Annotated in this window: 56 protein-coding genes and 1 tRNA gene (1 of these 57 cut by a window edge); 27 read left to right on the top strand and 30 right to left on the bottom strand. The window is 62.8% G+C overall.

The features are described 5' to 3' along the window. The 10 genes from C8D77_RS23835 to C8D77_RS23790 all read right to left on the bottom strand — a co-directional run. A protein-coding gene (locus C8D77_RS23835) for an MFS transporter (RefSeq protein WP_109668611.1) crosses the window boundary here: on the bottom strand, positions 1-221 show its start. It extends 991 nt beyond the left edge of the window; the window shows 221 of its 1,212 coding nt (coding positions 1-221); the start codon lies at positions 219-221; its stop codon lies beyond the left edge, outside the window. Next, on the bottom strand, positions 218-718 hold the full coding sequence (gene nusB, locus C8D77_RS23830) for a transcription antitermination factor NusB (RefSeq protein WP_023798402.1): 501 nt from the start codon (positions 716-718) through the stop codon (positions 218-220). Before nusB ends, C8D77_RS23835 begins: the two co-directional genes overlap by 4 nt. Then, the gene (gene ribH / locus C8D77_RS23825; protein ID WP_109668609.1) at positions 715-1,209 is read right to left on the bottom strand and encodes a 6,7-dimethyl-8-ribityllumazine synthase; all 495 of its coding nucleotides are present in this window, start codon (positions 1,207-1,209) and stop codon (positions 715-717) included. Before ribH ends, nusB begins: the two co-directional genes overlap by 4 nt. A gap of 84 nt (positions 1,210-1,293) precedes the next feature. Next, the gene (locus tag C8D77_RS37660) at positions 1,294-1,461 is read right to left on the bottom strand and encodes a hypothetical protein (protein WP_215732080.1); all 168 of its coding nucleotides are present in this window, start codon (positions 1,459-1,461) and stop codon (positions 1,294-1,296) included. Then, positions 1,461-2,078 (bottom strand): riboflavin synthase, encoded by a 618-nt coding sequence (locus C8D77_RS23820; protein WP_109668607.1) that lies wholly within the window; start codon positions 2,076-2,078, stop codon positions 1,461-1,463. The genes C8D77_RS37660 and C8D77_RS23820 overlap by 1 nt, the downstream gene beginning before the upstream one ends. Positions 2,079-2,089: 11 nt before the next feature. Continuing rightward, positions 2,090-3,205 (bottom strand): bifunctional diaminohydroxyphosphoribosylaminopyrimidine deaminase/5-amino-6-(5-phosphoribosylamino)uracil reductase RibD, encoded by a 1,116-nt coding sequence (gene ribD, locus C8D77_RS23815; protein WP_109668605.1) that lies wholly within the window; start codon positions 3,203-3,205, stop codon positions 2,090-2,092. 2 nt (positions 3,206-3,207) lie between these two features. Further along, positions 3,208-3,687, bottom strand: coding sequence for a transcriptional regulator NrdR (nrdR, locus tag C8D77_RS23810; RefSeq protein WP_023810227.1), 480 nt, complete (start codon positions 3,685-3,687; stop codon positions 3,208-3,210). Positions 3,688-4,108: 421 nt separating this feature from the next. Next, on the bottom strand, positions 4,109-4,762 hold the full coding sequence (locus C8D77_RS23800) for a hypothetical protein (protein WP_109668603.1): 654 nt from the start codon (positions 4,760-4,762) through the stop codon (positions 4,109-4,111). Positions 4,763-4,834: 72 nt separating this feature from the next. Further along, complete coding sequence (glyA, locus tag C8D77_RS23795; RefSeq protein WP_013532252.1) at positions 4,835-6,148, bottom strand: serine hydroxymethyltransferase; 1,314 nt, start codon at positions 6,146-6,148, stop codon at positions 4,835-4,837. A gap of 376 nt (positions 6,149-6,524) precedes the next feature. Further along, entirely contained in the window at positions 6,525-7,778 is a 1,254-nt protein-coding gene (locus C8D77_RS23790) for a L,D-transpeptidase family protein (RefSeq protein WP_109668601.1), read from the bottom strand. Between the two features lie 372 nt (positions 7,779-8,150). Between C8D77_RS23790 and C8D77_RS23785 the strand changes: the two genes are divergently transcribed. Continuing rightward, positions 8,151-8,684 carry a hypothetical protein gene (locus tag C8D77_RS23785; RefSeq protein ID WP_146211799.1) on the top strand — a complete coding sequence of 178 codons (534 nt, stop codon included), beginning with the start codon at positions 8,151-8,153 and terminating at the stop codon, positions 8,682-8,684. 214 nt (positions 8,685-8,898) lie between these two features. Here C8D77_RS23785 and ldtR read toward each other — a convergent pair whose 3' ends face one another. The 3 genes from ldtR to C8D77_RS23770 all read right to left on the bottom strand — a co-directional run bounded on the left by ldtR (position 8,899) and on the right by C8D77_RS23770 (position 11,115). Further along, on the bottom strand, positions 8,899-9,414 hold the full coding sequence (gene ldtR, locus C8D77_RS23780) for a transcriptional regulator LdtR (protein WP_008875359.1): 516 nt from the start codon (positions 9,412-9,414) through the stop codon (positions 8,899-8,901). Between the two features lie 238 nt (positions 9,415-9,652). Then, the gene (locus tag C8D77_RS23775) at positions 9,653-10,075 is read right to left on the bottom strand and encodes a DUF6163 family protein (RefSeq protein WP_109668597.1); all 423 of its coding nucleotides are present in this window, start codon (positions 10,073-10,075) and stop codon (positions 9,653-9,655) included. Continuing rightward, the gene (locus C8D77_RS23770; protein WP_109668595.1) at positions 10,072-11,115 is read right to left on the bottom strand and encodes an enoyl-CoA hydratase/isomerase family protein; all 1,044 of its coding nucleotides are present in this window, start codon (positions 11,113-11,115) and stop codon (positions 10,072-10,074) included. The genes C8D77_RS23775 and C8D77_RS23770 overlap by 4 nt, the downstream gene beginning before the upstream one ends. Before the next feature lie 402 nt (positions 11,116-11,517). Between C8D77_RS23770 and C8D77_RS23765 the strand changes: the two genes are divergently transcribed. The 3 genes from C8D77_RS23765 to C8D77_RS23755 all read left to right on the top strand — a co-directional run bounded on the left by C8D77_RS23765 (position 11,518) and on the right by C8D77_RS23755 (position 14,332). Beyond that, complete coding sequence (locus C8D77_RS23765) at positions 11,518-12,348, top strand: DUF2066 domain-containing protein (RefSeq protein WP_109668593.1); 831 nt, start codon at positions 11,518-11,520, stop codon at positions 12,346-12,348. Positions 12,349-12,434: 86 nt separating this feature from the next. Continuing rightward, positions 12,435-13,466: a porphobilinogen synthase gene (gene hemB, locus C8D77_RS23760; RefSeq protein ID WP_109668591.1), complete on the top strand. Its 1,032-nt coding sequence runs from the start codon at positions 12,435-12,437 to the stop codon at positions 13,464-13,466. Positions 13,467-13,684: 218 nt separating this feature from the next. After that, positions 13,685-14,332, top strand: coding sequence for a dihydrofolate reductase family protein (locus C8D77_RS23755; RefSeq protein WP_109668589.1), 648 nt, complete (start codon positions 13,685-13,687; stop codon positions 14,330-14,332). A 207-nt stretch (positions 14,333-14,539) separates the two neighbouring features. On the opposite strand, the gene ppk2 is transcribed toward C8D77_RS23755, so the two are convergent. Beyond that, positions 14,540-15,460, bottom strand: coding sequence for a polyphosphate kinase 2 (ppk2, locus tag C8D77_RS23750; RefSeq protein ID WP_109668587.1), 921 nt, complete (start codon positions 15,458-15,460; stop codon positions 14,540-14,542). Between the two features lie 280 nt (positions 15,461-15,740). Between ppk2 and C8D77_RS23745 the strand changes: the two genes are divergently transcribed. Continuing rightward, positions 15,741-16,784: an aldo/keto reductase gene (locus C8D77_RS23745; protein ID WP_109668585.1), complete on the top strand. Its 1,044-nt coding sequence runs from the start codon at positions 15,741-15,743 to the stop codon at positions 16,782-16,784. 35 nt (positions 16,785-16,819) lie between these two features. On the opposite strand, the gene C8D77_RS23740 is transcribed toward C8D77_RS23745, so the two are convergent. Next, positions 16,820-17,791, bottom strand: a complete 972-nt coding sequence (locus C8D77_RS23740; RefSeq protein ID WP_109668583.1) for a glycosyl transferase family 90 — start codon at positions 17,789-17,791, stop codon at positions 16,820-16,822. A 202-nt stretch (positions 17,792-17,993) separates the two neighbouring features. On the opposite strand from C8D77_RS23740, the gene C8D77_RS23735 reads away from it, so the two are divergent. Continuing rightward, entirely contained in the window at positions 17,994-18,146 is a 153-nt protein-coding gene (locus C8D77_RS23735; protein WP_081738829.1) for a hypothetical protein, read from the top strand. 66 nt (positions 18,147-18,212) lie between these two features. On the opposite strand, the gene C8D77_RS23730 is transcribed toward C8D77_RS23735, so the two are convergent. After that, positions 18,213-18,446 (bottom strand): DUF982 domain-containing protein, encoded by a 234-nt coding sequence (locus C8D77_RS23730; RefSeq protein ID WP_245462826.1) that lies wholly within the window; start codon positions 18,444-18,446, stop codon positions 18,213-18,215. A gap of 217 nt (positions 18,447-18,663) precedes the next feature. Beyond that, positions 18,664-19,329: a GntR family transcriptional regulator gene (locus C8D77_RS23725; RefSeq protein ID WP_109668927.1), complete on the bottom strand. Its 666-nt coding sequence runs from the start codon at positions 19,327-19,329 to the stop codon at positions 18,664-18,666. A gap of 198 nt (positions 19,330-19,527) precedes the next feature. Here C8D77_RS23725 and C8D77_RS23720 point away from each other — a divergent pair, with 198 nt between their 5' ends. Both C8D77_RS23720 and C8D77_RS23715 read left to right on the top strand, forming a co-directional pair. Then, positions 19,528-20,787, top strand: coding sequence for a multidrug efflux MFS transporter (locus C8D77_RS23720; RefSeq protein ID WP_109668579.1), 1,260 nt, complete (start codon positions 19,528-19,530; stop codon positions 20,785-20,787). A gap of 39 nt (positions 20,788-20,826) precedes the next feature. Beyond that, positions 20,827-21,201 (top strand): DUF423 domain-containing protein, encoded by a 375-nt coding sequence (locus tag C8D77_RS23715; RefSeq protein WP_109668577.1) that lies wholly within the window; start codon positions 20,827-20,829, stop codon positions 21,199-21,201. Positions 21,202-21,262: 61 nt separating this feature from the next. Here the strand turns inward: C8D77_RS23715 and C8D77_RS23710 are convergent, their stop codons facing one another. Together C8D77_RS23710 and C8D77_RS23705 are read right to left on the bottom strand one after the other, a co-directional pair. Then, on the bottom strand, positions 21,263-21,409 hold the full coding sequence (locus C8D77_RS23710) for a hypothetical protein (protein ID WP_082525713.1): 147 nt from the start codon (positions 21,407-21,409) through the stop codon (positions 21,263-21,265). Positions 21,410-21,471: 62 nt separating this feature from the next. Then, entirely contained in the window at positions 21,472-21,615 is a 144-nt protein-coding gene (locus C8D77_RS23705) for a hypothetical protein (RefSeq protein ID WP_109668575.1), read from the bottom strand. Positions 21,616-21,770: 155 nt separating this feature from the next. Here C8D77_RS23705 and C8D77_RS23700 point away from each other — a divergent pair, with 155 nt between their 5' ends. Further along, positions 21,771-22,850, top strand: a complete 1,080-nt coding sequence (locus C8D77_RS23700) for a LacI family DNA-binding transcriptional regulator (protein WP_109668573.1) — start codon at positions 21,771-21,773, stop codon at positions 22,848-22,850. A gap of 13 nt (positions 22,851-22,863) precedes the next feature. Here C8D77_RS23700 and C8D77_RS23695 read toward each other — a convergent pair whose 3' ends face one another. Beyond that, positions 22,864-24,087, bottom strand: a complete 1,224-nt coding sequence (locus C8D77_RS23695; RefSeq protein ID WP_109668571.1) for an OpgC family protein — start codon at positions 24,085-24,087, stop codon at positions 22,864-22,866. Positions 24,088-24,290: 203 nt separating this feature from the next. Here C8D77_RS23695 and C8D77_RS23690 point away from each other — a divergent pair, with 203 nt between their 5' ends. From C8D77_RS23690 to C8D77_RS23670, 5 genes are all read left to right on the top strand, one after another. Continuing rightward, positions 24,291-24,956 carry an alpha/beta hydrolase gene (locus C8D77_RS23690; RefSeq protein ID WP_109668569.1) on the top strand — a complete coding sequence of 222 codons (666 nt, stop codon included), beginning with the start codon at positions 24,291-24,293 and terminating at the stop codon, positions 24,954-24,956. 187 nt (positions 24,957-25,143) lie between these two features. Next, the gene (locus C8D77_RS23685; protein WP_109668567.1) at positions 25,144-26,223 is read left to right on the top strand and encodes a toxic anion resistance protein; all 1,080 of its coding nucleotides are present in this window, start codon (positions 25,144-25,146) and stop codon (positions 26,221-26,223) included. 11 nt (positions 26,224-26,234) lie between these two features. Further along, positions 26,235-27,806 carry a substrate-binding domain-containing protein gene (locus C8D77_RS23680; RefSeq protein ID WP_109668565.1) on the top strand — a complete coding sequence of 524 codons (1,572 nt, stop codon included), beginning with the start codon at positions 26,235-26,237 and terminating at the stop codon, positions 27,804-27,806. Between the two features lie 14 nt (positions 27,807-27,820). Further along, complete coding sequence (locus C8D77_RS23675; protein WP_109668563.1) at positions 27,821-28,438, top strand: 5-bromo-4-chloroindolyl phosphate hydrolysis family protein; 618 nt, start codon at positions 27,821-27,823, stop codon at positions 28,436-28,438. Then, complete coding sequence (locus C8D77_RS23670) at positions 28,438-29,547, top strand: substrate-binding domain-containing protein (protein ID WP_109668561.1); 1,110 nt, start codon at positions 28,438-28,440, stop codon at positions 29,545-29,547. Before C8D77_RS23675 ends, C8D77_RS23670 begins: the two co-directional genes overlap by 1 nt. A 2-nt stretch (positions 29,548-29,549) precedes the next feature. On the opposite strand, the gene sthA is transcribed toward C8D77_RS23670, so the two are convergent. Then, positions 29,550-30,938 (bottom strand): Si-specific NAD(P)(+) transhydrogenase, encoded by a 1,389-nt coding sequence (gene sthA / locus C8D77_RS23665; protein ID WP_109668559.1) that lies wholly within the window; start codon positions 30,936-30,938, stop codon positions 29,550-29,552. Between the two features lie 209 nt (positions 30,939-31,147). Between sthA and C8D77_RS23660 the strand changes: the two genes are divergently transcribed. From C8D77_RS23660 to C8D77_RS23650, 3 genes are all read left to right on the top strand, one after another. Then, positions 31,148-31,618, top strand: a complete 471-nt coding sequence (locus C8D77_RS23660) for an RDD family protein (RefSeq protein WP_109668557.1) — start codon at positions 31,148-31,150, stop codon at positions 31,616-31,618. 140 nt (positions 31,619-31,758) lie between these two features. Continuing rightward, positions 31,759-32,523 carry an arginyltransferase gene (locus C8D77_RS23655; RefSeq protein WP_109668555.1) on the top strand — a complete coding sequence of 255 codons (765 nt, stop codon included), beginning with the start codon at positions 31,759-31,761 and terminating at the stop codon, positions 32,521-32,523. A 129-nt stretch (positions 32,524-32,652) separates the two neighbouring features. Beyond that, entirely contained in the window at positions 32,653-33,549 is an 897-nt protein-coding gene (locus C8D77_RS23650; protein ID WP_109668553.1) for a DMT family transporter, read from the top strand. Between the two features lie 19 nt (positions 33,550-33,568). On the opposite strand, the gene C8D77_RS23645 is transcribed toward C8D77_RS23650, so the two are convergent. Both C8D77_RS23645 and parC read right to left on the bottom strand, forming a co-directional pair. Continuing rightward, positions 33,569-34,783, bottom strand: a complete 1,215-nt coding sequence (locus C8D77_RS23645) for an AI-2E family transporter (protein ID WP_109668551.1) — start codon at positions 34,781-34,783, stop codon at positions 33,569-33,571. Positions 34,784-35,078: 295 nt separating this feature from the next. Further along, the gene (parC, locus tag C8D77_RS23640) at positions 35,079-37,331 is read right to left on the bottom strand and encodes a DNA topoisomerase IV subunit A (RefSeq protein ID WP_109668549.1); all 2,253 of its coding nucleotides are present in this window, start codon (positions 37,329-37,331) and stop codon (positions 35,079-35,081) included. Here parC and C8D77_RS23635 point away from each other — a divergent pair. Beyond that, the gene (locus tag C8D77_RS23635; protein WP_126068768.1) at positions 37,287-37,556 is read left to right on the top strand and encodes a hypothetical protein; all 270 of its coding nucleotides are present in this window, start codon (positions 37,287-37,289) and stop codon (positions 37,554-37,556) included. The two genes, parC and C8D77_RS23635, sit on opposite strands and share 45 nt — an antisense overlap. A 102-nt stretch (positions 37,557-37,658) precedes the next feature. After that, on the top strand, positions 37,659-38,849 hold the full coding sequence (locus C8D77_RS23630) for a hypothetical protein (RefSeq protein ID WP_109668544.1): 1,191 nt from the start codon (positions 37,659-37,661) through the stop codon (positions 38,847-38,849). Positions 38,850-38,963: 114 nt separating this feature from the next. On the opposite strand, the gene aspS is transcribed toward C8D77_RS23630, so the two are convergent. Both aspS and C8D77_RS23620 read right to left on the bottom strand, forming a co-directional pair. Beyond that, complete coding sequence (gene aspS, locus C8D77_RS23625; RefSeq protein WP_164548861.1) at positions 38,964-40,754, bottom strand: aspartate--tRNA ligase; 1,791 nt, start codon at positions 40,752-40,754, stop codon at positions 38,964-38,966. A 195-nt stretch (positions 40,755-40,949) separates the two neighbouring features. Further along, positions 40,950-41,708 (bottom strand): DeoR/GlpR family DNA-binding transcription regulator, encoded by a 759-nt coding sequence (locus tag C8D77_RS23620; RefSeq protein ID WP_109668539.1) that lies wholly within the window; start codon positions 41,706-41,708, stop codon positions 40,950-40,952. Positions 41,709-41,822: 114 nt separating this feature from the next. Here C8D77_RS23620 and C8D77_RS23615 point away from each other — a divergent pair, with 114 nt between their 5' ends. The 3 genes from C8D77_RS23615 (at position 41,823) to rnd (ending at position 45,655) form a co-directional block, all read left to right on the top strand. Beyond that, positions 41,823-43,055, top strand: coding sequence for an MFS transporter (locus C8D77_RS23615; RefSeq protein ID WP_109668536.1), 1,233 nt, complete (start codon positions 41,823-41,825; stop codon positions 43,053-43,055). A gap of 128 nt (positions 43,056-43,183) precedes the next feature. Beyond that, entirely contained in the window at positions 43,184-44,428 is a 1,245-nt protein-coding gene (locus C8D77_RS23610; RefSeq protein ID WP_109668533.1) for an MFS transporter, read from the top strand. Positions 44,429-44,503: 75 nt separating this feature from the next. Next, positions 44,504-45,655, top strand: a complete 1,152-nt coding sequence (gene rnd, locus C8D77_RS23605; protein WP_109668530.1) for a ribonuclease D — start codon at positions 44,504-44,506, stop codon at positions 45,653-45,655. A 66-nt stretch (positions 45,656-45,721) separates the two neighbouring features. On the opposite strand, the gene C8D77_RS23600 is transcribed toward rnd, so the two are convergent. From C8D77_RS23600 to guaB, 3 genes are read right to left on the bottom strand one after another with little or no spacing between them, the layout of a single operon-like run. Further along, positions 45,722-46,141: an MAPEG family protein gene (locus tag C8D77_RS23600; RefSeq protein WP_109668528.1), complete on the bottom strand. Its 420-nt coding sequence runs from the start codon at positions 46,139-46,141 to the stop codon at positions 45,722-45,724. 37 nt (positions 46,142-46,178) lie between these two features. Next, positions 46,179-46,802, bottom strand: a complete 624-nt coding sequence (locus C8D77_RS23595; RefSeq protein ID WP_109668525.1) for a hypothetical protein — start codon at positions 46,800-46,802, stop codon at positions 46,179-46,181. Next, positions 46,753-48,255 (bottom strand): IMP dehydrogenase, encoded by a 1,503-nt coding sequence (gene guaB, locus C8D77_RS23590; RefSeq protein ID WP_109668522.1) that lies wholly within the window; start codon positions 48,253-48,255, stop codon positions 46,753-46,755. Before guaB ends, C8D77_RS23595 begins: the two co-directional genes overlap by 50 nt. Here guaB and C8D77_RS23585 point away from each other — a divergent pair. Then, positions 48,242-48,457: a hypothetical protein gene (locus C8D77_RS23585; RefSeq protein ID WP_127266228.1), complete on the top strand. Its 216-nt coding sequence runs from the start codon at positions 48,242-48,244 to the stop codon at positions 48,455-48,457. The genes guaB and C8D77_RS23585 overlap by 14 nt on opposite strands. Positions 48,458-48,544: 87 nt before the next feature. Beyond that, positions 48,545-49,966 (top strand): MFS transporter, encoded by a 1,422-nt coding sequence (locus C8D77_RS23580; RefSeq protein ID WP_109668518.1) that lies wholly within the window; start codon positions 48,545-48,547, stop codon positions 49,964-49,966. 6 nt (positions 49,967-49,972) lie between these two features. On the opposite strand, the gene C8D77_RS23575 is transcribed toward C8D77_RS23580, so the two are convergent. Next, a complete protein-coding gene (locus tag C8D77_RS23575; RefSeq protein WP_109668515.1) occupies positions 49,973-50,719 on the bottom strand; it encodes an RlmE family RNA methyltransferase in 747 nt (248 codons plus the stop codon). A 121-nt stretch (positions 50,720-50,840) separates the two neighbouring features. Beyond that, positions 50,841-52,250: a Ppx/GppA phosphatase family protein gene (locus C8D77_RS23570; RefSeq protein WP_484177327.1), complete on the bottom strand. Its 1,410-nt coding sequence runs from the start codon at positions 52,248-52,250 to the stop codon at positions 50,841-50,843. 323 nt (positions 52,251-52,573) lie between these two features. Here C8D77_RS23570 and C8D77_RS23565 point away from each other — a divergent pair, with 323 nt between their 5' ends. From C8D77_RS23565 to C8D77_RS23555, 3 genes are all read left to right on the top strand, one after another. After that, positions 52,574-53,506: a lysylphosphatidylglycerol synthase domain-containing protein gene (locus C8D77_RS23565; RefSeq protein WP_109668510.1), complete on the top strand. Its 933-nt coding sequence runs from the start codon at positions 52,574-52,576 to the stop codon at positions 53,504-53,506. 176 nt (positions 53,507-53,682) lie between these two features. Beyond that, positions 53,683-53,756: transfer RNA gene (locus C8D77_RS23560), tRNA-Gln, on the top strand. 807 nt (positions 53,757-54,563) lie between these two features. Then, positions 54,564-55,972: VCBS domain-containing protein (locus tag C8D77_RS23555; RefSeq protein WP_215732075.1), on the top strand; the 1,409-nt coding region annotated here is incomplete at its 3' end.

Genomic DNA, 55,972 nt, shown 5'->3' with positions numbered 1-55,972 from the left:
ATGATGGCCGCCGCGGGCAACGCGCCAAGCGCCACGCCGATGTTGAAGCCGGTGATCGGCGCCGTCGCCAGTGATTTGTCGGGGCCAAGCAGATATTGCCCGGCCAGCGCCCCCATGGAGATGGCGATGGGGGCCGCCGAGCCGATGATCGCCTGCGAGGCGGCGAGGATCAAAGCGGTGCGGCGAGCCTCCCTGCCGGCCTCGACGGCGATTGCCGTCATGATGCGTCCTTGCCGCGCCCCTCGCCACGCACCCGGCGTGACACACGGTCGAGAACGGCATTGACCAGCTTCGGCTCATCTTCCTCGTAGAAAGCCTTGGCGATGTCGACATATTCGGAGACGATAACCGCGACGGGAACATCCTCGCGTTTCATCAGCTCGTAGACGCCGGCGCGCAGAATGGCGCGCAGCGTCGAATCGAGCCGCGACAGCGGCCAGTCCTCGGTCAGCGCCTGGCGGATGATGGGATCGATGGTCTTCTGGTTCTCGACGACACCCGCCAGGATGGCGCGAAACCATTGCGCATCGGCCTCGCGGTAGAGCGCGCCGTCGACTTCCTTGCCGAGACGAAAGGCTTCGTATTCGGCGGTGATCTCGAAGACGCCGCTGCCGGCGACATCCATCTGGTAGAGCGCCTGCACGGCGGCCAGACGGGCAGCGCCGCGCTTGTTGGCGTGGCGCACTGCCGGCTGGCCGGGCGAAGCGGGTTCGCTCACGATCGCGCTCCCAATTGTTCCTTGAGGGCGATCATGGTCAGCGCCGCACGCGCGGCAAAGCCGCCCTTGTCGCCTTCCGAGCGCTTGGCGCGAGTCCAGGCCTGGGCGTCATTCTCGGTGGTCAGGATGCCGTTACCGATGCAGACCGAGTCCTGCACGCTCAGGTCCATGAGCGCGCGGCTGGATTCATTGGCGACAATGTCGAAATGATAGGTGTCGCCGCGGATGATGGTGCCGAGCGCAACAAAGCCGTCATAATGTGTGCCGCCCTCCGTCGCCCCGTCCAGCGCGAAGGTAATCACCGCGGGAATCTCGAGCGAACCTGGAACGGTGACGACGTCGTAAGTCGCGCCCGCTTCATCGAGCGCGCTTGTCGCGCCTTCGAGCAGCGTGTCGGCAAGGTCGTCGTGAAAGCGCGCTTCGACAATGAGCAGATGCGCCTTCGTCTTCGGACGAATGAAGGCTTTGCCGTGTTGGGATGTGCCAGCCATAAAAGTCTCCGGGGATCGCCGGTGACTTAGGCCGAAGCCGGGTTCATCGCAAGCGAAGATGTTGCGCGCGCCCGGTTTGCCAACCTATTCAGGTTCACTAACCTCGTTTTTGAGATGGCTGTCTAGGTTATCAACCCAGGTCTGTACGGTCTGATGATCGATCACACGACCGGCGTCCACATCGGCCAGCGCTTCGAGTGTCAGGTGCCGGAGTTCTTCTTGTTCAGCCGAGATCCGTCTATTCTTGACCATCAAAGCCCCTCTTTCGCTGCCTCCACGAGACGCGCCGCGTAGCGGGCCATGGTGTCGATCTCGATATTGACGCGGTCGCCGACCTTGCGCTCGCCCCAGGTGGTCACGGTCAGCGAATGGTGGATCAGCAGTACGTCGAAACGCGTGGCTTCGACCTTGTTGACGGTGAGCGAGGTGCCGTCGAGTGCGACCGAGCCTTTTGGCGCAATGAACTTCGCCAGCTCGCGCGGTGCTTCGAGAGTAAAACGCACCGCGTCGCCCTCATCCTTGCGCTCGACGATCTCCGCCATACCGTCGACATGACCCGAAACGATGTGGCCGCCAAGTTCGTCGCCGATCTTCAGCGCCCGCTCCAGATTGATCCGCGTACCTGATTTCCAGCCCATCGCCGTCGTCAGCCTGAGCGCTTCTTCCCAGGCCTCGACCTCGAACCAGCGCGCGTTCGAGCCGCTGTCGGGCAAGGCCGTCACCGTCAGGCAAACGCCGCCACAGGAGATCGAGGCGCCGATGGCGATGGTCTGTGGGTCATAGGCGGTGTCGATGCGCAAACCCACCCCTTCCCTGAGCGGCTTGACGGACGCGACAGTGCCGACATCGGTGACAATTCCGGTAAACATCGGTGTTGATCCTAAATGTCTCTTATCCACTCGGCGTAGCTGTCCTCGCCGAAACGCATCTCGCGCAATTTGCGAAATCCTGCCGGGATATGGTCAGCGTCGATCGGCGATGCAATGCCGCCATTGCCAATCGCCTCCGGCCCCTCGAACAGCACGATGCGGTCGACCAGCCCATCGGCCAGGAAAGCGCTCGCCACCTTGGCGCCGCCCTCGACCAGCACGCTTGCCATGCCGAGCGCGGCCAGATCCTCGAGCAGTTCCGGCAACGCGACGCCGCCTTCATGCGTCTCGGTGCCGATGAAGCGCACACCGGCGCGTTCGAGTGCTGCCCGCCGCAACGGATCGGCCTCAAGGCAAGCGGCGACATAGAGTGGCACCCGGTCAACGCCCGAAACCAGTTTCGAGGCCTCCGGCAACCTGATCTGGCGGTCGAGCACGATGCGCGCCGGCGAACGGTTCTCCAGCCCCGGCAAGCGCACCGTCAGGGCCGGATCATCCTCAAGGGCTGTGCCGATACCAACCAATATGCCGTCGGCCTCGGCCCGCATCAGGTACACTTCGCGGCGCGCAATATCGCCGGTGATCGACACCTGTCCCCCGCCTTCCCGGCCGATCTTGCCGTCGCTGGAAAGCGCAAGCTTGAGAATCACTTCGGGGCGTTTTCTCAGCGATCGAATCAAATAGCCGGCCATCTGCTCGGCGGCTTCCGCCGCCAACACCTTCTCGACCACCTCGACACCGGCGGCACGCAGGATTGCGTAGCCCTTGCCGGACACGCGCGAATCGGGATCGCTGGCGGCGCCGACGACGCGCGCGACACCGGCATTGACCAGCGCATTGGCGCAAGGCGGCGTGCGGCCATGATGGGCGCAAGGTTCGAGAGTGACGTAAGCGGTGGCGCCGCGCGCGAGCGCGCCAGCCTCGGCCAGGGCCTCGGTCTCGGCATGCGGGCGGCCGCCGACAGCGGTGACGCCGGTGCCGACGATCATCGGGCCATTGCCGTCATCCCGCACGATCAGCGTGCCGACAGACGGGTTGGTCGCGGTGCGCCCGGCATTTTTTCGCGACAGTCTGAGTGCCGCCGCCATGAAGCGGCGATCAAGGGCGGCCTGTTCGCTTGCAGTCATGCTCAGCTGGCTTCCTCTTCACCCTTGATTTCGTCCCCCTTGAGCTCGCCCAGCAATTCGTGGAAATCCTTGGCCTCGCGAAAATTGCGGTAGACCGAGGCGAAGCGCACATAGGCGACATCGTCGAGCGATTTCAGCGCTTCCATGACCAGCCGGCCGACTTCTCCTGAAGCAACCTCCGTCTCGCCGGAACTTTCGAGCTGGCGCACGATGCCGGTCACCGCTCGATCGATGCGCTCGGGATCCACATTGCGCTTGCGAACGGCGATCTCCACCGAGCGCAGCAGCTTGTCGCGGTCGAATGGCACTTTGCGTCCCGATTTCTTGACCACGACGAGGTCGCGCAACTGCACGCGTTCGAAAGTGGTGAAACGGCCGCCGCAATCGGGGCAGACGCGCCGCCTGCGGATCGCCGCGCCATCCTCGGCGGGGCGCGAATCCTTCACCTGCGTATCTTCTGACTGGCAATAGGGACAGCGCATGGAGAAGCCTTTGGTTGGCGAATCTGGTGAAGCGAAAGGCTTAGAGGTTTTTGCAACGATGGCAAAGTATCGCCAACAGCCCCTCGCCCCTCAGAGATAGCGAGGCGCAAGGAAAATTGCGAGAGCCCCAACCAACCATACGGCGATGGCGCCAAGCCAACAGGCTCCGAGGAAGGCGAGATAGGCTGGGATGGTCTTCACCCCGGCCAGGCAGGCCTCGCGAAAGCCGGCGGGATTGCCCTTGGCATCGATTGCCAGCAGAGCGATGACCGCAAAGGGTCGGCGCCAGCGGCAGTATGCCGGGCAAAATATTGCCGCGCTTCGATGCCCATACGATCAGAGCTGTGACCAGCCCGCCGACCAGGCATTTCCAGACGATCTCCATCAAACGACCCCTCGTGGTGAGATCCGTTCGATCGCCTCAGGGGGCGACGTCGGCGGTCGGAAACCCGCACGATGCGCCGAGACTGCGATAGGCCTTGGTGAAGCCGTCCATGGATATGCTTCCAACCGGCGCATCGCCGAAAGAGACGTCAAGCGCCGATGCCCGGCGCATGACGCGCAAGAGCGCCAGGCTGGTCTTGGCCTGATTGTCCACGGTCCAGCTGAGCCGGCCGTTGACCGCGCCATCGGAATGGAGCTTGGCAGTGTCGCGGCCCTTGTCGTCGCCGAAAGTGGCAGCGACGGACTTGCCGGCCGGCAGATCCTTGTTGTCAACAGCGATGGTTATGGACGGGTAGGCATCCGGCGGCAGGGCATCGCCGTTCGTGATGACGAGCGTCAGGGTACCAGGCACGCCACCGGCGCCGATAAAGGCGGTCGAGGCCGCGCAGGTCTTGCGCAGATCCTCACCGGTGTCGACCTCGTCGACCAGGGTTGACCACCTGCCAAAGGTTTCGAGCTTGGGTGCCGCTTGGGCGGGCGCCGCGGGCGCGACCTGGGCAGGGGCGGGTTGCGCGGGCGCGGCTTGAGCAGGGGCGGTCTGCGCCAAGGCGACGCCGGGGAGCGGCAAGGCCATCAAAGCGGCCAGAACGCCAACGGCGCCAAGGTCGGCGAACCGAAATAGTCGCATCATCAAGGCTCCTGCCGGTCGCCCGGCCTGCTGAGACGCTTGTCGTCGCAACAGGCGGTAAGACCTCCTATCGCCTCAGCCGAGATAGGGATAGAGCGGGAAACGATCGGTCAGCGCCACGACCTTGGCCTTGACCGCGGCTTCGACAGCGGCATTGCCCTCGTCGGAATTGGCGACCTTGAGACCATCCAGCACTTCGGCGATCAGCTTGCCGATCTCGCGGAATTCGGCCTGGCCAAAGCCGCGCGTGGTGCCGGCCGGGGTGCCGAGACGCACGCCCGAGGTGACAAAAGGCTTTTCTGGATCGAACGGGATGCCGTTCTTGTTGCAGGTGATGTTGGCGCGGCCCAGCGCTGCCTCGGCGCGCTTGCCGGTGGCGTTCTTGGGCCTGAGGTCGACCAGCATCAGATGGTTGTCGGTGCCGCCGGAGACGATGTCGAGCCCGGTTTCCTTGAGACTGGAGGCAAGCGCCTTGGCGTTGGCGGCTACGCTCTCGGCGTAGACCTTGAAGCTCGGCTTCAGCGCTTCGCCGAAAGCCACCGCCTTGGCGGCGATGACATGCATCAGTGGGCCGCCCTGCAAGCCGGGGAACACCGCCGAGTTCATCTTCTTGGCGATGTCCTCGTCATTGCACAGGATCATGCCGCCGCGCGGGCCGCGCAACGACTTGTGCGTCGTGGTGGTCACGACATGGGCGTGCGGCAGCGGTGACGGATGCACGCCGCCGGCGACCAGGCCGGCGATGTGCGCCATGTCGACCATCAGGTAGGCGCCGACCGCATCGGCGATCTCGCGAAAACGCTTCCAGTCCCAGACGCGCGAATAGGCGGTGCCGCCGGCCAGGATCAGCTTCGGCTTAGTCTCATGCGCGGTCTTCTCGATGGCGTCCATGTCGAGCAGATGGTCGTCCTGGCGCACGCCATAGGAGACGACCTTGAACCATTTGCCACTCATGTTGACCGGCGAACCGTGGGTCAGATGGCCGCCGGAATTGAGGTCGAGGCCCATGAAAGTATCGCCTGGCTGCAAGAGCGCCAGGAAGACCGCCTGGTTCATCTGGCTGCCGGAATTCGGCTGGACGTTGGCGAAGTTGCAGCCGAACAGCTTCTTTGCCCGCTCGATGGCCAGTTCCTCGGCCACGTCGACGAACTGGCAGCCGCCATAGTAACGCTTGCCCGGATAGCCCTCGGCGTATTTGTTGGTCATGATCGAGCCCTGCGCTTCAAGCACGGCGCGGGAAACAATGTTTTCCGAGGCGATCAGCTCGATCTCGTGACGCTGACGACCGAGTTCGTTGCGGATGGCGCCGAAAATCTCCGGATCGGCGTCAGCCAGCGTGGTTTCGAAGAAGGATTCGAATTTGTTCGACACTGCCGCTGCTGTTGCCATGGCCTGAAATCCTCGGGGTTCGGGGGCTGCGAAGGTTCGCCGCGCCATTAACACAGTTGTTTTCGCCCCGCCACGTTTGCCGCGCGAAATTTGCTGGCCGGATTGCGCCAGCGAAGCCAGCAGGTTGCTATTTCCTCGCCTTGCGACCTTCAGCAAGGCCTCGCGCGCCAGACGCACCAGCGCGCCGGACACGGCGACGAGGACGCGTACGGCCAGAATGAACAGCGACTTCCATGGTCCGGTTCCAGACTTTCCCGCCGACCATGCGCAAAGCCGGCCGATCTGTCCAGCCGCCCCTCCCGCGAGAAACACAGCGGCACCCGAGCAACGAAAAGGCCGCCCTGAGCGGCGGCCTTTTTATAAAAAAATCAGTCACTTAAAGCGATGACGTGATCTGCAGCTCGTTGTTGCCGTCGAGCGCGTAGACGTCGTCGCGGAACTGCACGACGCCTGGGGCCGTAGACCAGGCCGAAAGATAGAGGAAGTGGACCGGCACCGGGTTGGTAATCTGGATCGGCGTGTTTTCGCCGGTCTTGATCGCCGCCTCGAAATGCTGACGGTCCCAGCCCGGCGTGTCGCGCAGGATCCAGGTGACGAGGTCGCGCACATTCTGCACGCGCACGCAGCCCGAGGAATCGAAGCGCATCATCTTGCCAAACAGGCTCTGCTGGGGGGTATCGTGCATGTAGACGCCGTCGGGGCTCGGGAAATTGATCTTAACCGACGCCATCGCATTGCCCGCGCCCGGATCCTGGCGGAAGCGATACTTGGCGGCGTCGTCGGTCGACCAGTCGACATTGAGCGGATCGACTTCGCTGCCGTCCGGCGCGAACAGGCGGATATGGCTGTCCTTCAGATAGTCGGGATTCTTCCGCATCAGCGGAATGATGTCCTTGCGCACGATCGAGACCGGCGCATTCCAGTACGGATTGACGATGATCTCGTTGATCTTGGAATTGACGATCGGCGTCTGGCGATCGATCTTGCCGACAATCGCAGTATGGCGAAGCACGACGCGGTCGTTCTCGACCGCTTCGACCTGCGCCGCCGGAATGTCGACCAGCACGTAGCGACTGCCCAGCGTGCCGGCCTTCTCGCGCAGCCGCTGCAGATTGGTCTGCAACTGGCCAAGCCGGATTTGCGCCGAGACATTCATCGCCGCGTAGGTGTATTTGCCCATCGAGCCGTCTGCAGGCAGGCCATGACGCAACTGGAAGCGCTTGACCGCCGAGTCGACGTAGGAGTCGAAAGCTGTCGAAATGCCGGCGCTCTGCGAGAGGTCGCCAGAAACCATCAGCCGCTTGCGCAACGGCACCACATCAGGATCATCGACGCCGAGCTGCAGTTTCTTGGTCGCGGGAACCTCTACCCAACCGCCCTGCCCGGCAATGTTCTGATATTGCGCGACCGCCTGTTCGGTGAAAGCGACGGTCTGTGGGCTGAAGATCGGCAGCGTCGAGGCCACCTTGCCGCCCTCGCTGGCGCGGGCGTCGAACTGGTCGTCCCAATTGCCGCGCGCCGAGGATTTCAGGATATCGCCGATCACGTCCTGCGCATTGGCGCCGCCGGCAACCACCGCGGCTGCGAGCGCGGAGGCTCCGGAAAGGAAAAAACGGCGGCTGGTTTTCATGGACGTTCCAGACATTCTTGTAGCGTTCGATCTACTGCATTCGGTTATGGGGCGATCTTGCCCGCACTCTAGAATTGGCAATCTTAACAATTAGCCAACCATTGTCCGTATCAGCTTGGCCACAAACGCTCGAGGCACGATACGGGTTCCGGGTGAACGCACGGCCTTCACCACAGCATCACCGGCATCCTCGGTTCCATTGGAATATGGCGGCAACGTGGCCTTGCGCCCAAATCCGCCCGGCTGGCTTTCCGAAAAGAACGGTCCGTGCTTTTTTGGTATCGATCGGCGATTGCCGACCACAATTTTTGCCGATGAGCCACAAGCCCCTGATAGTACAGTGACAGCTCGCCCAACGCGAGGAACGAGGCCATGCCTGGTGCCATTGCAGTCATCGCGACATTAGCCTTGGCCGGAGGCCCGAACGGCAGCCCACCGACGCCGGAGGAGATGGTCGCCTATTTCGTGCATGGCCTCGAACAGGGTGCGATCCCCAGATACGGGCAGCAGACCGACCAACCCTTCAAACAGGTTTCCCGATCGCCAGCGGTCTTCGCCAGCACCGGCCCCAACGAGGTCGGCGACAAGATGGAAACGCTAAGGTTCACGGTGACGAAGCTCAGCGACTGCACCTACAAGGCCGAGCAGCAGTTCGAGGAGGACGGCGAACCCTATTATCGCCTGGCCTACACGCTGGACTTGAGTGCCGTTACGGCCATTGGCTTCGACAATCCGCCGGCCACCATCTCGCTCAAGGGGTTAACCAAGAGTTGCACGACCAACACCGAAGGCAGTTGCGATCCGACCAGGGAGCCAGAAGCAATCGGCCCGTTCTTCGGCGAGCCGCGCCAGGCCGAACAGGCGCTTGCGGTTTTTCACGAGAAACTCTGCCCGCTGAAGCCGTAACCGAGACGACGGCTGCCAAAAGAAAAGGCCGATGCCTTTCGGCACCGGCCCTGACTGAAGGTCGACATTTCGGCCGCGCTTCTGTGGCGCGGGCCGGATCTGATGCGGCGCCTTACATCCGGTAGGCGTGCCGATGCCTTTCGGCACCGGCCCTGACTGAAGGTCGACATTTCGGCCGCGCTTCTGTGGCGCGGGCCGGATCTGATGCGGCGCCTTACATCCGGTAGGCGATGGTATCGTTCCAGAAGCGATCGAGCCGCTGCAGGGCGCGGTTCATCTGCTTGAACTCGTCGGTGTTGATGCCGCCGACCTGTTCGATCGAGCCGACATGACGCTCGTAAAGGCCGGCGACGACCTCGGCCACCTCGTTGCCCTTCGGCGTCAGCGAGACGCGGACCGAACGGCGGTCGATGCGCGAGCGCTGGTGGTTGATGAAGCCGAGATCGACCAGCTTCTTCAGATTGTAGGAGACGTTCGAGCCGAGATAGTAGCCACGCGAGCGCAGTTCGCCGGCGGTCAGCTCGGAATTGCCGATGTTGAACAGCAGCAGCGCCTGGATGGCATTGATGTCGGAACGGCCGTTGCGGTCGAATTCGTCCTTGATCACATCAAGCAGGCGGCGGTGCAGCCGCTCAACAAGCTGCAGCGATTCCATGTACAGGGAACGGATAGCCTCGCGGCGATCGTCGGATACGTTGGCGGTCTTCGCCGCCGGACGCGAATTGATCATTGTCTTTGCCTCTCGTTTGTCGCCCTGGTGATTTTTTGTTTTTCACCTTGATCGCGACACTATCGAATACTCATAAAATTCGACTTAAACGCTAGGGCTAACAAGAGCTTACCGGTAACAGGTTTCGAAAGAGGCTTAACGAACGGTCACCCGAGCAAGGATAATTAACCTAAAGATTTCGGCAACAATTGAGGGGCCGAATCGAGGCAGAAGCCAGGTCGCCAATGTGCTCAAGGACTTAGTGGCGGACAGGGCGCTTCTGCAGGTAGATGACGACGCGGAAGACAATGTAGAGCACCGCCACCGCGGCATGCGAGACGACAATCAGCATACGGTGGCCGAAAAGCTCGGGAAAGCCGGCATACATGACGGTCTCGGTCACCGCGCAAATGAACCAGATCACCGGCCCCCAGGACGCCAGCATCCACAGGCCGGCAGCGGCGAAGGGAAAGAACACGGCGAGCACCACGGCCGCCACCTGCCAATGCACGGGCATCAGGTCGAAACGCCACAGCGAGCCCGGATAAAAGCCGATCAGCTTGATCCAGTAGAGAATGCCGAACAGCAGGCAGTAGCCCGATATTACGCGCTGGAACCAGGCGAAGATCACCTCCACCCCGGAGGGCTGCAGCACGACACGTCGGGAGGTCACTTCGCTCACAGCTCGAGCTCCCTTTCGCCCAGCGGAGCGAAATAGGCGTCGACATCGGCATCGCTGACCGCACCGAGGCTCGCCGGCCGCCACTGCGGCTTCGAGCCCTTGTCGATGATGGCGGCGCGAATGCCTTCGTAGAAATCATGGCCGGCCAGCATCCGGTTGAGGATGCGGAACTCCATCTTCATGCATGCTTCCATGGACAGGGTCAGCCCGGCGCTGATCTGACGCCAGGCGACGCGCAGGCTGGTGGGCGAGCGGGTGAGGATTGTCGCCAGCGTCTTTGCCGCGAATTCGTCGGCGCCTGCTGCCCGCTCCAGGCTGTCGATGACGCGTTTCAGGGACGGTTGCGAAAAATGGCTCGATATCGCCTCCAGCGTCGGCCTGTCGGTCTCTCGCCTTGCCTGCATGAAGAAACCGCGCAGCACCGATTCCGGGTCGCCGGTCAGCGTCAGCCGGTCGAGGAAGCCGCCCTGGTCCTCGGCCTTGATGGTGTGGGTGGCCAGGCCCGACCACAGGGCGTCGCCATAGCGGATGCGATTGCCGGTCAGCGCCAGATACATGCCGAAAGAGCCGCCGAGATCAGGCAGCAGGTGGCTGCCGCCGACATCGGGGAAAAAGCCGATGCCGACCTCCGGCATGGCGAACTGGGCATTCTCGGTCATCACCCGATGCGAGCCGTGGAAGGAAATGCCGACGCCACCGCCCATGACGATGCCGTCGATCAGGGCGACGTAGGGTTTCCTAGAGCTGTTGATGCGGGCGTTGAGCCGGTATTCGTCGGCGAAGAACTCGACCGGCGGTTTTCCAGCCCGGCCGGTCTCGTAGACATGCAGTATGTCGCCGCCGGCCGAAAAGGCCCTGCCCTCGGCCTTGACGACGATGACGTCGATGCCTTGATCGGTCTCCCAGGCGCAAAGAGCAGCGTCGAGCGCCCTGATCATGCGGTGCGTCAAGGCATTGAGCGCCTGCGGCCGCGTCAAGGTGACGACGCCGGCCCGACCCAGATGTTCGAAGCGAATCTCGTCGCCTCCGCCAAAATCCATCGTGAAAGAATCCCTCCCCCGCGCCGGCGGGACTGAAGTGCTAAAGCGTGGCGCATGGGTGCGTCAATGCCAAGCCCGGCTGCTATCCTTTGCGTCCCGGCCAAATGGGTGCAACTTATCGGTCTGTATGGCTCAAGGGTGAGCGCCTGGCAGAGATGGAGGACCCGTGGCCCGCATGCCTTTTCGACGCTATGCCAGGCAATAGCGGAAGGCCGCTACCAACGACCCACGGATGCATACGAGCACTTGACCGCGCACCCTCCAACGGACTTCAGGAAATTGGTTGAGGACGCTGCCGGCTCCGCAGGCTGAAGCTGAAACTGAGCCGGCGTCGCGGTCTTGGCCACCGGCGGCACTCGGTGTTAGAGATTGGCCGCCAAGCCTCGAACCGGACGGTGAGCCATGCCGCAGTTTTTGCGCCTTGCCCTTGTTCTGGGTGGCCTGCTGGCCATCTGCGTCGCCAATGGACCGGCCAGGGCAGCTGATATCGAAGACCTCTACAGCTCTCAGACCATCGTCAACGGCAAGTACGAGAAAAACCGCCAAGCCGGCTTCAAACGCTGTCTCGACGCGGTTCTGGTCCGGGTTTCCGGCGATCAGCGCCTGCCGGCGAAACCGGAGATGGTGGCACTGCGCGACAAGGCCGGCAGCTTTGTCGCCAGCTTCGGTTACCGCGACCGTATGGAAGGCATTCCCAACCATGACGATCAAGGCACGTACGATCGGCCTCACAATCTCTACTGCCACTACAAGCCGGCCACCATCGACCCGGTGCTGGCTTTGCTCGGCAGCAGGCCGTGGCTGACCGAGCGGCCACGGCTGGCGGTGTTTTTGGCGACCGAGCGCGGTACAAGGCATTTCGCGCTCGATGCCAATGACGAGCGCGGCGTGCTGATGCGCGAATCGTTCGGCAATGCCGCCGCGCCGCTGGCCATGCAGGTGGCTTTTCCCACGGCAGCGCTGCTGTCGCAGGCCGGATTGGCCGATCAGGCGCTTCGTAACACCGAGATGACAAAGCTCGATACCATTGCGAAGAAGGCCGGCGCCGACCAGGCGCTTTCCGGCAGCCTCGTCTGGAGCGACAAGGAGCTGGGCTGGATCGCCGACTGGCGGCTGGCCATGGCGGGCAAGACCTATATGTGGCACGTGCGCGGTGTCAGCTTCGATGAGGCTTTCCGCGTTGCCATGCGCGGCGCGGCGCAGATCCTGTCGGGCAATGGGCAACCAAAATAGGCCTCGACCGGATCGCTGGCACAAACGTGTCGCATTGGTCAGCGGCAAGGGCTCGTGGTAAAAGCCGCCGATCTGGAGTTTTGGCGATGAACAAATTCACCCCGACAAAGCCAGCCGGCGCGCGCAGCGTCGACGACATCACCGGCAGCCGCCGCTTGCGCCGCATGCGCAAGGCCGACTGGTCGCGCCGTCTGGTGCAAGAGAACAGGCTCTCGGTCGACGACCTGATCTGGCCGATCTTCGTCGTTGACGGCAAGAATATCCGCGAGCCGATCGCCGCCATGCCGGGGGTCTTCCGCCTGTCCATCGATCTCGCCGTCAAGGAGGCCGAGCGAGCGGCAAAGCTCGGCATTCCGGCGCTCGCCACCTTCCCCAATGTCGACATCTCGCTGCGCGACCAGACCGGTTCGCACATCCTCAACCCGAACAACGTCATCAACCGCGCCACCCGCGCGATCAAGGACGCGGTGCCGGAGATCGGCATCATCACCGACGCCGCGCTCGACCCGTTCACCAGCCACGGCCATGACGGCATCCTGCGCGACGGCATCATCGTCAACGACGAGACGGTGGAACAGGTGACCGCCGCGGCCGTCATCCAGGCGGCTGCCGGCGCTGACATCATCGCGCCGTCCGACATGATGGATGGCCGCATAGGCGCCATCCGCGACGCGCTCGACGCCAATGGTTTCCAGGATGTGGCGATCATGTCCTATGCGACCAAGTTCGCCTCGGCCTTCTACGGTCCCTATCGCGAGGCGGTCGGCACCGCCGGCCTGCTCAAGGGCGACAAGAAGACCTACTACATCGACCACGCCAATTCCGACGAGGCGGTGCGCGAGGCCGAACAGGACATCGCCGAAGGCGCCGACATGCTGATGGTCAAGCCCGGCCTGCCCTATCTCGACATAATCCGGCGGCTGAAGGATGAATTCCAGATGCCGACCTTCGCCTACCAGGTGTCGGGCGAGTATTCGATGATCAAGGCCGCCGCCGCCAATGGCTGGATCGATGGCGAGAAGGCGATGCTGGAATCGCTGCTCGCCTTCAAGCGCGCCGGCTGCGACGGCATTTTGACCTATTTCGCTCCCGAAGTGGCGGAACTGCTGAAGGGATAACTTCTCTTCCGACGATGATCGGTCGCGGCGAGCAAATGCCGGCGATCCGCCTCGGCATCCCTGACAATTTCCGACGTCCGGCCGGGAGACCAGAGCGAGGGTCGCTAGACCATTCGCTTCGAGGCTCGTTTGTACCTAAAAAATACCGCTTGCAATTCGCAAGCAGCTTGCTACAAATAACCGATTGCAAAATACAACTGGTTATCGAGGAGGCTCTCATGTCCAAACTTCGTGTCAACGCTTTCAGCCTGTCGCTCGACGGCTACGGCGCCGGTCCCGATCAGAACCTACAAAATCCGCTCGGCGTCGGCGGGGAATCCCTGCACAAGTGGGTATTTGGTACCCGCACCTTCCGCAAGATGGTGCTCGGACTGGATGGCGGCACCACCGATATCAACGAGGCGTTCGCGGCGCGCAGCTTCGAGAATGTCGGCGCCTGGATCCTCGGCCGCAACATGTTCGGGCCGATCCGCAGCGAATGGCCTGACGACAGCTGGAAGGGCTGGTGGGGCGACAACCCGCCCTACCACGTGCCGGTTTTCGTGCTGACCCACCACAAGCGCGAACCGATCGTCATGGAGGGCGGCACGACATTTTATTTCATCACCGACGGCATCCATTCGGCGCTTGAACAGGCGAAGGCGGCGGCTGGGGGCAAGGATGTACGGGTCGGTGGCGGTGTCGACACCATCCGCCAGTACCTGCAGGAAAAGCTGATCGACGAGATGCACCTGGCGATTTCACCGGTGCTGCTCGGCGCGGGCGAGAACCTTTTTGGCGGCCTCGATATGGTGAAGCTGGGCTATCAGTGCAGCGAGCAAGTGGCGACTGCGCTTGCCACGCATGTGGTGATCAAGCGGGCGTAGGTGGCGAAGCCCTCGGCGCAAGCTTCTTTCTCCCCGTTCTACGGGGAGAAATGCCCGGCAGGGCAATGAGGGGCAACGCTACCTTTGGAGACTAGCAGCAAGCCGCCAGTGGCAGCAAATTGGGCTCAATCGCCAACGCTGGCGCCGCCCCTCATCCGCCCTTCGGGCACCTTCTCTCCGTGGAACGGGGAGAAGGAAAAAAAGTGCTCAGTACTTCTCCGGCACGTAGAGTTCGCGCGGCAGCGTCTGGCGCTCGTATTCGGGATTGAAGACGCGCTCCGGCAGCGTGATCTCTTCGTGTGGGACCTCTTCATAGGGCATCTGCTGGAGCAGGTGGTCGATGCAGTTCAGCCGCGCCCGCTTCTTGTCGTTGCCTTCGACGATGAACCAGGGGGCCTCCGGGATGTTGGTGCGCACGAAGGTCTCTTCCTTGGCCTTGGTGTACTGCTCCCAGCGCACGCGCGACTGCAGGTCCATCGGCGACAGTTTCCACTGCTTCATCGGATCGTGGATGCGCATCAGGAAGCGCATCTGCTGTTCTTCGTCGGTGATCGAGAACCAGTATTTGACCACGGTGATGCCCGAGCGGACCAGCATGCGCTCGAATTCCGGCACGTCGCGGAAGAACTCTTCCACCTGATCGGGCTGGGCAAAGCCCATCACCCGTTCGACGCCCGAGCGGTTGTACCAGGAGCGGTCGAACAGCACGATCTCGCCGCCGGCCGGCAGATGCGGCACATAGCGCTGGAAATACCATTGCGACTTCTCGCGTTCGGTCGGCGCCGGCAGTGCGACGACACGGCAGATGCGTGGATTGAGCCGCTGGGTGATGCGCTTGATGACGCCACCCTTGCCGGCCGAGTCGCGCCCCTCGAAGATCACCACCAGCTTCTTCTTGTGGTAGGCGACCCAGGACTGCAGCTTGATCAATTCGGACTGTAGGGTGATCAGCTCGCGAAAATACTGTATGCGATCGATCGAGGGCGGATGCGCGTTCTTGTAAATCTTTGCGATCTCCATCGACAGCGCTGGCTCCGACATTTCGAGCTCATAGTCCTCGTCGAGCGTGTCGGCGAGCTCGGCTTCAAGCCAGTCCTTGGCAGGAGAATTCTGTTTTAGCTCGGTCATCTCAGCTGCTCCGCTTGCAAGCTCTGTCGATCCACGTCCGGCGCCCCAAAACTCCCGGCTTAATGGCCCGGAACGGCAACACCCTGAGCCGACTTCAATATAGGCCGGCAATGACGGTTTTATTGCAGCCCGAGCGCGATCACCGCCGCTGTCAATCCAGCGAGGCATGATCGATCCGTCGTCGTGGCATGGAGACAGCTGCCCAAATTGTCCTACAAATAGCGGCCACATTCGGGGCACCCTCCCCAGCCCCTTTCCCAACGCAATCGCGAGGACTGACATGGAATACCGCACCCTCGGCCGTTCCGGCCTGAAAGTTTCGACACTGACCATGGGAACCATGACTTTCGGCGGCGCCGGCGCGTTTTCGGCGGTCGGCAAGACCGACCTCGACGAGGCGCGCCGGATGATCGATCTCTGCATCGATGCCGGCATCAACGTCATCGACACCGCCAATGTCTATTCGAACGGCATTTCGGAAGAGATCATCGGTGAAGCGCTCGGCGGCAAGCGAAAGGGCGACGTGCTGATCGCCTCCAAGGCGCGGATGCGGATCGGCAAAGGCCCGAACGATGAAGGCCTGTCGCGCCATCACCTGATCCGCGAATGCGAGAAGAGCCTGAAGCGGCTCAAGACCGACGTCATCGACATCTACTTCCTGCACGAATGGGATGGCGTAACGCCGCTGGAGGAAACCATCGCAGCGCTCGATACTTTGGTTGCGCAGGGCAAGATCCGCTATGTCGGCTGTTCCAACTATTCCGGCTGGCAGGTGATGAAGGCGCTCGGCATCAGCGACAGCCATTACCAGCCGCGCTTCGTCACCCAGCAGATCCACTACACGCTGGAAGCGCGCGAGGCGGAGTATGAATTGCTGCCGATTTCCGTCGACCAGGGGCTGGGCGTCCTGGTCTGGAGCCCGCTTGCCGGCGGATTGCTGTCAGGCAAATACCGCCGCGACAGCCCCACCGCCCGCCAGCTCGCCGGCTGGTCGGAACCGCCGATCCGCGACGAGGACCGGCTGTGGCGGATCGTCGATGTTCTGGTCGAGATCGGCACCCAGCGCGGCGTGTCAGCAGCGCAGGTGGCACTGGCCTGGCTGCTTGGCCGGCCGGCCGTCAGTTCGCTGGTGATCGGCGCCCGCAACGAAGCCCAGTTGAAGGACAACCTTGCGGCTGCGAGCCTGGTGCTCACCGACGACGAACGCAGCCGCCTCGACGCGGTCAGCCGGCCACCGCTGCTCTATCCCTACTGGCACCAGCAATTGACGGCAAAGGACCGCTTCGGCCCCGCCGACCTGGTTCTTGACCGCAGCGGCATCTGATGAGCCAGGTTTGGCGCGCCGAGGCACGCTACGTCCTAACCCTGGATAAAACGCCAGACCTCAGGATCAGGCTTGATCTGACCGCTGAGGACAAAATACTTATAGAGGACGAGCAGGGAGATAGCCTGCTCCTCCTGCTCGTTGGAGAATTGGCGGCAATAGGCATTGGCCGCGGCGATGATGCGTTGCGCCTCGGCCGGGTGGTGTTCGAAATAGCGCACCTTCTCCGTGACATCGGCGAAATCCGGGTCGAGCGGCACATAGTGGACACCGGCCTCGAGTTGCTTTTCCGCAAACCATGTCTCGTATGTCGGCAACGGCATCAGGCAGAGCGAATTCGAATTCAGGATCCATTTGAGGTTGGTCGCCACGTCGTTGCCTTCGAGTGAGACGATGTAGCGATAATGCTGCTGTTGGCTGATGCTGAGAAAAGGCTTGCTGTACTCGGCCGGCGCGTTCGGCTTGTGCGAGCCGGCGTCGCAAAACGGCAAGTCACGCACGGCGTCGAGAAATCTTGTCCGTTTCGGATTGTTGAGATCACCGCGCCAGACCACGGCCGGGCGCTTGTCGGCGAATGCAGTTGCGTCGGCCGGCATGTAGAAGTGCCTAAACTTGTTGAATTTCATGATGACCGCATTTTCGTCGTCGGCATGGATCGGCCGATCCTTGACCAGCGTCGGCACCTTCGGCACGTCAATGACGTCGCCGAATTCGACGTCGACGAGCAATGCCGGATCGAAATAACGGGCAAACTCCTTGAGGTCGTAGTAGTACATAGTCGGCGTAGAGGGCAGCTTGTCGAGACGCACCGCAGCCGGGCTGGGCGAAAACACATGCTGCAGCTTGTTGTAGTAATTCAGCCGCCGCCGCACCGCCTGATCCGAGAGCCTGGCCTGTTCGAGACGGCCCGCCAACCGCCGACGGAAGAGTGCCTGCGGTGCGATATCGCGCAAGACGTTGCGCGCATAGTAGAAAACCCTTGCCGTCGTTCGTTGGATGGTGGCCATAGTTCACTTGATCAAAACAAACGGGCGGATCGCTGCGCAGTTTGTTGGCGCCCCAGTTCTCCTACACCATTGTGCCGCGCATCTTGCAAGTCCCGGACCGTCGTCCCCACGAACCGCCGGGCACTATCGCTTCAGCTGTTGTGTTTGACGGCTAATGCTCCTAGGCAGGACCAGAGCCGCGAGGCAGTGAAAAGGAGCCGATATGGCGCGACCACCAAATTACGATCAGGAACGCAAGGAACGCGACCGCCAGAAAGCAGCCAAGAAGGCCGAGAAGCTGGCAGCCAAGGTTGCGGCGCGGGAACGTTCGAAGCCCGAGGACGAGACCGAAGGCGAAACCGAAACGGCAAAGTGACGGCAAAAGGCCCGCAGATGCGGGCCATGCCTCAACCCAGATGGCCGCCCAGATGGCCGGCTTGTATCAGGCGGGCGCCTTGTCGCTGACAAAGACGTCCACTTCGCGCGCTGCCGCAATGAAGGCGCGCCTAGCGTTCATCGCCGGCTTGTCGCCGGCGAGTGCGTCATGGCAGGCCTGCAGCGCCGCGCGATGCTTGGGGCTGCGCTTGCCGGGCCAGTTGTTGAGGAGGTAGTCGGAAGCCTCACGCGCCGTACGCAAGAGCTGAGTGCTTCCCGCCGCGACTGACTTCACAGTCACAGGTGTTTCAAATCGGTTGTTTTCCATCGCCGCTCCTTACGCCATCGGCGTCTGCGAAGCGAGGCCGAAAGTGCGCATACGTCCAGACGACGCCTTTTGCATAGCGTATACCCTGCCCTGCACAGATCGTTTGGAGCAATTCCGGACGCAAACACTTTTCCTGTCTTGACGCAATTCCGGACGGAAAACCGTTTCACACTTTTCCTGGAATTGCTCTCTAGGCGGCGACGACGGCAAAGCCTCTGGCGCGAAGACCGCGCCGATCGTTGGCGAGCGACGTCACCAACCGGTCGCGGCTGCCGACGATGTGGACTGAGAGCAGGCGCGCGGCTTCATCGGCATCGCCAAGACGTGCGGCTGCCAGAATGGCGCGATGTTCGGCCCAGGCGCGAGCAAGGGCCGCTTCGTCGCGCACCTCCAGCCAGCGCGCCCGCGACAGGCGCGTCATGGCATCGCGAACCGCCCGGAACAGAAATTCGTTGCCCGACAGACGCGCCAGTTCGATGTGAAAATCCATGCCGACACGATGCCATTCCTCGCGCGGCGTGTCGTTGTCGCAGGACTCGAGCATCGCCTCGATGACATCGACGGCGCTCCGGTCCGCCAAGGCGCATGTCAGGCGAAGTGCCGCAACCTCGACCGCCTCCCTGTAGACGGCGATCTGCTCGAGTTCGGCCAGATTGATGGGCGACACCGTCCAGCCACGCCCGTCCCTGCCGACCAAGCCCTCGGTCTCAAGCCGCAGAAGTGCTGCCCTGACCGGGGTTCGCGAGGCGCCGAAGCGGCTTTCGATCCAGCGCTCCGTCAGCTTCTCGCCGGGACCGATCTCGAGGCCCAGGATCATCTGCCGAAGCTGTTTTTCGACGCTTTGCATCTGCGACATTGTCGGTTCCATTATCTGGCCGTTGCTGGTTCGGGCCGTTTGCCGGCGATCGGCTTGCCGGCCGCGGTTCCCGTTCACGTTTGACAGGGCCACATTGACAGCGGCCAAGCTTGCGTCCATGACGGGCGCCATCTTGGTATCCCAAATTGGTATCCGCGGCAACCCATAGCTCCGCGTTGCTCGGACAGGACATATGACATGCCGCAGAATACGCCTCCGGCGACCGACAGCACCTACAACATCCACTGGCGGCGCAATCTGTTCGTGTGCTTTGCCGGTTCGTTTTCGACGCTTGTCGCCATGACGCTGCTTTTGCCGTTCCTGCCGCTCTATATCGAGCAGCTCGGCGCCGAGGGCCACGCGGCGATCGTGCAATGGTCGGGGATCGCCTATGGCGCGACGTTCTTTGCGGCGGCACTGGTGGCGCCGCTCTGGGGACGTCTCGGCGACCGCTACGGCCGCAAGGTGATGCTGGTTCGCGCCAGCTTCGGCATGGCCATATGCATGTCGCTGACCGGCATGGTGCAGACCGTCTGGCAACTGGTGCTGCTGCGGCTGCTGATCGGTTTTGCCGGCGGCTATTCCTCGGGATCGACCATCCTCGTCGCCATGCAGACGCCGAAGGAGCGTTCCGGCTGGGCGCTCGGCCTGCTGTCTGCCGGCATCACGGCTGGGGCATTGGTCGGCCCACTGGTTGGCGGTATCTTGCCGCCGCTGATCGGCATCCGCGCCACCTTCCTCTTGTCCGGCGGTGTCATCTTCCTGGCGTTCCTGGCGACCACCTTTCTCATCAAGGAGAATCCCCGGCCTAAAACAGCAGATGCCGCGTCGAAGCAGAAGCCGAAAGGCGGCTGGGCACAAATCCCCGACAAACGGCCTGTTGTCGCAATGCTGGCGACCGGCATGCTGTTGAGTTTCGCCACCATGTCGATCGAGCCGATCATCACCGTCTATGTGCAGCAGCTCATCGAAGACCAGAGCCGCGTGACGCTGATATCAGGCGTTGTCATGTCGGCAGCGGCCCTTGGCGCCATCCTGTCGGCTTCGCGTCTCGGCAAGCTCGCCGACCGCGTCGGCCACTGGAACGTCATCATCGGCGCGCTTGCCGTCTCGGCGCTGCTGCTGATCCCGCAGGCCTTCGTCACGCAGAGCTGGCAACTCATCGGCCTGCGCTTCCTGATGGGCCTGGCGCTGGGCGGTCTTTTGCCCTGTATCACCAGCGTCATCCGTCATAATGTGCCTGATGGCGTCGGCGGCAACGTGCTCGGGCTGTCGATCTCCGCCCAGTATGTCGGGCAGGTCGCCGGCCCCTTGCTGGGCGGCTTTGCCGGTGGCCATTTCGGCATGCGTTCTGTGTTTCTGGGCACATCCGTCTTGATGGCCGGGGGCGCGGTGTATAACTGGCTGGCGCAGTCACGCCGCGAGCAGGACATGCTCGCCAACCCCGGCAAGCCCTGACGGGTTAGGCGTATCCCTCTGAGATCACGGAGCCACGGCATGAGCACGGCCGAACAACCTTCCGGCAGCATCGGCCGTATCCTCGTCCTGGCCGGGGGCCTCTGTGGCGCCGCCGGCGTGGCGCTGTCGGCCGCAGCGGCGCATCTGGGCGGCGCGTTCGTCGGCACCGCCGCATCCTTCCTGATCATGCATGCGCCGGTCTTCCTCGCCGCCGGATTGCTTGGCGCGAACCGGACGCTGCATATCGGCGGCCTGGTGCTGCTGGTTGGACTTCTGCTGTTCTGCGGCGATTTGCTGGCCCGTGATTTTATCGGCTCACGGCTGTTCCCGCTGTCGGCGCCGATCGGAGGCACGCTGCTCATCGCCGGCTGGCTGACGATCGCTGCCTCGGCGCTGGTGCGCGCGCGTTCCTGACGCCTCTGGGCGCCCTGCCCGATACCAAGCCTGCGCCCGTCAAACGTCGTTTGCGGAGCAGTCAGTCCTGCCGGCGCTCGGGCTGGACAAGCGATTCGCGATTGCGTCGCCGCAACCTCGCCAATCGACGCCCCTCCGGCCGTTCGGCCGGCGCGATGCCCCAATAGTTGCGATAGATGTCTTCGAACAGATAGCTCACGGGATGCATGACATGCACTCCTTTCAGTACTTGAATCGATCCAATCGATGGGCGCGAAAAAACGAACCCGATCAGCTCCGCTTGCGCTCCACAAGGAACCGCAGCTCGCGAACCCATGGACTGGCCTTGCCGCGGCGCTTCTGCGTCGTGGTGTTCGACGAGATGCTCCAGTCATTGCAATAAATGTCTTCGAACAGAAAGTTGACGGGGTGCATGACACATCTCCCTTTCCAAGAATTGAATCGATCCAATCAAAGGATCAGATATGGATTGGATCGATTCAAACATACACCGCGCCGAACCCATGATCAAGTCAAAATTTGAACCGATCCAACGAAAGTGCTAGATGGACTGAATTGAGGAGACAAAAATGGCGCTATTGGCCTCTGGAAAGACAAGACCGGTCCGGCTGGCAGACATTGCCAAAGCGGCCGGCGTGTCGCACGGCACCGCGTCGAACGTATTCGCCCGCCCGGAGATCGTGCGCGAGGAGGTCCGAGAACGGGTCAAGGCGGCAGCCGAGGCTATGGGATATGGCGGACCTGACCCCAAGGGCCGGCTGCTGCGGGCCGGCAAGGTCAACGCCATCGGTGTCGCGACGGCCGAGCCGCTTTCCTACTTCTTCGACGACCCTTTCGCCCGGGTGATGATGGCCAGCATCTCGCAGGCTTGTGATGCGACCGGTGCGGGGATCTCGCTGGTCTCCGCCGCCAACAACGAACAGCTCGCCTGGAACATCCAGAGTGCGCTGGTCGATGGCTTCATTGTCTTCTGCGTTGATGGCGGTTCAAAGCTGGTCGAACTGGCGCGTGAACGCAAGCTGCCCTTTGTGGCACTCGATCTCGATTCAGACGATGATGAGGCGGTCGCCGCTATCGGTGTCGACAACATCGCCGGGGCCGGCCTGGCGGCCCGACATCTGACCGAACTCGGGCATCGTCGCTTTGCGGTGCTTGCCTTGCCCGTCGCGGACTCCGGCTTCGGCCCCACCACGCAGGAGCAAGTGGAGAAGGCCCTCTATTCCGGGACGCGCGACCGCCTGCGTGGCTACTTCGCCGAACTCTCCCGCTTCGACATCGATGTCTCGCGTGTGCCGATCTACGAAACTGTCAACGACGAGGAGAGCGTGTGGGCCGGCCTCGACCATATTTTCGCCGGCGCCGAGACGCCGACCGCAATACTGGCCATGTCGGACAGGATTGCACTCCATGCACTGGACTGGCTGCGGCAGCGTGACATCGCGGTACCGGGCGACGTTTCGATCGTCGGCTTCGACGGTGTTCCGGAAGGAGCGGTTTCCAAGCCGCCGCTGACCACAATCGTCCAGCCGATCGCCGAGATGGGCCGCCTTGCCGTCAAGGCGATCCTTGAAAACGACGGCTCGTTCAGCCGGCAATCGCTGCCCGTCGACCTCTTGGTGCGGGCTTCATCCGGCCCCTCGCCCGCCTGAGCCGCCTGACGCCTCAACGCCCCATTCTTGTCGCCATCGACGACATGCCGAAGGACGCATGGACGGGCGGTGCCGGATTGTGAGCCGGCCTGCTTTTCCCGGACCAGCCGAGGCCCGAAAGCCATTCGAGATAGTAGGCGACCGCGAACTGCATGACGATGCCGGCCGATATCAACAGGCTGTCATAGGCAAATCCGCCCGGATTGATCAGCTTCAGCACCTGCGCCGCCATTGCGAGCACAGTGCCGGCAATGAAAACCGGCAGCGATCGTTTGCCCAATATGGCAAGCGGATGATCGCGCCCGGTGCGAAACAGGTTCGAGATGGCGGGGAATGCCACGATCAGGTAGCTCACCGCCAATATATGCAGCAGCCTTGGCAGTGACAGGAACGTCTTGTCGAAGCCGGTCAGCACCGGAGGCAGACCCAACCAGGAGATCTGCCCCCAGAGCGGGCTATGCACCCAGACCACAGCGGTCGCGGTGTAGGCCAAAGCCGCGCCGACCAGCCAGCGATTGACCGGGATGCTACCGCCGCGACGCACATGCAGCGTGCCTGCCAGGCCGATATTGAAAAGGAACTGCCACGACAGTGGATTAAGAAACCAGAAGCCAGGCTCTGGATAGTTGGGCGGAGCAATCTGGTAGATCCCAGCGACCAGCCACAGCGCGCCGGATGCGGCAAGCGCCGGCAATGGCCGGTAGCTGACGAAGAGCAGGAAGACCGGCGCCAGCAGGAGCAGCACGGCATAGACCGGCAGGATGTTGTTATAGCCGAGCTGGTGGCCGAGCGTCACGATGCCGATCAGCACTTGTGGCGTATTCTTGATCAACGGCTCGAGGTTGATCATCGTCAAAAGCTCCGGTCGCCTGGCAAACACCGCCGCGGCGCAGAAGATCGCCATCACCACCATGGTGGTGACGATGTGGGCGGCATAGAGCACACCAGCGCGGCGCCACATCTTCAACGTCGCCAACAACCGGTTTCCAGGCTGGAATTTCTTGCCATAGGCGAGCGCGACCGAGATGCCGGAGATCAGCACGAAGACTTCCGCCGCGTCTGAAAAGCCGAAATTCTTGTACGTCAGATACTCGAAGGCGGTACCCGGTACGTGGTCGACATAGATGGTCAGCAGAGCGAGAGCGCGGAACACATCGATACGCGTGTCGCGATCGGCGATGCGCGAATCGCGGTCTGGGACACGCGAATCGCGGTCTGGGGAAATCTGGGTGGTCATCGACAAAAAGGCCTCAAAGCTGGTTGTTCATGCCGGCAATGCGACCCCCGGCGCACCGCTTCGATTCCTCCCGAAGCAATGGTATCGGCGAAGAAACGGACTGTAATGCGCCCGGTTCAATCAACTTTCGCGGAGCTTGAAAATATTGCGTTTTGAAGCCGGCAAACTGATGGGAATCATCATGGAATCAAAAGGATGAGGCCATGACCGAAAGGACCTCACAAGATGGTGCGCTGCTGCGTGATCTCGCCTTCAGCTACCGCCTTTACAGCCCTGCGGATTCAACCGACGAATGCCTCTTCCTGCTGCATGGGTCGGGTGTCGACGAGACCACATTGGTGCCGCTGGCACGAGAGATCGCGCCGCATGCCGTGCTGATCGCGGTGCGCGGCCGCATCGTCCAGGAGGATGGTTTCCGCTGGTTCGCGCGCATCACGCCGACGCGCTTCGAACAGGCAAGCATCCGCACCGAAACCGAGGCCTTTGCGGGTTTCGTTGCTGACGCGGCCGCACGCCATCATCTCGACCTCTCCCGCACGATGTTCCTCGGCTATTCGAACGGCGCCAATCTGGTTTCGAGCCTGATGCTGCTGCGTCCGGGCCTCGTCGAACGCGCAGCGCTGCTGAGACCGATGCCGGTGCTCGATGACGTGCCGGCGACGGATCTGTCAAAGGTGCGAGCGCTCATCATCGCCGGCGCCGCGGATCTCACCTATGCGCCCTTCGCGCCGGCGCTGGTGACATTGCTCAGCCAGCATGGCGCCGAGATCGATGCCCGGATTGTTGCATCGGGTCATGAATTCGGCAGCGCCGACGCGGCGATCGTCAGGCAATGGCTGACAGCGCCAGCCACCGTCGCACAAGACTGATGGACAGTAGCCGGCGGAATGAGCTTGTCCACCGGATCGAATCCCTGCAAACCTTGCCCGTTTTCAGGCTGAAACCCGCATGTTTTGCGCCCAGAGCCGGGTCGGCCCCTTCCCTTATCCACAATGCCGACATATCCCTGTCACACACAGCCTATGGAGATACTGTTCATTTTGAGGGGAGGTCTGCATGGCCGACAAGAACAGCATCACTCTGCTCGACGACACCTCGACATTGCCGGCAATCGTTGCCGACCCGTCCGACATCGCCAGGATCGAAAGCACGATCGACGTCAGGGATCGCGCCGGCATTTCGGTCTATGGCGACCGTGCCCAGCAGGCTGTCAGCGACTATGCCGACAAGATTCTGGGTCAGCTTCGCAATCGCGATCTCGGCGACACCGGAAATCTGCTGACCGACATCATCATGAAGGCCAAGAACCTCGATCCGGCTTCGCTGAAGGACGAAGGGTTTCTCGGCAATCTGTTTTCCTCCTTCAAGGCGCGGCTCGAACGCTTCAAGGAAAAATACGAGGATGTTGCCGGCCAGATCGACCGCATCGGCCTCGAACTCGACCGCCACAAGGATACGCTGCGGCGCGACATCGCCGTGCTCGACGACCTGCATGAGCAGACCAAGGACTCGATCCTCAAGCTCGACGCCTATGTGCAGGCAGGCAAGAAATTCGTCGACGACTATCGCACCAACGAATTGCCCAAGCTGAAGGCCGCGGCGGATTCGGCCAGCGGCGATGTCGGCGGCACGCTGGAGGCGCAGACCTATCAGGATGCGGTCCAGGCGCTGGATCGTCTGGAAAAGCGCGTCTTCTATCTGGTGCAGGCGCGCCAGCTCGGCATCCAGCAACTGCCGCAGATCCGCATCGTCCAGTCCGGCGACGAGACGCTGATCGAGAACCTGCAGGCGACCTCGGCGCTCACCGTGCCGGCCTGGAAGCAGAAAATGGTCATCCTGCTTGGGCTGACCAATCAGAAATCGGCGCTCGAACTGCAAAAGACGGTGACGGACGCCACCAATGAGATGATCCGGCAGACCTCCAAGATGATGAAGGATCAGGCGATCTCGATCGAAGAACAGGCGCAGCGCGGCATTGTCGATGTCGAGACGCTGGCGCAGGCCAACCGCGATCTCATCGACACCGTGCAGGGCGTGCTGAAGGTCCAGCAGGAGGGTCGCCAGAAGCGGGCCGATGCTGAAAAGCAGATGGACCAGATGACGATCGATCTGAAGAAAGCGCTGACCCAGGCCTGATCGGAACCGCCATGCCGAAGACGCTGACGTCCGTTCTGCTGCTGGCCTTCGCGATGTTGCTGGCCGCCTGCAACGCCAGCCACGTCAAATTCTCCATCGTATCGGGCTCGGAAAACACTGTACTGCAGCCGATCGTTCAGGAGTTCTGCGACAAGCAGGGTGCCACATGCACCTTCGCCTATGAGGGCTCGCTCGACATCGGCCTTGGCTTGCAGCGGCCTGCCGGGCTCGACCAGGATGCGGTCTGGCCGGCCTCGAGTGTCTGGGTCGACCTGTTCGATTCCGGTCGCAAGGTGCGCAATTTAACCTCGATCGCGCAGATGCCGGTTATTTTGGGCGTGCGCAAATCCAAGGCCGCCGAACTCGGCTGGGTCGGCAAGCCAGTTTTCATGAAGGACATTCTGGCCGCGGTGAAGGACGGCAAGCTCAAATTCCTGATGACCTCGGCAACGCAATCCAATTCCGGCGCCAGCGCTTATCTCGCCATGCTCTCCAGCGCACTCGGCGGCAAGGAAGTGATCGAGCCCGGCGACCTCGACAATCCGAATATGCGTGAGACGGTGAGCGCTTTGCTGCAAGGCGTCGAGCGCTCATCAGGCTCGTCGGGCTGGCTGGCGGACCTCTATGTCGACTCGGCCGGCAAGGGCACCGTCTATGACGCCATGTGGAACTATGAGGCGACGCTGAAGGAGACCAACGACAAACTGAAGCAGATGGGCAAGGAGCCGCTCTATGCCGTCTATCCGGCGGACGGCGTCGCGGTCGGCGATTCGCCGCTCGGCTTCATCGACCATGGGCGCGGCCCGGAGGTCGAAAAATTCTTCACCGACCTGCTCGCCTATCTGCAGTCGGATGCGGTGCGCAAACGCATCGCCGACACCGGCCGGCGGCTGCCGCTTGGCGGCTCGGCGATCCAGGCCGCGGCCGAACCCGACTGGAATTTCGATCCGGGCAAACTGGTGACCTCGATCCGCATGCCGGAGCCGGCGGTGATCCGCAAGGCGCTCGATCTCTATCAGGAAGCCTTGCGCAAGCCTTCACTGACGGCACTGTGCTTCGACTTTTCCGGCTCCATGGAAGACCAGGGCGAGAAACAGTTACAGGCAGCGGCGCAGTTCCTGTTTACGCCGGAAAAGGCCAGCGAGGTGCTGGTGCAATGGACGCCGTCCGACCGCATCTTCGTGCTGCCGTTCGACAGTGCCGTGCGCGCCAATTTCGAAGCGACCGGCGATGCTGCCGGGCAAGCCCAGTTGCTGGCTGCCGTCGCGGACCAGCATGCCGGCGGCGGCACCGACATGTATGCCTGTGCCCAGCAGGCGCTGCAGCAGATCACGGCAACAGCGGATCTGTCGAAATATCTGCCGGCGATCGTCATCATGACAGATGGCCGCACCGACGGCAGCGCCGACCTGTTTCTAAGCCAGTGGCGCAGCGCGCCGGCGCGCGTGCCGGTGTTCGGCATCACCTTCGGCGATGCCGACAAGAGCCAGCTCGACAGCCTTGCCAAGGCAACTTCGGCGCGCGTATTCGATGGCAGCGGCGATCTGGCAGGCGCCTTCCGCGCCGCCCGGGGCTACAACTGAGATGCGCGGCTAGGATGCGTGGCTTGTTCGGCAACGACTGGAACTGGATCGTGGCGGGCCTCGTCTCGGCGGTGCTGCTGATCGGTTTGAGTTTTCTCACGCATTTCCCGTTCCTGGTGTCGGTGGTTATCGCCGCGCTGGTCTTTGCCGGGCTTGTGTTCGTGCTGGCGCCGCGTCAGCTGTTCGAAGGGCTCGACCTCAGCTCGATCGGCGGCAGCCGGGTTGCGTTTGCGCGCGAGTTGCTGGCGCAGGCCCAGCCGGCGGCGGACCGCCTGGCCGCAACCGCCCGCACCATTCCCGACAAGGACATGGCGGCAAAGGTGAAGAACCTGTCGGACATCGCCGCCGATGTGATCACCAGGGTCGAAGCCAAGCCCGAAAGTGCGCCTGCCGTGCGGCGATTTCTCACCTATTATTTGCCACAGGCGGCCGAGGTGTCGGAAGGCTACGCGGCGTTGGCCAACCGGCGTGCGCCCAGCCAGGCGCGGCTGACCAATGTCGGCGCGGTGATCACCAAGCTTCAGGACGCCTTCGTGCATTACGCCGACAGTCTGGCCGACAGTGAACTCGGCACGCTCGACGTTGACCTGCGACTCATACAGGAGTCGCTGAAAGAGGATATCGGTCGCTGATGGCCATTTCGCGCCGCGCTTTCGGACTGGGTCTGCTGGGTGCCGCCGCTGCCGGCACGGGTGGCTATCTGACACTGAAGGACCGTCCGGAGTTCCGTGGCTATCTCGGCAACAAGGCGCATCTGTTCGGCTTCATCGGCGGCGAGAAGCAGGCCTTCCTAGCCGATCCGGATGTCGTCCATGCGCTGGGCGGCTACGGGCTGGAACTCGATCCACGCGTCGCCGGCTCCGTCGAAATGGTGCGCGAATCCGCACTTCTGTCGCAGAAGCCGCAGTTCCTGTGGCCGTCGTCGTCGATCATGGTCGACCTGGCACGCAAAAGCGGCGTGGCGATCCGAAACGACCAGGTGGTGCTCAACTCGCCGATCGTCGTCTACACATGGGGACCGGTGATCGAAGGCCTGAAGAAGAGCGGGCTGGTCACGGTCGCCGCCAAGGGCGGCTACAACCAGCTCGACCTCAAGGCGTTGCTTGACGCCATATTGGCCGGCAAGAACTGGTCGAACCTCGGCATAGACGAACTCTACGGCCGGGCACGCATCGTCTCCACCGACCCCAACCGATCCAATTCCGGCTTCATGTTCGCCGGCCTGGTGCTGAGCCTGATGAGCGGCGATGTGGCGACGCAGGAACTGCTTGCCCAGCACGGTGACGAGGCCAAGGCGATCTTCCGCAGCATGGGCCTGAAGTCGTCGTCGTCGGGAAAGCTGTTCGACCAGTACATTGCCGGTGGCCTGGGCGCCGAGCCGATGGTGGTCGGCTATGAAAACCAGCTAGTCGAATGGGCGCTCGCCGATCCGGCACGCTGGCAAAGGGTGCAGACCGGCATAGGCGCCAAGCCCGAAATCCTCTACCCCAGACCGACCGTCTATTCGGCGCATCCGCTGATCGTCATCGATCCGGCCGCCGACAGGCTGCTGGAGGCCCTGACCAGCCCGAAGCTGCAGGAACTCGCCTGGACGAAGCACGGGTTTCGCGGACCTCTCGGCACCGTCACTGGCGGCGCCGATGCAGCGATCGCCGGCGTACGGCCGGCGGAAATTGAGGCCGTTCTGCCGATGCCCTCGGCCGATGTGATGCTGGCCCTGCTCGCCCAGATGGAAGGGTAGATTTACCCTCGCCCCATCCTGTTCCAGGCATCCAGCCCGGCGATCTTGTAGGCCTCGGCGAGCGTCGGATAGTTGAAGGTGTTGTTGACGAAGAAGTCGACGGTGCCGCCGAGGTTGATCACCGCCTGGCCGATGTGGATGAGCTCGGTAGCGCCCTCGCCGATGATGTGCGCGCCGAGCAGGCGGCGCGTTTCGATCGAGAACAAGAGCTTCAGGAAGCCGGTGTTGACGCCCATGATGTGGCCGCGCGAGGTCTCGCGGAAACGCGCCACGCCGACCTCATAGGCCGCACCGCTCTCGCGCACCTGTTCCTCGGACTGGCCGACCGTCGAGATTTCCGGCACCGCGTAGATGCCATAGGGAAAGGTTTCCGGCGGTGGCGGCAAGGGCACGCCGAAAGCATGGCAGGCCGCCACCCTGCCCTGCTCCATCGAAGTCGAGGCCAGGCTCGGAAAGCCGATGACATCGCCGGCGGCATAGATGTTGGGGACGCTGGTCTGGAAGGATTGCGGATCGACTTTGATACGCCCTCTGGTGTCGGCGTCGATGCCGACGACATCCAGGCCCAGGCTGCCGACATTGCCGGTGCGGCCGGCGGCGTAGAGGACGACCTCGGAACGAATGGTGCGGCCATCGGCCAGTTCCACCTCGGCAGCGTCCGGCTTGGACCGTATTTCCTTCACCGCGCTGCCCAGCCGGATGGTCATGCCACGATCGCGCATCTGGTGGATGAAATCGTCGACGATCTCGCGGTCGACGAAATCGAGGATGGAGTTGCGCGGCTCGACCAAGGTTACCGGCACGTCGAGCGCGGAAAAGATCGTCGCATATTCGACGCCGATGACGCCGGCGCCGATCACCGTCAGCGTGCGCGGCAAGCGATCGAGCTCCAGCATCTCGTCGCTGTCGAAGACGCGGGTCTTGTCGAAAGGCACGTCGCGCGGCCGGTGCGGCCTGGTGCCGACCGCGATCAGCGCATTGGCAAAACCAACCTCGCTGTAATCGCCGGTATCGGTGGTCAGGCTGACCTTGTTGGGGCCGAGAAATTTGACCGCAGCGCGAGCGCTCTTGACCGTGTTGCGCATGAACTGATGTTGCAACACCTCGACCTCGTGATCGAGCGTCTTGTGCAGGCGCTCGACCAGATCGCCGACCGAGATATCCTGCTTGACCCGGTAGCCGCGCCCGTAGAAACCGCGCTCGCGCCAGCCCGAGAGGTTGAGCACGGTTTCGCGCAGCGTTTTCGACGGGATGGTGCCGGTATGCACGGAGACACCGCCTAGACGCCGGCCGCGGTCGACCACCAGCACCGATTTGCCGAGCTTGGCCGACTGCACCGCGGCACGGCGACCGGAAGGGCCGCTGCCGATGACCAGCATGTCGTAGTCCATCTTGCCCCGTCCCCTACCCCTGAGCGCTTTGTTGCGCCGCAGCAAGCTAATGCCATCCGCGCCGCAAATTCAACCGGTTCAGATTGCATCTCACGCTGTTTGAGTTCGTGCGCCGCAAAAAGCCCGATCTTGATTCCGCGACGGGCCCTCACCATTTCATTGTTGAGCGGCCCGCACCCTATGCAGGGCCCCTGTTACGAGGAAATGACATGAACGCGCGCGTTCTCGACGGCGAAATCATCACCAGCAGGCTTGACGATGTCAGGGCCTATGACGGCGTGCGCACGAAGCGCATCCTGGCCTTCGTGATCGACTATGTCATCGTCGCGCTGCTCACTATTCCGTTTGCCATATTGGTGTTCTTCCTCGGGCTTTTGACCCTCGGCCTTGGCTGGATGCTGTTCGGCGTCCTGGTGCCGGCCGTCGCCATCCTCTATATCTGGAACACGCTGGGCAGCACCGACCAGGCCACCACGGGCATGAAGATGATGGGCATCCGCCTCGACCGGCTTGACGGCAGGCCGATCGACGGCCTCACCGCGGTCGTCCATTCGGTGCTGTTCTGGGCCGGCAACGTCATCCTGTCGCCGCTGGTCCTGCTGGTGACACTGTTTTCCGACCGCAAGCGCACCTTGCACGACCTTTTGCTTGGCACGGTCGTCAGCCGCACAGACCGCTGAAACGGCCCCTCTGAAGAGCAGTCGAACCGATTGAGCGCAAATATGAAGGCGTCGAGTCGACCACGTCTCCACAATCCTGTTGAATTTTTCGCCGTCCGCGCCAAAGGTAGAGCGATTCGAAGGAGTGTTTCCAAGGCTCGATGACGCAGCATCCGACCCAGTCGCCGCAGTTCTTCCTGACCGCGCCGTCGCCGTGTCCCTATCTCGACGGCCAATTCGAGCGCAAGGTGTTCACGCACCTGGTCGGCGACAAGGCGGCGGAGATGAACGACCTGTTGACGCAAGGCGGCTTCCGGCGTTCGCAGAACATCGCCTACAGGCCGGCATGCGAGACATGCCGCGCCTGCGTTTCGGTACGCATCCTGGCCCAGGAATTCGTCGCCAGCCGCAACATGAAGCGCGTGTTGCAGCACAATTCCGACCTCGTCGGCCATATGCACAATGCCGAGCCCTCGACCGAACAATATTCCCTGTTCCGCAGCTACCTGGATGCGCGCCACCGCCGCGGCGGCATGTCCGACATGACGGTGCTCGACTATGCCATGATGGTCGAGGACACCCATGTCGACACCAAGGTGATCGAGTATCGGCGGCGCGGGCCTGACACCTTCATCACCGGCAAGGGACAGGGCGAGCTGATCGCGGTGGCGCTCACCGACAAGATGGCCGACGGCCTGTCGATGGTCTATTCCTACTTCAATCCCGATTTCGAGGAGCGTTCGCTCGGCACGTTCATGATCCTCGACCACATCGCCCGCGCCAGGGCGATGGGCCTGCCCCATGTCTACCTCGGCTACTGGGTCAACGGCTCGCGCAAGATGAATTATAAGATGCGCTTCATGCCGCAGGAGCATCTCGGCCCGAAAGGCTGGGAGCGCTACACCAACGAAGCGGTCACACGCTAATTACTCTTTCCCAAGTCCGGGCCTAAACATTTTCAACTGAGATGATGCCGGTCTTTCCGCTGGTTGGCGGAGAGTGTGCGATTGCGCCGATCCGCCGTCCTCTCCCGAATTCATTGCGAAAGCCGCTGGATGTCGTCTCACGATGCTCACACCAAAGGACTTCTGCTCACCGCATTTGGCGGACTGACGCTGACCGTAGACATCCCGCTGATCCGGCTCGCCCATGGCGAGGCGTGGACGATCTTGCTGCTGCGCACCGGCTGCACCGTTCTTGCCGGGCTTGTCATTTGGACGGTGTGGCGCTCGTTGAGCGACAGGGCGCCACAGCTCGTTCCCGGACGGCTGGGACTTGCGGTAGCAACGCTCTATGGGCTTGGCTCGATCGCCTTCATTACCGCCGTCTACAACACCTCGACCGCCGACCTCGTCTTCATCCTCGCCTTCACCACCATGTTCTCGGCGCTGCTTTCCTGGCTGTTCCTGAAGGAGCGGCCACGACCTCTGACTCTGGTGGCGCTGGCATTGATGATCGTTGGGATTGCCATCATCGTCGGCGACTCCATCGGCAACGGATATCTGTTCGGCGACATCATGGCCTTGTGCTCGGCCCTGTGCGTCGCCTGCGCCATCACCATCTCGCGGGCGAGCGGCAAGGATATGGGCTTCACCGCGCTGATCGGGGTGGTGCTGCCTTTTGCCGTCGCCGCCTTCATGGTTTCGAAGACCGGCTTTCAGGTGGAGGCGCCATGGTGGATCATCCTCAACGGCGCCGTCATCATGCCGATAGCGTTCTTCTGCCTCGCCAACGGGCCGAAATACATCTCAGGTCCCGAGGTGGCGATGTTCTATCTCCTGGAAACGGTTCTGGCGCCGGTCTGGGTATGGATGATCTTTGCCGAGACGCCGTCGCGCAACAGCCTGATCGGCGGCGCGATCCTGATCGTCACGCTGATTGCGCATTCGCTGTGGCAACTGCATGAAGGGCGCAAGCGCCGTGCCGACCTTGCGGTGCATCATCCGGTGTAGCGCAGGCCGGCTTTCGAGATCAGGCGCTGGCTTTCTTCGCCACGTCAGGTTCCGGCAGGACCTCGATTTGCGGGCCGGCTTCGATTTCGGCTGGCGAGCCCGGGATGATTTCGTCGGTCAGTTCCACCTCTCGCAGCCACTCGCGCCAGATCGCGACCAGCAGGGCCATCAGCACCGGGCCGATGAACAGGCCGAGAAAACCCATGGTCTTGACGCCGCCGATCAGGCCGAAAAAGGTCGGCAGGAAGGGCAGCTTTATCGGTCCGCCGACGAGTTTCGGGCGCAATGTCTTGTCGACGATGAACAGTTCGACCGCGCCCCAGAGGAACAGCGCCAGCCCGGCCATCGGCGACCCGCTGGCAGCGAGGTAGATCGAGACCAGGGTGAAGGACAATGGTGCACCGCCGGGGATCAGCGCCATGACGCCGGTCAGGGCGCCAAGCGTCACCGGTGACGGCACGCCGGCCAGCCAATAGGCAATGCCCAGCACCAGCCCCTCGCCGATGGCGATGACCGTCATGCCGGTCACCGTCGACGAGATCGTTGCCGGCACGACGCGCGAGATCCGTTCCCATCTGGCCGGCAGGATGCGCTCGCCAAGGCGGTCCACCTGGCCGGCAAAATGCTCGCCGTCGCGATAGGCGAAGAACAGCGCGATCATCATGAACAGCAGCGTCAGGAGCAGGCCGAAAGCGCTGCCGCCGGCGGCCAGCACGCCGCGATAGATGCTGCCGATGTTGGCGCCGCTGACCAGCTGGATCAGTTCACCAATGCCGCCGGGATGGCCAAAATTGGTCGTCCACTGCTCGTTCAGCCACTCGCCCACGACAGGCATGGTAGCGATCCAGTGCGGTGTCACGGCACCGTGACGGTTGGTCTCGATCGCCCAGGCGACCCATTCGCGGACCTCGTTGATCGCATAGGTGCCGGCCAGCGCGATCGGTATCACCAGGAAGGCGAGGATGAAGAGGATGGCAAAGGTCGCGGCGATGGTGCGGTTGCCGCTGACTGCAACAAGCAGGCGGCGGTAGAGCGGCCAGCTGGCGAAAGCGATGACGAGCGCCGCCAGCACAGGAAACAGGAAGCCATGGAAGAAATAGACGCCCGCGGCGACGATCAGCACCAGCAGCCAGCGCGCCGCCGACAGCGGCGGAATGACGGCCGCCCGCAACGGCGTCGACAGGCCGAACAGGCGCTGCTGCCGTTCCGGTTTCTGGATTCTTGCTTCCTTCAAACGCCTGCCTCTCCCAAACACCCTTCCCTTCTATGCACTGATATAGTGCAGCAATCGTGACGATAGTCCAAATGGCTGGGGATCTCCCCTTGAGGGGGTTGAGGAGGGTCCGCGCAGCGGACGGAAAGCCAACTGCTTGGCTTTCCGAACGACGAACGGCCGGCGGGCTAGAGGGGGTCGCCGCGCGTCGAGAGCCGACATCCTCTTTCAAAGGTAGAAGGTCGCGTCCAGTCGTACCGACCCCCTCTGTCGCCTTTTGGCGACATCTCCCCCTCGAGAGAGGAGATTAGCAGCGTCATCCAAATTTCCCCGTCCTCGGGAACCCCTTCGGCACCATGCGTCCGGCCGAGGCGCGGGCGCCGATCCATTCCGCCAATTCCTCGCGCGACCGGGTGAAGGTGCGGTCGGCTGAATCCTGCCAGGAGAGGCCGCTCTCCAGCGTGAACGGCTTGAGATCGAGAAGGCCGCCGTCCTTGTATTTCTGCAGGCGTACACCCTTGCCGCGGCCCATTTCCGGAATCTCGGAGAGCGCGAACACCAGCATCTTGCGATTCTCGCCGACGATGGCGAGATGATCGCCGGTGACCGGGATGCAGCGCTTGGCTTCGTCCGGCGCCTTGACGTTCATCACCTGCTTGCCCTTGCGGGTGTTGGCGACGACTTCCTCCTCCGACACGATAAAACCATTGGCGTCATGCGAGGCCAGCAGCAGCTTGCGCTTCGGATCGTGAACGAAGGCGGTGACGATGTCCTGGTCGTTGTCCATGTCGACGATGATGCGGATCGGCTCGCCATGGCCGCGCCCGCCAGGCAGCCGGTCGGCGCCGATGGTGTAGAACTTGCCGCCGGTGGTGAAGACCAGCACCTTGTCGGTGGTCTGGGCGTGGAAGGCGAGCTTGAGGCTGTCGCCCTCCTTGAAGGTCAGCGTCGAGAGATCGGCCAGATGCCCCTTCATCGCCCGCAGCCAGCCCTTTTCCGAGACAACCACGGTGACCGGCTCGCGCTCGATCATGGCGTGCGCAATGTCGGTCAGATCATGCTCGGGCGCGTCGGCGAACTGGGTGCGGCGCTTGCCGAGTTCGGTCTCCGGGCCGAACTTGTCGCGGATGTTGGTGACTTCCCACCTGATCGTCGCCCACTGCTTCTCGTTTGAAGCAAGCAATGCCTCGATCTGCTTCTTCTCGGCGCTCAGGCCGTCGAATTCCTTGCGGATCTCGAATTCTTCAAGCTTGCGCAGAGCGCGCAGCCGCATGTTGAGGATGGCTTCGGCCTGGTTGTCGGTGAGCGACCAGCGGGCCATCATGACCTGCTTTGGCTCATCCTCCTCGCGGATGATCCTGATCACCTCATCGATGTTGAGATAGGCAATCAGATAGCCGGCAAGTATCTCCAGCCGTCTTTCGATCTCGCCAAGCCGATGTTTCGAGCGGCGGATCAAAACCTCGCGGCGGTGCTCGAGCCATTCCTGCAGCACGCCCTTCAGCGACAGCACGTTGGGCACCTTGCCGCGCGACAGGACGTTCATGTTGAGCGGGAAGCGGCTTTCGAGCTCGGTCAGCTTGAACAGCGATTCCATCAGGATGCCGGGGTCGACCGAACGGCTCTTCGGCACCAGCACGACGCGGACGTCCTCGGCGCTCTCGTCCCTGATATCCTCGAGCAGCGGCAGCTTGCGTGCCATCAGCAGCTCGGCGATCTTCTCGATTAGCCGCGCCTTCTGCACGCCATAGGGGATTTCGGTGACGACGATGCTCCAGGTGCCCCTGCCCTGGTCCTCCTGGATCCACTTCGACCGCACGCGAAAGCCACCGCGGCCGGTTTCATAGGCTTCGAGGATAGAGGCGCGGCTGTCGACGATGATGCCGCCAGTCGGGAAATCCGGCCCTTGGACGAAGTCCATCAACTTCGCCACCGGCGCGTCCCGGTGTTCGATCAGGTGAAGTGCCGCGTCGCAAAGCTCGGCCGCGTTGTGCGGCGGGATCGATGTCGCCATGCCAACCGCGATGCCGGACGAGCCGTTGGCCAGCAGATTCGGAAAGGCGCCGGGCAAAACCACCGGCTCTTCGTCTTCTTCGTTGTAGGTCGGCCGATAGTCGACGGCGTCCTCGGTGATGCCGGACAACAGTTCGGTCGCCACATCGGTCATGCGCGCTTCGGTGTAGCGCATGGCGGCGGCGTTATCGCCGTCGATGTTGCCGAAATTGCCTTGCCCGTCAACCAAGGGGTAGCGCATCGAGAAATCCTGCGCCAACCGCACAAGCGCATCATAGATCGACTGGTCACCATGCGGGTGGAACTTGCCCATCACCTCGCCGACGATGCGGGCGCATTTGGCGAAGCCCTGGTCAGGATTGAGCCGCAGCAGGCGCATGGCGTGCATGATGCGGCGATGGACCGGCTTCAGTCCGTCGCGCACGTCGGGCAGCGCCCGGTGCATGATGGTCGACAGCGCATAGGCCAGATAGCGCTCTTCCAGCGCCTTCTTCAGATCGACCGGCTCGATATGATCGCCACCGCCATTTTCAGGCGGCAAAAGCCTTTTTCCCATGGGCTGGGACTAACCGAGCGGGTGATTCGCAGCAAGGGGCAGGCCGACATACCGACCCTTCTGCAACATGAAACCATCCGCCAAGGGATGTCGACCAACATCAGCCTGTTACATGCGGGTTCTAAGGCCAAGCACGATGATATCAGGCAACCGGCTCTTCATGACAAATTCACCGGTTTGCGCAAAGACGGTGGGATCGAGTTTGCCTTTCACCGTGATTTTTGACCATTGTGCCGGGACACGCCTTCTTCCCGTCCAGTTCGTCACGGAATGGTGATGGCGCAAAGAATTGAAAAACAATTTCAGCACACTCTCAGGGACCTTGCGATGACAATCAAACGCTCAACTCTTAGGAAATTCGCCCTTTCGACCTTTTTGCTCACCCTGCCGCTGAATGCGGCCCTCGCACAGGATGCGGCGGTTGCCGACCGGCTGAAGGCAGCACTTTCCGCCCAGGGCGTCGACATCACCTGGACCGGCGTGACCGGTGACAACACCAGCATGGTGCTGCAGGGCGTTGCCATCAAACCCGCGGCGGAAAAGGAAGCGCTCACCATCGGCGACGTCAAGCTCGAAGGCGTCACCGAGGCAAATGGCGGCTATGACATCGCCACCGTGTCGACGGCTGCCTTCACGCACAGCAAGGATGGCGTCACCCTCGATCTCAGCCCCTTCGTCATCCACGACATGACGGTTCCGGCGGATGGTTCCACCGGCCCGCTTGGTTCGCTGATGATGTACAAGTCCGCCGAACTCTCGAACATGACCGTCAAGGTCGCCGACAAGACCGCCTTCTCGATGGACGGGCTTGCCATCGAGATCACGCCGCCGGCGGACGGCAAGGCGATGGAATTCACCGCCACCACGGAAAAGTTCAACGCCGACCTGACGCTGGTCGACGATCCCAAGTCCAAGGAAGTCATCAACGCGCTCGGCTACCAGAACATCGCGGGCAATCTCGAAATGGCCGGCACCTGGCAGCCTTCGGACGGCAAGATGGAACTGTCGAAATACGACATCTCCGTCGAGAATGCCGGCACGCTCGGCATGACCTTCGATCTCGGCGGCTACACGATGGACTTCATCAAGTCGCTGCAGGAAATGCAGAAGAAGATGGCGGCACAGCCCGAAGGCGCCGACAATTCGGCGCAAGGCATGGCCATGCTCGGCCTGTTGCAGCAGCTTTCGTTCAACAGCGCCTCGATCCGCTTCGACGACGATTCGCTGACCAACAAGGTGCTGGACTATGTCGGCAAGCAGCAAGGCATGTCCGGCAAGGACATCGCCAACCAGGCCAAGGCGATCGTGCCGTTCGGCATGGCGCAGCTCAACAATCCCGAGCTGACGGCACAGGTCACGGCCGCGGTCGGCAAGTATCTCGACGATCCGAAGAGCCTCGAAATCTCGGCCGAGCCGCCGGCATCAGTGCCGTTCGCGCTGATCATGGCGGGCGCCATGTCCAACCCGCTCGACCTGCCGAAGACGCTCGGCGTCACCGTCAAGGCCAACGAAGACTGATCGAAGCGATCTCAATAAGCGAAAAAGCCCGGCAGCGATGCCGGGCTTTTTTATGGGATTAGCGAATCGAAAGAATCGGTTCGGGCGGTTCTCTAAAGCATCGCCCGAGCGTGGTCAGGCGTCCTTCTTGGGCACAGCAACGCGCAGTGCCAGGTCGCGAAGCTGCTGCGGGCTCGCTTCCGAAGGCGCGTTCATCAACAAATCATAGGCCTGCTGGTTCATCGGGAACATGGTGATCTCGCGCAGGTTCTTCGCCCCGAGCAGCAGCATCACGACGCGGTCGACGCCGGCGGCCATGCCGCCATGCGGCGGCGCGCCATACTGGAAGGCGCGGTAGAGGCCGCCAAAGCGCTCTTCGACCGTGGCGCGGTCCAGCCCGACCGTCTCGAACGCCTTGACCATGGTTTCGGGCAGATGGTTGCGGATACCGCCGCTAGCGATTTCGAAGCCGTTGCAGACCATGTCATACTGGAACGCCTTGATGCCGAGCAGGTCCTCGCCATTCAGCGCATCGATGCCGCCTTGCGGCATCGAGAACGGATTGTGGGCGAAGTCGATCTTCTTCTCTTCCTCGTTCCATTCGAAGAACGGGAAGTCGACGATCCAGCACAGTTCGAAACGCTCGCGGTCGACAAGGTTCAGCTCCTCGCCGGCGCGCGTGCGCGCAGCCCCCGCAAAGGAGACGAACTTCTTCGGATCGCCGGCGACAAAGAAGGCGGCGTCGCCATCGGCAAGGCCGAGCTGAAGGCGGAGCGCCTCGGTGCGCTCCTCGCCGATGTTCTTGGCCAGCGGGCCGGCGCCTTCGAGCTTGTCGCCCTCCTTACGCCAGAAGATATAGCCCAGCCCCGGCTGCCCCTCGCCCTGCGCCCAGGAATTCATGCGGTCGCAGAAGGCGCGGCTGCCGCCGGTCTTTGCCGGAATGCCCCACACCTCGGCCTTCGGGTCGTTGGCCAGGATGTTGGCGAACACCTTGAAGCCGGAATCGCGAAAATGATCGGAGACGGCCTGCATCTCGATCGGGTTGCGCAGGTCCGGTTTGTCGGAACCGTATTTGCGCATGGCGACATCATAGGGGATGCGCTGGAATTTCTGCGTCACCGGCTTGCCGTTGGCGAAGGTTTCGAAGACCCCGCGCATGACCGGCTCCATGGTCGACAGCACGTCGTCCTGCTCGACGAAGCTCATTTCGAGGTCGAGCTGGTAGAATTCACCCGGCAGACGATCGGCGCGCGGATCCTCGTCGCGGAAGCAGGGCGCGATCTGGAAGTAGCGGTCGAAGCCCGACACCATGATCAGCTGTTTGTACTGCTGCGGCGCCTGCGGCAGCGCGTAGAAGGTGCCGGGATGGATGCGCGACGGCACCAGGAAGTCGCGTGCGCCTTCCGGCGATGAGGCGGTCAGGATCGGCGTCGAGAATTCGGTGAAGCCGACATCCGTCATGCGCCTGCGCATCTCGGCGATGATTTTTGTCCGCGCAATGATGTTCTTGTGCAGCGTCTCGCGGCGCAGGTCGAGGAAGCGGTATTTCAGGCGGATATCCTCGGGATAGTCCGGCTCGCCGAACACCGGCAGCGGCAATTCCTTGGCCGCCGACAGCACTTCGATCTCGCGGGCGAAGATCTCGATCTCACCGGTCGGCAAATTGGCGTTGGTGGTCTCGGGCAAACGCGCCTTGACCTCGCCGTCAACGCGGATGACCCACTCCCCGCGCACGGTCTCGGCAACCTTGAAGGCAGGCGAATCCGGATCGGCGACGATCTGGGTCAGGCCATAATTGTCGCGCAGGTCGATGAAGAGCAGGCCGCCATGATCGCGCACGCGATGCACCCAGCCCGACAGGCGAACGGTCGAACCGACGTCGCTCTTCCTCAACTGGGCACAGGTATGGCTGCGGTAACGGTGCATTGTCATTGGTAAAGTCCGGGGTGCTGGGTTGCGGGCCGAAGCATCACGGCCCGGCCTGAAAATTTGCGCGAAAAGCGCATGGGAGGTTGGATTTGTCAAGGCAAGCAGGTCGCCTGCGCTTCTTTCACCTTCAGCCCGGGACTTCGGCCGAACCCCAAACCAAAGTGCGGTGACCGGCCCCGTCTCGCCTCGCCCTCATGCGAAGTGGATTTCGGCGCCTTGACGTTCGAAATCCGCAAGGATTGCGGCCGGTGCAGTCTTTTCGACCACCAGATGGCGGATCGCCTCTGCCCCGGCGACGCGGTAGGGCGCCGCGGTTGCCAGCTTGTCGTCGGTCACGGCGACGACAATGCCAGCGCTGTTCCGAGCCATGGCCCGCTTGACCTCGGCCTCGGCCGGATCGAACGCCGTTACGCCACGCGCGGCGTCGAGACCGCATGAGCCCAGGAAGAACAGATCGGCGCCGAGCTGCGCGACGGCGGCCAGCGTATCGGCGCCGACGCAGGTCCCGAGGTCGCGGACGAACCTGCCACCCAGCACGATCAGCTCGACTAATGGGTGATCGGACAGCGCCGAGGCAACGCCGAGCGAATTGGTGGCAATTGTCAGCTCGAGGTCGCGGGGAATGGCCCTGGCGAGAGCGGTGTTGGTGCTGCCGCCGTCGATAAACAGGGACTGTCCAGGGGAAAGCAGCGCCACAGCCGCGCTCGCCAACCGCATCTTCTCCTCAACGGCGTGACCGCCGCGCAGGCTGATGGGAGCATCCGCAAACGGCGCCGATGCGACCGCGCCGCCATAGACGCGGCGGCATTGACCGGACTTCGCCAACTCCCGCAGGTCGCGGCGGACAGTGTCCTCCGAGACGCCGAAGCGGGTCGCCAGTTCGCCGGCCAACACACTTCCCTCCGCCGCCAGGCGGTCGCGGATGATTCGATGCCGCTCATCGGTCAGCATTGCATGATCCTGTTTTGTTTGTGCACGTTCTTGCATGTTTTGCACGTTTATGCAAGGAAGGGCCTGCCCGACTGCCGGATAAAGCCCAGTCTCTCTTCCTTTGAAAGCACCGCGATGAGCCTTGGCCTCAACCTTGCCCCCCAACATCGCGTCTATGCCGGGTTCGCGATCTATTCCTTCGCCATGGGCAACATTTTTCCACGGCTGCCCGACATCAAGCACGCCATGAACATCGAGGATGGCACCCTCGGGCTCAGCCTGATCGGAACCCCGATCGGCACCTTGACGGCGCTGACGCTGGCGACGCCGCTTCTCGAGCGCGTCGGCTTCCGCCGCGCGCTGCTTGTCCTGGTCCCGCTGGTGGCGCTTGCCTATGCCATCGCGGTGCATGCGCCAGGCCCGCTAGCGCTTTTCCTGATGCTCTTTCCCGTCGGCCTGATGATCGGCAGCGTCGAGATCATGCTCAATGTCGAGGCTGACAGGACCGAATTCCTGGTCAAGCGACGTATCATGAACCGCGCGCATTCGTTCTGGAGCATGGGCTTTTTCGGCGCCGGCCTGTTCGGCGCGGCGCTCGCGCATCTCGGCATATCGCCGCAACTGCATCTGGCGCTGATCGTGCCGATAGTCGCGATCTCGATGGCGCTGTTCCTCGGCGGCTACCAGCCAGCGCCGAGCCGCTTCGCCGGCACCGGCGAGAAGGCGCCCGTGCTGGCACGGCCGACGCTGCCGATCCTCGTCCTCGTGGCCGTGACGCTCTCCGCGATGCTCATGGAAGGCGCCAGCATCGACTGGTCGGCGATCTACATGCGCACCGTGTTCGAATCGGGCCCCTTCGTCGCCGGCTTCACCGTGGCGCTGTTCGCCTTTTCCCAGGCAACCACGCGCTTCTTCGCCGACAGTTTCGTTGACCGCAATTCGCCGAGCGGCGTGGCGCGGGTGCTGCTGGTAATGATGGCCGCCGGCGTGCTGATTATCTTTTTCTCGCCTGCGCCGTTCTTCTCCATGCTGGGCTTTGCCTTTCTGGGGATCGGCACCAGTGCCCTCTTCCCGCTGGCGATCTCGGCCGCCGCCCAGCGGACGGATCGGCCGGCGGCGATCAATGTCGCGGCGCTGTCGCAGATCTCCTTCGTCGCTTTCCTGCTCGGCCCGCCGCTGCTCGGCTTCGTCTCCGACCATTGGGGCATCCGCTCGGCCTTTGGCATCGGCGTCCCCTTCGTCGTCCTCAGCCTGCTGACCGCTGGATCACTTGGCCGGCGGCCGGCCGCGGACAAATCCGCCGCGCCGGCGGACGAGCCGCTCGAACCAACGCGGGACAAGATGCTGGTGCGGGCCGGCAAGGATTGACCGTTCTCGTGGCGTGGGGGACCTGCCACGAGCAATTGGACATATCCTCGTTGTAGTTAGCCGGGAATTGCCGCTGGCATTGGCCAAGGCAATGGTTCAAGAAGGGATCACTGACACGTGATTGCTTCATGTCCTCCATCCGTCCGCTGATCCCGCTCCTTCTCGCCGCCGGCATCCTGCTCGGCGGTAACGGGCTGCAGAGCACGCTGATCGCGCTGCGTGGCGCGCAGGAAGGGTTTTCCGCTTCCGACATCGGCCTGATGGGCACCTTCTATTTCGCCGGTTTCCTGCTCGGCTGCCTGGCGATCACCCGCATCATGAAGGCGGTCGGCCATATCAGGGCATTTTCGGCGCTGGCAGCGATCGCCTCGGCGGGCACCTTGCTGCTGGTGCTGGTTCCCGATCCGGTAATGTGGTGCGCGGTGCGCTTTGCCGGCGGTTTCTGCTTTGCCGGGCTGTTCACCATCGTCGAAAGCTGGCTGAATTCCGGCGTCGCCAACAAGGATCGCGCCCGCGTGCTAGCGATCTACCGGATGGTCGACACCGGTTCCGTCACCGGCGCCCAGTTCCTGATCCCGGTCTTCGGCGCCGGCGGCTTCACCATCTTCGCCATCATGTCGATCATGATCACCTTGTCGCTGGTGCCGGTCTCGCTTGGCGACCGCTCCAATCCGACGCCGCCCGAAGACGTCAAGCTCGACCTGGCGCGCGTCTGGCGGATTTCGCCGCTGGGCTGCTTCGGCTGTATCGCGGTCGGCGTCACCAACAGCGCCTTTCGCACATTGTCGCCGGTCTATGCCGAGCAGATCGGCATGTCGGTCGCCGATGTCGTCACCTTCGTAAGCGTCGGCATCTTCGGCGGCGCCATCATCCAGTATCCGCTCGGCTACCTCTCCGACCGCTGGGACCGGCGCCGGGTGCTGCTGATAACGACCTGCTGCGCGATGGTTTCGGCACTGGCGCTGGTGTTCATCGCTGGCAGCAATCCGCTGCTCAACTTCATCATCATCTTCATCTTCGGCTGTTTCGCCATGCCGCTCTATTCGCTGTCGGCGGCGCATTCCAACGACCGTGCCGACACGGGCGAGTTCGTGCTGATCAATGCGGCCTTGATGCTGTTCTATTCCTTCGGCGCCATTGGCGGCCCGTTCGCCGCCTCGACGGCGATGCAGTATTTCGGGCCGAGCGCGCTGTTCGTGTTCAGCGCCATGGTCTATGCGATCTTCATCGCCGTCATCCTCTACCGGATGCAGGCCCGGTCCGGCGTGCCGGCAGGCAGGCGCAGCCGCTTCACCGCTCTGTTGCGCACCTCGACGGTTTTCGCACGGCTGGCCAAGAGAAACGCCGATTCCGACGGGCCAGCTGGGTCGTGACGATAGCGCCAAAGCTTGACGAAAGCCCCGCCGGCTGAAATCTAGGAAGACCTTACTCCTGCCAAAAGCGATTTGATGCACGTCATCACCACCCAGAAAGAACTCGAGACCGTTCTCGCCGCTTTCGAAAAGTCGGATTTCGTCACCGTCGACACCGAATTCATTCGAGAAACGACCTTTTGGCCGATTCTGTGCCTGATCCAGATGGCCGCACCCGGCGTGACGGCGCTGATCGATCCGCTGGCGCCCGATATCGACCTGAAGCCGTTCTTCAAGCTGATGGCCAACGAAGCGGTGGTCAAGGTCTTCCACGCCGCGCGGCAGGACATCGAAATCATTGTCCATCTCGGCGATCTGGTTCCGCATCCGGTGTTCGACACGCAAGTGGCGGCGATGGTCTGCGGCTTCGGCGACAGTGTTTCCTACGATCAGCTCGTGCAGCGGATCACCGGCGCGCGGCTCGACAAGTCGTCGCGCTTCACCGACTGGCGCCACCGGCCGCTTTCCGACAAGCAGCTCGACTACGCGCTGGCCGACGTCACCCATCTGATCGAGGTCTATCAACACCTCAGCGCCGAACTGGAGCGGGAAAACCGCGCCCATTGGCTCAACGAGGAAATGGAGGTCCTGACCTCGCGCGAGACCTATGATCCGCACCCCGAGGACGCCTGGAAGCGCCTCAAGATGCGGCTGCGCAAGCCGCAGGAACTGGCGATCGTGCAGGGCGTGGCGGCGTGGCGCGAGCGCGAGGCGCGCGAACGCGACGTGCCGCGCGGCCGCGTGCTCAAGGACGACGCGATCTACGAGGTGGCGCAGCAGGCGCCGCGCGACGCGGCAGCCCTTGGCAAGCTGCGCACCACGCCGAAAGGCTGGGAGCGTTCCTCGACGGCGACGGCGCTGCTTGGCGCGGTCAACACCGCGCTTGCCTTGCCCAAAGAGCAGATGCCGAAGCTGCCGAAGAATTTCCAGCCGCCCGAGGGCTCGAGCGCTGCGGCGGAACTGTTGAAGGTGCTGCTGCGGATCGTCGCCGAAAAGGAAGGCGTGGCCTCGAAAGTGCTGGCCTCCAGCGACGACATCGATCGCATCGCCGCCGAGGGCGAGGATGCCGACGTGCCGGCCCTGCAGGGCTGGCGGCGCGCGGTGTTCGGCGAGGCGGCGCTCAAGCTGGTGCGCGGCGAGATCGGCATCAAGTTCGACAAGCGCAAGATCGCCGTGTTCGACCTGTAGCCGCTGTACCCCCACACCGCTCCGCTTTGCGCAACGACCCTCCCCTTGGGGAGGGTAAACACCTGCTCAAACCACGCCGAGCAGATGCAGCGCGAACCAGATCCATCCCAGCAGAAGAATCACTGCACCGACGAAGAAAGAGCGGCTGCGCAGCCGCAGGTTGTTGCTGGTCAGGTGAACCCAGGCATGGAAATAGCGCGACGCGACAAAAATCCACATCAGCGCCAGGGTCAGATAGTTGACGCCGTTGGTCAGGTGCAGCGTCAGGCACAGCACATAGAACAGCACCGGCAGCTCGAACTGGTTGGTGAGATTGGCGGCAACGGTGATGCTGGAGGCCGGCTCGGTCGAGCGCACCTTGAACTGACCGGCTTTGGCTTCGCCTGACCTGACTGCGCCGTATCTGCGCCGACCCAGGACGCAGTAGACGATGTAGATCAGCAGCACATGCGCCAGAACAGGCCAGAAGATCGTGGTCTGGTTCATGAAGTGCCCCCTGCCCGGGTGGGCTTTGTGTGCGGCATCAAGCCTGGCGTGCCTGGCCTGCCAGCCAGAAGGCGGCAATGACGATCGCCGGGATGGCTAAAAGCGCGAATTTGGTCACGATCAGCAACGAGGCGAAAGACAGCGAATCCGGGTTCGCCGACAGGAAATCTGACAGAAGCCGCGCCACCGCGATGTTCTGGACGTAGTCGGCAAGCGTGTAGGGCAGAACCAGAACCAGCGCGAAGATCGACTGCAGCTGCCCCGGCAAAACACGGAAAGCCCTTAATCGCCGACCGGTTGCCAGGATCAGGCTGACCAGCGTCACCGACAGCAGCGCCGGGAACAGCAGATCGAAGGTCAGATAGTGCCAGACGAGAATGATCTCGCCACCGCGCCGGCCGAGCGCCGTCAGCCAGGCCATGCCTTCGTCCGGGGTGAAGCCGAAAATACGCATGTCGAGTGACGGCAAGCCACCGCTCAACTGGCGAAAGTAGAAGAATTCCAGCACCGTCATGGCGATGAACACCGCCGCCGACAGGAAACAGAGCGCGCCTGCGTGACGCGACAGCCGCAGGATCGTCGCCGTCAGGCTCCGCCCGAGCCCGTACGGATCAGGCTCCGCCGGGATAGTTCGGGCTTTCGCGGGTAATCGTGACGTCATGGGCGTGGCTTTCACGAAGTCCGGCATTGGATATGCGCACAAAAGTGGCGCGCTCGCGGAAATCGGCAAGGTCGCGGCCACCAACATAACCCATAGCGGCTTTCAGCCCGCCTGCAAGCTGGTGCAGCACGCCAGACACAGGTCCTTTGTAAGGAACCTGCCCTTCGATGCCTTCCGGGACCAGTTTCAGCGTGTCGCGCACCTCGGCCTGGAAGTAGCGATCGGCTGAGCCGCGGGCCATGGCGCCGACCGAGCCCATGCCGCGATACGCCTTGAAGGAGCGGCCCTGGTGCAGATAGACCTCGCCCGGGCTTTCATCGGTTCCGGCCAGCAGCGAGCCGATCATGGCGGCACTTGCGCCGGCGGCGAGCGCCTTGGCCAGATCGCCGGAATATTTTATGCCGCCATCGGCGATCACCGAGACGCCTGATTTGTGCGCCGTCTCGACAGCCGACATGATGGCCGAAAGCTGCGGCACGCCGACGCCGGCCACGATGCGGGTGGTGCAGATGGAACCCGGACCGATGCCGACCTTGACGGCGTCGGCGCCGGCGTCGATCAGCGCCTGCGTGCCCGCGGCGGTGGCGACGTTGCCGGCCAGGATGCGAACCGAGTTGGAGAGCTTCTTGGCGCGAGTCACCGCGTCCAGAACGCGCTGCGAGTGGCCATGCGCGGTGTCGATCACCAGAAGGTCGACGCCCGCATCGATGAGGCGTTCGGCGCGCTCGAAACCGTCATCGCCGACGCTGGTGGCGGCGGCGGCGCGCAAGCGGCCCTGCGCGTCCTTGGTGGCGTGCGGGTTGAGCTGCGACTTCTCGATGTCCTTGACGGTGATCAGCCCGACGCAATTGCCCTGCCTATCGACGACCACCAGCTTTTCAATACGGTGCTGATGCAGAAGCCGCTTGGCTTCATCCTGGTCGACGTTCTCCTTGACCGTGATCAGGTTGTCACGGGTCATCAGTTCATGGACCTTCTGCGCCGGATCGGACGCAAAGCGCACGTCGCGATTGGTCAGGATGCCGATCAGCCGTCCAATCTTGTGGCCGCCGCTGCCGCCGTTCTCGACCACAGGAATGCCCGAGATCGAATAGCTGCGCATCAGGCCCAGCGCGTCGGCTAGCGTCGCGTCGGGGCCGATGGTGACGGGATTGACCACCATGCCGGATTCGAATTTCTTGACCTGCCGCACCTGCTCGGCCTGTTCGGCCGGCGAGAAATTGCGGTGGATGACGCCAATGCCGCCGGCCTGGGCCATGGCGATGGCAAGCCGCGCCTCGGTGACGGTGTCCATCGCCGCCGAGAGGATCGGCACGTTGAGGTCGATGTCGCCGGCGATGCAGGTGCGGACATCGGTCTCGCCGGGCATGACCTCGGAATGACCGGGCTGCAGCAGCACGTCGTCAAAGGTCAGCGCCAATGCGCCGGTGGACGTTTCGATGATTTTTGCCATGGCCAGCCCTCGGAATACAAAAAAGCGCTGGACCGGAATGGACAGCGCCGACTCGTTTCTTCCCTTTCAGGATTGGCGCTGGCTGGTACCACGTCCCGGCGCCGATGAAAAGCCGATGATTTCGCGCTCCCGCAAAGGTGACTTTTCGCCCGAAAAGATGCCACCTGTGGTTGCCGGTCGCACAAAAGTGACAGCAAATTAATGCGACATCCCGGCGAAGGCATGGTAACCGCCCGCCTCAAGGCCGACATGCAACCGGCAACGCAACATTCAAGTCTGGACGCGTTCCTTGAACCGCACCATCCCGCTCATACTGGCGGTCGCCCTTTTCATGGAAAACATGGATTCGACCGTCATCGCGACATCACTGCCGGCGATCGCAATCGACATCCATACCAGCCCGATCGCGCTCAAGCTGGCGCTGACTGCCTATCTGGTATCGCTGGCGATCTTCATTCCGATCAGCGGCTGGATGGCCGACCGTTTCGGCGCCAAGACTGTCTTTCGTGCCGCGATCGCGGTCTTCATCGTCGGCTCGATCGCCTGCGCGCTCTCCGGTTCGCTGCCGGCTTTCGTGGTCTCGCGCTTCCTGCAAGGCATTGGCGGCGCCATGATGACGCCGGTCGGACGGCTGGTGCTGGTGCGCGCAACACCGAAAAGCGAACTCGTCGCGGCAATGTCCTGGCTGACCGTTCCGGCGCTTGTGGGGCCGCTGGTCGGGCCGCCCGTCGGCGGCTTCATCACCACCTATTTCACCTGGCACTGGATTTTCCTGATCAATGTGCCGATCGGCTTGGTCGGCATCTGGCTGGCGACGCGTTTCCTGCCGAAGACCGAACCCGTGCAGACCCCACCACTTGATTTCATCGGCTTCGTGCTGAGCGGGCTGGCGGCATCCGGCGTGGTGTTCGGCCTGTCAGTGGTGAGCTTGCCCTATCTGCCGCCAATCGTCGGTGTCATCACCGTAGCGGTTGGCCTCGTGTCGGGCGCGCTCTATCTGCTGCATGCGCGCCACGCCAAAAACCCGCTGCTGGCGCTCGAACTGTTCCGCAACCAGGTGTTCCGCTCCTCGGTGCTTGGCGGCGGGCTGTTCCGCATCGGCATTGGCGCGGTGCCGTTCCTGCTGCCGCTGATGTTCCAGATCGGCTTCGGGCTGACGCCGTTCCAGTCCGGCATGATCACTTTCGTCTCGGCGATCGGCGCCATCGGCATGAAATTCGTCACCGCACTGATCTTCCGCGTCGCTGGCTTCCGCCGCGTGCTGGTTGTCGGTTCGCTGGTCGCCGCGGCCTCGATCGCCATCAACGGACTGTTCACGCCCGACACACCCTATCTCTTGATGCTGGCCATGCTGCTCGTCGGCGGCTTCATCCGCTCGATGTTCTTCACCGGCGTCAATGCGCTCGCCTACGCCGAGGTTTCAGCTGAAGACACCAGCAAAGCCACGCCGATTGCCGCCGTCTTCCAGCAGCTGTCGATCGCGCTTGGCGTGGCGGTGGCCGGCGGCATCCTGGAAGTGTCCACAAGCCTGAACGACAGGTCACTGACGCTGGCGGATTTCCACACCGCGTTCTTCGTCGTCGCGGTGATTTCCGCCGCCGCGTCCCTGTCGTTCATGCGGCTGGCGCCCGATGCCGGCAACGCTGTCTCCGGACATGGTCGATTGACCACGCCCAAGACGTTGGAAGCGGTAAGCACGCCCGGCAATTGATTCGGCTTACGTTTCGGGCTCGCCCTCCGGACGTTCCGATCCGGCTGACGACGGCTCCCGCCCCTTAAAGTCTTTCGCCAGCAGGTAGAGTTCCACCGATTCGTCGCGCGACGCCGGAGGCTTGACGTGATGGACCGAACGAAAATTCCGCTTGAGCATGGAGAGCAGCTCGTTTTCGGCGCCGCCCTGGAAGGTCTTGGCAAGGAAATGCCCGCCCGGCTTCAGCACCGACAGCGCGAAGTCGGCCGCCACCTCGCACAGATGCATGGTGCGGATATGGTCGGTCCGCTTGTGGCCAGTGGTCGGTGCGGCCATGTCGGACAGCACGATATCCGGATCGCCTCCCAGCGCCTCGGCCAGCTTTTGCGGCGCCAGCGGATCGAGGAAATCCATCAACAGCACCGGCGCGCCGGGCACAGCGTCCATTTCCAGATAATCGATGCCGATGACATTCGGCTTGTCGGCCGTCGATTTCGTGCGCGCGGCGGCGACCTGGCACCAGCCGCCGGGAGCCGCACCGAGGTCGATCACCTTCATGCCGGGCTTCAAAAGATGATGTTTGTCGTCGATCTCGATCAGCTTGTAAGCCGCGCGCGAGCGATAGCCGTCAGCCTTGGAGCGCTGGACATAGGGATCGTTGATGTGGCGCTGCAGCCAGCGGCGCGACGATTCCTTCAAGCCGCTCTTCTTCTTGATCCGCGTCTTCAGCACGCGAATGCTGGCTGATCCTGGTTTTTCCGGTTTCTTGGTCATTGCCTGATTTCTTGTCCGAGCATCATTTCCAGCGAAAACCGGTTCATGCCCTCTTGTCTGAGCATGACCTTTTCCGAGAACCGGTCGCCACTTTTCGCTAACGCGGTCCTGAGGTTCGGGATCATGCTCTGCCACGTCCATCATTGCGCCAGACGCCGTCATCGGCCATCAGTTCGCTCAATATGCCTTCGCGCAGGCCACGATCGGCGACGCGCAGTCGCTCCGACGGCCACACCGCGCGGATCGCTTCGAGGATAGCACAGCCGGCCAGCACCAGATCGGCGCGATCGGCGCCGATACAAGGGTTGGCGCAGCGCTGCTGGAAATCCCAGCCGACCAGCTTTTCGACCATGCGGTCGACGCTGTCGCGGTCCATCCACAGCCCGTCGACACGGCGACGGTCGTAGCGCTCGAGGTCGAGGTGAACACCGGCGAGCGTCGTCACCGTTCCGGACGTGCCGAGCAGATGGAAATTCGGGCTGGCCTTGAGATGGCTCAGCCGGTCGCGGCCGTCGAAGCTGGCCAGCCGGCCGGCGACGTCGTCGACCATGGCGGCGAAGATCTCGCGCGTCACCGTGCGGCCACCAAAGCGCTCGGCCAGCGAGACGACGCCGACCGGCAGCGAGGTCCACGACACGATGTGGTTGGCGAGCCTTGGCGAGCGGCGGCCGGCGAGGTCGATCAGCGCAATCTCGGATGAGCCGCCGCCGATGTCGAACAGCACGACACCTTGCGTGTCGCGCTCGACCAGCGAACCGCAGCCGGAAACCGCCAGCCGCGCTTCGGTCTGGCGATCGATGATCTCGAGCTTCAGGCCGGCCTCGCGTTCGACGCGGTCGAGGAACTCGACGCCGTTGTCGGCCGTGCGGCAGGCTTCGGTGGCGATCAGCCGGGCTTTTCGGATCTTGCGGTTGCGCAGCTTGTCGCCGCAGATTTTCAGCGCCTCGACAGCGCGATCCATCGCCGGCTGGCCGAGCCGGCCATTGGCGGTGAGCCCCTCGCCCAGCCGGACGATGCGCGAAAAGGCGTCGATGACGCGGAACTGGCCATGCCGCGTCGGCACGGCAACCAGCAGCCGACAGTTGTTGGTGCCGAGGTCAAGCGCCGCAAACACCGGAAGCTCGTACACTGGCGGCCGACGGGTGCCTTGTTCGGGCCGCGCCACCGCAGCGGCGGGCGAGGCCACCGATTCCGCCGGCCTGTGCGCTTCCGCCGCCGGGGCACCGGTTTTGCCTGCCGTCGGCGATCGATTCTCCGGACGCGCGTCGTCGCGCGCAAAAACCTTGCGCCCGCGCCTTCGCTTGCGCCGCTTCTTGGGCTTGCCCTTCTGGGGCGCGTCGCCCGCCTGCCCGTCTGCGGAGCGGGGCTCCGTCGGGCGGCGTTGCTGCCAGCTGGCGGTTCCAGGGCCAGTTGACCCTCGGGAAGCGCTGGACACGCCCACCTCCGGCGCGCCGGCGCCGGTGTCGTGGTCTTCCACTGTCGTTCCTTCCGGCGCCGCGCGAACCGATAACGGACGCAGCAGGCGCTTCAGTGTTTTAAGTTGCCGTCAGACTAACAGTGCCGCGCCCGATCACCAAGAGCCGCGTGCCGAATTTTGCCGACTGGGCCAGCAAACCGTCGTTTCGGCAGCATTGCGTAATGTATCCGCAAGCCTGGATTGCTACGCGCAGCCCCTGCCGCATTCATTTTGCAACACGGACAAAGCTTGCCGGTAGTCGCGGTGAAAAACGTTCGCAGTTGAATAGCCGGCTTCAATGAGGCATTTCTGAAATGAGCGGAAGAATCCGGCGCGACCGGTCTCCTCCCATCACCAACAGAAAAGGAAGCGGACCCGCAACGCATGGCAGTCAGGCAATGAACTGGAGACGCTATTTCTGGCCGGTCGTCGGCATCGCGGCGGTGATCTTCTCACTGCTGCTGCTCTGGCACGAACTGCGTGGCATTTCGCTCGACGATGTCTGGGACGGCATCACTGCTATCCCTGCCCGCGGCTGGATTCTCGCAGCCGTGAGTTCGGTCATCGCCTATGCCTCGCTCGCCGGCTACGACCACATCGCGCTCCTGCACATCGGCAAGCGCGTGTCGTGGCTGTTCGTCACGCTCTGCTCCTTCACCACCTATGCACTGTCGCACAACATCGGCGGTTCGGTGTTTTCCGGCGCCGTCATCCGCTACCGCGCCTACGGCACCAGGGACCTGACCGGCCAAGATGTCGGCGTGCTGGTGGCTGTCTGCTGGATCACCTTTGTGCTGTCGACGATTCTCGCCTCCGGCCTCGTGCTGGTGTTCGAGCCGCAGATTCTCGACCGGTTTTCCGGCATCGCCCATCACGGCCTGTCGGAGGCAGCGGGCATCGCAATGCTGATTCTGGTCGCCGCCTACATCTTCGGCAGCTGGCTGCACCTGCGCCCGCTGAAGATCGCTGGCTTTCAGCTGCACTATCCGGCGCTGCCGATCGTCGCGCGACAGCTGCTGATTGGCCCGATCGAACTGCTGGCGGCCACCGCGATCATCTTCTTTGCCCTGCCCGAAGCCCACAATCCCGGCTATTTCGTCGTGCTGGGCGTCTTCCTCGTCTCCTTCTCGATCGCGCAGATCTCGCACGCACCGGGCGGCCTCGGCGTGTTCGAGGTAGTGTTCCTCGCCGGCCTGTCCGACATGGACCCGGTCGGTGTGCTGGCGGCGCTGCTGGTGTTCCGGCTGTTCTACCTGATCATCCCGCTGATTCTGGGTCTGGGCGTCGTGCTGTTCTTCGAACGCTCGCAGTTCAGCCGGACGGAGAGTTGAGACGTGCGATTGGGCTGGAGGCCCTGCCCAGCGTTTGAAACGTGACGCCTGAACCCGGAAGACAAAAGGTTGCGGTTGAACTGTCGGGCAGGCTTGACTATTTTCCACCGGCGGCTACAAGGCAGCGCTCAAGCGGCTCCGGTCGCTCGGCCCGCACGGTTCATGACCGTGCCTGCTGGGGAATAGGTTAACGGTAGACCCACGGACTCTGACTCCGTTAGTCCTGGTTCGAATCCAGGTTCCCCAGCCAACTATTTTCGCAATATAATCAGTCAGTTAGCTAGTAGCGTCGTGGCAGGACGTTTGCGTCTTGTCCCGTTGTGCCAACCCGACAGTGTCCCAACCTGTTCCCTGCCGTCAGTGCAGCATGACTGCAACACGCGGCGGCGTTGCTCCCCTGTGGGCTTGTGGCGTGGACCTGTTCGCCCGGCGCCGCCTCTACCCCAAGCACCGGTGAGGCTTCTCAGGGCGCTCACGATGTGGGCCGTCACCGGTTTGTCGGCCGCCAGGGTTGAGGCTGCGGCTTTCGCGCGAATCGTCGGGCAGACGCCCAGTCCTGGACGAATGCCGTAGCTCCAATGCTAGCGATGTTCGGCCTGCAAACGTGCCCGCCCGTTCATTTACCCGTGTGGTGGGAAAACTCCAGCCGGCCAGTAGGACCGTTGCGGATACTTTGACTTTCACTTCGACTATTAACTGTTCCGTCAAGTTGGCCATTGACGCTCCCCCTCCGGTAGGGTTAAGAATCCCCTAATATAAGGGCTTTCTAAAACTCGTGATCGGTAACCAACGAGTTGAGACGTTGCAGTCGGGGTAGGAACAAGCAGCGCGGCGACCAAAGTCGTCGCTGCCATCATCATCGAGCCACCATCCATCCGTGAACAGCCAGCTCAAGCCGGTTGTTCGCAATGCGGTGGCCTGTCTGGATGGCACTGAGAATTGATGCCTCCCCGAATTCGCACACCGATCGCGCGGCTATTCTTCGGCTGGAAGCAGCCGGCCGTTCAGTACTGTCGATAAACAGATGGGGCATCTGTTCTTAAACAAGGGGTTGAAAATGGCTACTCAAGTCACCGGTGCCGGCGGCACCACGACGTCTTTCTCCAACACGCCGCAGGCGAAGGATGATGTTTTCACCTATTCGGAAGACGTCACGGGCATCCTATCCCTGAATGTTTTGGCGAACGATCTGGGCGGAGCGGCCAAACAACTCTACTCCATCGACAACGCAGACAGCTTGTCGACTGCAACCAAGACATATGCCCCGGCAGATCTGCTCGCGCGTGACACGACATATTCTACCGATAGTTCGGGAGCCGCCGGGAGCACCGACACAAGCCTGTTGGGAGCCAAGATCTGGATGGCCAGCGATGGCACGATCCACTACGACACGGCGAGTATCGCTGCGCAGCTACAGGCACTTTCCGCGGGTCAGGTTCTCGTCGACAAGGTGACCTACGCCATTCAGCTCGGCAATGGCACGTTGAGCTGGGCCACGGCCACCGTTCAGTTCACCGGCACCAACGACAAACCCGATATCCATCTGGTGACGAGCGACAGTGCGGCGGCCTCTCTGATCGAGACCAACTCGGCTCTGACGAAAAGCGGCACGCTGACTGTGAACGACGCTGATGTCTCCGACACGGTAACCGCAAGTGTCGCCTCAGTGTCGCTCACCGGCACCACGGGCGGGCTGAACAGCACCGCCGTGCTCGGCATGCTGACGGTCTCGCCGACCTCATTGACGGCCAACCCGGGCGAAACCAACAATCTGGGCTGGACCTTCAACTCGGCACCACAGGCCTTCGACTTCCTCGCCCAAGGCGAGACACTGACACTGACCTATACAATCAAGGCCGACGATGGACACCTCGGCGGCACCGACACGCAGACGGTGACGATCACCATCACTGGCACCAACGACACGCCGGACATCACCGTTGGCGCTGGCGATAGCGCGGCCGCCTCGTTGAACGAGACCAACGCGCCCTTGACGGTGAACGGTACCCTGACGGTGACCGATGCCGATGTCTCCGACACGGTGACCGCGAGCGTGACTTCGGTGTCGCTCGGCGGCACTACGGGCGGGCTGAACGGCGCCGCCGTCATCGGCATGCTGACGGTCTCGCCCGCCTCGCTTGCGGCCAATCCGACCGACACCCACAATTTGAACTGGTCGTTTAGCTCGGCACCGCAGGCCTTCGACTTCCTCGCCCAGGGCGAAACCCTGACGCTCACCTATTCGATCAAGGCCGACGACGGCCACACCGGCATCGACACGCAGACGGTGACCATCACCGTCACCGGCACCAACGACGCCCCGGTCGCGGTCGCCGACATCAACTCCGGCCTCGAGGACACCACCATCACAGGCACCGTCGCCACCAACGACAGCGATGTCGATGACGGTGCCGTGCTCAGCTATGCCCTCAATGCGCCGGTCGCCGGCCTGACCCTGAACACCAA

This window comes from Mesorhizobium loti (assembly GCF_003148495.1).
GTDB classification, from domain to species: domain Bacteria; phylum Pseudomonadota; class Alphaproteobacteria; order Rhizobiales; family Rhizobiaceae; genus Mesorhizobium; species Mesorhizobium loti.
The sequence above is the reverse complement of the archived record's forward strand: the minus strand, read 5'-3'. Positions and strand labels throughout refer to the sequence as shown.

Bases quoted from the DNA above. Each gene is read 5' to 3' on its own strand.
- C8D77_RS23650 (WP_109668553.1), top strand. From the start codon at position 32,653: ATGTCGTCTCACGATGCTCACACCAAAGGACTTCTGCTCACCGCATTT.
- C8D77_RS23725 (WP_109668927.1), bottom strand. From the start codon at position 19,329: ATGTCGCAGATGCAAAGCGTCGAAAAACAGCTTCGGCAGATGATCCTG.
- C8D77_RS23715 (WP_109668577.1), top strand. From the start codon at position 20,827: ATGAGCACGGCCGAACAACCTTCCGGCAGCATCGGCCGTATCCTCGTC.
- C8D77_RS23770 (WP_109668595.1), bottom strand. From the start codon at position 11,115: ATGGATTTTGGCGGAGGCGACGAGATTCGCTTCGAACATCTGGGTCGG.
- C8D77_RS23705 (WP_109668575.1), bottom strand. From the start codon at position 21,615: ATGCACCCCGTCAACTTTCTGTTCGAAGACATTTATTGCAATGACTGG.
- ppk2 (WP_109668587.1), bottom strand. From the start codon at position 15,460: ATGACCGAGCTAAAACAGAATTCTCCTGCCAAGGACTGGCTTGAAGCC.
- C8D77_RS23655 (WP_109668555.1), top strand. From the start codon at position 31,759: ATGACGCAGCATCCGACCCAGTCGCCGCAGTTCTTCCTGACCGCGCCG.
- C8D77_RS23670 (WP_109668561.1), top strand. From the start codon at position 28,438: ATGGCCATTTCGCGCCGCGCTTTCGGACTGGGTCTGCTGGGTGCCGCC.
- sthA (WP_109668559.1), bottom strand. From the start codon at position 30,938: ATGGACTACGACATGCTGGTCATCGGCAGCGGCCCTTCCGGTCGCCGT.
- C8D77_RS23620 (WP_109668539.1), bottom strand. From the start codon at position 41,708: ATGCTGACCGATGAGCGGCATCGAATCATCCGCGACCGCCTGGCGGCG.
- C8D77_RS23585 (WP_127266228.1), top strand. From the start codon at position 48,242: ATGATTTTTGCCATGGCCAGCCCTCGGAATACAAAAAAGCGCTGGACC.
- C8D77_RS23635 (WP_126068768.1), top strand. From the start codon at position 37,287: ATGATCGCCACCGCCATTTTCAGGCGGCAAAAGCCTTTTTCCCATGGG.
- C8D77_RS23685 (WP_109668567.1), top strand. From the start codon at position 25,144: ATGGCCGACAAGAACAGCATCACTCTGCTCGACGACACCTCGACATTG.
- C8D77_RS23575 (WP_109668515.1), bottom strand. From the start codon at position 50,719: ATGACCAAGAAACCGGAAAAACCAGGATCAGCCAGCATTCGCGTGCTG.
- ldtR (WP_008875359.1), bottom strand. From the start codon at position 9,414: ATGATCAATTCGCGTCCGGCGGCGAAGACCGCCAACGTATCCGACGAT.
- C8D77_RS23745 (WP_109668585.1), top strand. From the start codon at position 15,741: ATGGAATACCGCACCCTCGGCCGTTCCGGCCTGAAAGTTTCGACACTG.
- hemB (WP_109668591.1), top strand. From the start codon at position 12,435: ATGAACAAATTCACCCCGACAAAGCCAGCCGGCGCGCGCAGCGTCGAC.
- C8D77_RS23735 (WP_081738829.1), top strand. From the start codon at position 17,994: ATGGCGCGACCACCAAATTACGATCAGGAACGCAAGGAACGCGACCGC.
- C8D77_RS23800 (WP_109668603.1), bottom strand. From the start codon at position 4,762: ATGATGCGACTATTTCGGTTCGCCGACCTTGGCGCCGTTGGCGTTCTG.
- C8D77_RS23700 (WP_109668573.1), top strand. From the start codon at position 21,771: ATGGCGCTATTGGCCTCTGGAAAGACAAGACCGGTCCGGCTGGCAGAC.
- C8D77_RS23600 (WP_109668528.1), bottom strand. From the start codon at position 46,141: ATGAACCAGACCACGATCTTCTGGCCTGTTCTGGCGCATGTGCTGCTG.
- ribD (WP_109668605.1), bottom strand. From the start codon at position 3,205: ATGACTGCAAGCGAACAGGCCGCCCTTGATCGCCGCTTCATGGCGGCG.
- ribH (WP_109668609.1), bottom strand. From the start codon at position 1,209: ATGGCTGGCACATCCCAACACGGCAAAGCCTTCATTCGTCCGAAGACG.
- C8D77_RS23630 (WP_109668544.1), top strand. From the start codon at position 37,659: ATGACAATCAAACGCTCAACTCTTAGGAAATTCGCCCTTTCGACCTTT.
- C8D77_RS23680 (WP_109668565.1), top strand. From the start codon at position 26,235: ATGCCGAAGACGCTGACGTCCGTTCTGCTGCTGGCCTTCGCGATGTTG.
- C8D77_RS23785 (WP_146211799.1), top strand. From the start codon at position 8,151: ATGCCTGGTGCCATTGCAGTCATCGCGACATTAGCCTTGGCCGGAGGC.
- rnd (WP_109668530.1), top strand. From the start codon at position 44,504: ATGCACGTCATCACCACCCAGAAAGAACTCGAGACCGTTCTCGCCGCT.
- glyA (WP_013532252.1), bottom strand. From the start codon at position 6,148: ATGGCAACAGCAGCGGCAGTGTCGAACAAATTCGAATCCTTCTTCGAA.
- C8D77_RS23690 (WP_109668569.1), top strand. From the start codon at position 24,291: ATGACCGAAAGGACCTCACAAGATGGTGCGCTGCTGCGTGATCTCGCC.
- guaB (WP_109668522.1), bottom strand. From the start codon at position 48,255: ATGGCAAAAATCATCGAAACGTCCACCGGCGCATTGGCGCTGACCTTT.
- C8D77_RS23710 (WP_082525713.1), bottom strand. From the start codon at position 21,409: ATGCATCCCGTGAGCTATCTGTTCGAAGACATCTATCGCAACTATTGG.
- C8D77_RS23610 (WP_109668533.1), top strand. From the start codon at position 43,184: ATGTCCTCCATCCGTCCGCTGATCCCGCTCCTTCTCGCCGCCGGCATC.
- C8D77_RS23695 (WP_109668571.1), bottom strand. From the start codon at position 24,087: ATGACCACCCAGATTTCCCCAGACCGCGATTCGCGTGTCCCAGACCGC.
- C8D77_RS23755 (WP_109668589.1), top strand. From the start codon at position 13,685: ATGTCCAAACTTCGTGTCAACGCTTTCAGCCTGTCGCTCGACGGCTAC.
- C8D77_RS37660 (WP_215732080.1), bottom strand. From the start codon at position 1,461: ATGGTCAAGAATAGACGGATCTCGGCTGAACAAGAAGAACTCCGGCAC.
- C8D77_RS23595 (WP_109668525.1), bottom strand. From the start codon at position 46,802: ATGACGTCACGATTACCCGCGAAAGCCCGAACTATCCCGGCGGAGCCT.
- C8D77_RS23740 (WP_109668583.1), bottom strand. From the start codon at position 17,791: ATGGCCACCATCCAACGAACGACGGCAAGGGTTTTCTACTATGCGCGC.
- C8D77_RS23675 (WP_109668563.1), top strand. From the start codon at position 27,821: ATGCGTGGCTTGTTCGGCAACGACTGGAACTGGATCGTGGCGGGCCTC.
- parC (WP_109668549.1), bottom strand. From the start codon at position 37,331: ATGGGAAAAAGGCTTTTGCCGCCTGAAAATGGCGGTGGCGATCATATC.
- C8D77_RS23660 (WP_109668557.1), top strand. From the start codon at position 31,148: ATGAACGCGCGCGTTCTCGACGGCGAAATCATCACCAGCAGGCTTGAC.
- C8D77_RS23720 (WP_109668579.1), top strand. From the start codon at position 19,528: ATGCCGCAGAATACGCCTCCGGCGACCGACAGCACCTACAACATCCAC.
- C8D77_RS23565 (WP_109668510.1), top strand. From the start codon at position 52,574: ATGAACTGGAGACGCTATTTCTGGCCGGTCGTCGGCATCGCGGCGGTG.
- nrdR (WP_023810227.1), bottom strand. From the start codon at position 3,687: ATGCGCTGTCCCTATTGCCAGTCAGAAGATACGCAGGTGAAGGATTCG.
- C8D77_RS23615 (WP_109668536.1), top strand. From the start codon at position 41,823: ATGAGCCTTGGCCTCAACCTTGCCCCCCAACATCGCGTCTATGCCGGG.
- aspS (WP_164548861.1), bottom strand. From the start codon at position 40,754: ATGCACCGTTACCGCAGCCATACCTGTGCCCAGTTGAGGAAGAGCGAC.
- C8D77_RS23765 (WP_109668593.1), top strand. From the start codon at position 11,518: ATGCCGCAGTTTTTGCGCCTTGCCCTTGTTCTGGGTGGCCTGCTGGCC.
- C8D77_RS23790 (WP_109668601.1), bottom strand. From the start codon at position 7,778: ATGAAAACCAGCCGCCGTTTTTTCCTTTCCGGAGCCTCCGCGCTCGCA.
- C8D77_RS23820 (WP_109668607.1), bottom strand. From the start codon at position 2,078: ATGTTTACCGGAATTGTCACCGATGTCGGCACTGTCGCGTCCGTCAAG.